At 50.2% G+C, this 57,402-nt stretch carries 56 protein-coding genes, 2 tRNA genes and 1 rRNA gene (1 of these 59 only partly in view); 45 read left to right on the forward strand and 14 right to left on the reverse strand.

Translation table 11 applies throughout. The features are described 5' to 3' along the window. The 6 genes from rrf to nfsA form a co-directional block, all read left to right on the forward strand. Positions 1-111 (forward strand): 5S ribosomal RNA (rrf, locus tag E6C74_RS00005); the annotation flags it as partial. Positions 112-195: 84 nt separating this feature from the next. Continuing rightward, positions 196-272 (forward strand) — tRNA-Asp (locus tag E6C74_RS00010). 225 nt (positions 273-497) lie between these two features. Continuing rightward, positions 498-574: transfer RNA gene (locus tag E6C74_RS00015), tRNA-Trp, on the forward strand. Between the two features lie 206 nt (positions 575-780). Continuing rightward, positions 781-1,698: a dienelactone hydrolase family protein gene (locus tag E6C74_RS00020; RefSeq protein ID WP_136482153.1), complete on the forward strand. Its 918-nt coding sequence runs from the start codon at positions 781-783 to the stop codon at positions 1,696-1,698. Positions 1,699-1,794: 96 nt separating this feature from the next. Beyond that, a complete protein-coding gene (locus tag E6C74_RS00025) occupies positions 1,795-2,127 on the forward strand; it encodes a DUF1904 domain-containing protein (protein ID WP_136482155.1) in 333 nt (110 codons plus the stop codon). A 17-nt stretch (positions 2,128-2,144) separates the two neighbouring features. Beyond that, a complete protein-coding gene (gene nfsA, locus E6C74_RS00030) occupies positions 2,145-2,867 on the forward strand; it encodes an oxygen-insensitive NADPH nitroreductase (RefSeq protein WP_136482157.1) in 723 nt (240 codons plus the stop codon). Between the two features lie 59 nt (positions 2,868-2,926). On the opposite strand, the gene E6C74_RS00035 is transcribed toward nfsA, so the two are convergent. From E6C74_RS00035 to E6C74_RS00050, 4 genes are read right to left on the reverse strand one after another with little or no spacing between them, the layout of a single operon-like run. Then, positions 2,927-4,312 carry an MFS transporter gene (locus E6C74_RS00035; RefSeq protein WP_136482159.1) on the reverse strand — a complete coding sequence of 462 codons (1,386 nt, stop codon included), beginning with the start codon at positions 4,310-4,312 and terminating at the stop codon, positions 2,927-2,929. A gap of 51 nt (positions 4,313-4,363) precedes the next feature. After that, positions 4,364-4,912, reverse strand: a complete 549-nt coding sequence (locus E6C74_RS00040) for a peptidylprolyl isomerase (RefSeq protein ID WP_136482161.1) — start codon at positions 4,910-4,912, stop codon at positions 4,364-4,366. Continuing rightward, positions 4,905-5,480 (reverse strand): YajG family lipoprotein, encoded by a 576-nt coding sequence (locus tag E6C74_RS00045; protein ID WP_136482163.1) that lies wholly within the window; start codon positions 5,478-5,480, stop codon positions 4,905-4,907. The genes E6C74_RS00040 and E6C74_RS00045 overlap by 8 nt, the downstream gene beginning before the upstream one ends. A gap of 37 nt (positions 5,481-5,517) precedes the next feature. Then, a complete protein-coding gene (locus E6C74_RS00050; RefSeq protein ID WP_136482165.1) occupies positions 5,518-6,651 on the reverse strand; it encodes a methyltransferase in 1,134 nt (377 codons plus the stop codon). 213 nt (positions 6,652-6,864) lie between these two features. Here E6C74_RS00050 and bolA point away from each other — a divergent pair, with 213 nt between their 5' ends. From bolA to E6C74_RS00120, 14 genes are all read left to right on the forward strand, one after another. Then, a complete protein-coding gene (gene bolA, locus E6C74_RS00055; protein ID WP_136482167.1) occupies positions 6,865-7,173 on the forward strand; it encodes a transcriptional regulator BolA in 309 nt (102 codons plus the stop codon). A 480-nt stretch (positions 7,174-7,653) separates the two neighbouring features. Further along, the gene (locus E6C74_RS00060) at positions 7,654-8,994 is read left to right on the forward strand and encodes a Na(+)-translocating NADH-quinone reductase subunit A (RefSeq protein WP_136482168.1); all 1,341 of its coding nucleotides are present in this window, start codon (positions 7,654-7,656) and stop codon (positions 8,992-8,994) included. Between the two features lie 5 nt (positions 8,995-8,999). Then, positions 9,000-10,244, forward strand: a complete 1,245-nt coding sequence (locus tag E6C74_RS00065; protein ID WP_136482171.1) for an NADH:ubiquinone reductase (Na(+)-transporting) subunit B — start codon at positions 9,000-9,002, stop codon at positions 10,242-10,244. Next, positions 10,234-11,001 carry a Na(+)-translocating NADH-quinone reductase subunit C gene (locus E6C74_RS00070; protein ID WP_136482173.1) on the forward strand — a complete coding sequence of 256 codons (768 nt, stop codon included), beginning with the start codon at positions 10,234-10,236 and terminating at the stop codon, positions 10,999-11,001. Before E6C74_RS00065 ends, E6C74_RS00070 begins: the two co-directional genes overlap by 11 nt. Further along, positions 11,001-11,633, forward strand: coding sequence for an NADH:ubiquinone reductase (Na(+)-transporting) subunit D (locus tag E6C74_RS00075; protein ID WP_136482175.1), 633 nt, complete (start codon positions 11,001-11,003; stop codon positions 11,631-11,633). The genes E6C74_RS00070 and E6C74_RS00075 overlap by 1 nt, the downstream gene beginning before the upstream one ends. Before the next feature lie 7 nt (positions 11,634-11,640). Beyond that, positions 11,641-12,237 carry an NADH:ubiquinone reductase (Na(+)-transporting) subunit E gene (nqrE, locus tag E6C74_RS00080; protein ID WP_136482177.1) on the forward strand — a complete coding sequence of 199 codons (597 nt, stop codon included), beginning with the start codon at positions 11,641-11,643 and terminating at the stop codon, positions 12,235-12,237. A 33-nt stretch (positions 12,238-12,270) separates the two neighbouring features. Then, entirely contained in the window at positions 12,271-13,494 is a 1,224-nt protein-coding gene (nqrF, locus tag E6C74_RS00085) for an NADH:ubiquinone reductase (Na(+)-transporting) subunit F (RefSeq protein ID WP_136482179.1), read from the forward strand. 191 nt (positions 13,495-13,685) lie between these two features. Beyond that, positions 13,686-14,693, forward strand: a complete 1,008-nt coding sequence (locus E6C74_RS00090; RefSeq protein ID WP_136482181.1) for an FAD:protein FMN transferase — start codon at positions 13,686-13,688, stop codon at positions 14,691-14,693. An 18-nt stretch (positions 14,694-14,711) separates the two neighbouring features. After that, positions 14,712-14,945, forward strand: a complete 234-nt coding sequence (gene nqrM / locus E6C74_RS00095) for a (Na+)-NQR maturation NqrM (RefSeq protein ID WP_020331624.1) — start codon at positions 14,712-14,714, stop codon at positions 14,943-14,945. 194 nt (positions 14,946-15,139) lie between these two features. Continuing rightward, positions 15,140-15,373, forward strand: a complete 234-nt coding sequence (locus E6C74_RS00100) for a DUF2789 domain-containing protein (protein ID WP_136482183.1) — start codon at positions 15,140-15,142, stop codon at positions 15,371-15,373. Positions 15,374-15,547: 174 nt separating this feature from the next. Then, entirely contained in the window at positions 15,548-16,612 is a 1,065-nt protein-coding gene (gene dinB / locus E6C74_RS00105; protein ID WP_136482185.1) for a DNA polymerase IV, read from the forward strand. A gap of 150 nt (positions 16,613-16,762) precedes the next feature. Continuing rightward, entirely contained in the window at positions 16,763-17,512 is a 750-nt protein-coding gene (locus tag E6C74_RS00110) for a DUF2884 family protein (protein ID WP_136483151.1), read from the forward strand. A 52-nt stretch (positions 17,513-17,564) separates the two neighbouring features. Next, on the forward strand, positions 17,565-19,133 hold the full coding sequence (locus tag E6C74_RS00115; RefSeq protein WP_136482187.1) for a diguanylate cyclase: 1,569 nt from the start codon (positions 17,565-17,567) through the stop codon (positions 19,131-19,133). A 101-nt stretch (positions 19,134-19,234) separates the two neighbouring features. Then, positions 19,235-20,590: a sodium-dependent transporter gene (locus E6C74_RS00120; protein ID WP_136482189.1), complete on the forward strand. Its 1,356-nt coding sequence runs from the start codon at positions 19,235-19,237 to the stop codon at positions 20,588-20,590. A gap of 92 nt (positions 20,591-20,682) precedes the next feature. Here E6C74_RS00120 and E6C74_RS00125 read toward each other — a convergent pair whose 3' ends face one another. The 7 genes from E6C74_RS00125 to E6C74_RS00155 all read right to left on the reverse strand — a co-directional run bounded on the left by E6C74_RS00125 (position 20,683) and on the right by E6C74_RS00155 (position 30,256). Further along, entirely contained in the window at positions 20,683-21,783 is a 1,101-nt protein-coding gene (locus E6C74_RS00125; RefSeq protein WP_136482191.1) for a succinylglutamate desuccinylase/aspartoacylase family protein, read from the reverse strand. Then, complete coding sequence (gene rimK, locus E6C74_RS00130; protein ID WP_136482193.1) at positions 21,743-22,648, reverse strand: 30S ribosomal protein S6--L-glutamate ligase; 906 nt, start codon at positions 22,646-22,648, stop codon at positions 21,743-21,745. Before rimK ends, E6C74_RS00125 begins: the two co-directional genes overlap by 41 nt. Continuing rightward, a complete protein-coding gene (locus tag E6C74_RS00135; protein ID WP_136482195.1) occupies positions 22,648-23,088 on the reverse strand; it encodes an ATP-dependent zinc protease in 441 nt (146 codons plus the stop codon). The genes rimK and E6C74_RS00135 overlap by 1 nt, the downstream gene beginning before the upstream one ends. Positions 23,089-23,412: 324 nt before the next feature. After that, positions 23,413-24,885 carry an aminoacyl-histidine dipeptidase gene (locus E6C74_RS00140; RefSeq protein ID WP_136483153.1) on the reverse strand — a complete coding sequence of 491 codons (1,473 nt, stop codon included), beginning with the start codon at positions 24,883-24,885 and terminating at the stop codon, positions 23,413-23,415. A 756-nt stretch (positions 24,886-25,641) separates the two neighbouring features. After that, positions 25,642-27,420 carry a PLP-dependent aminotransferase family protein gene (locus E6C74_RS00145; RefSeq protein ID WP_136482197.1) on the reverse strand — a complete coding sequence of 593 codons (1,779 nt, stop codon included), beginning with the start codon at positions 27,418-27,420 and terminating at the stop codon, positions 25,642-25,644. A gap of 103 nt (positions 27,421-27,523) precedes the next feature. Continuing rightward, positions 27,524-28,795 (reverse strand): 4-aminobutyrate--2-oxoglutarate transaminase, encoded by a 1,272-nt coding sequence (gabT, locus tag E6C74_RS00150; protein ID WP_136482199.1) that lies wholly within the window; start codon positions 28,793-28,795, stop codon positions 27,524-27,526. A gap of 33 nt (positions 28,796-28,828) precedes the next feature. Beyond that, positions 28,829-30,256, reverse strand: a complete 1,428-nt coding sequence (locus E6C74_RS00155) for an NAD-dependent succinate-semialdehyde dehydrogenase (RefSeq protein WP_136482200.1) — start codon at positions 30,254-30,256, stop codon at positions 28,829-28,831. A 220-nt stretch (positions 30,257-30,476) separates the two neighbouring features. On the opposite strand from E6C74_RS00155, the gene E6C74_RS00160 reads away from it, so the two are divergent. The 17 genes from E6C74_RS00160 to pgpA all read left to right on the forward strand — a co-directional run bounded on the left by E6C74_RS00160 (position 30,477) and on the right by pgpA (position 46,219). Continuing rightward, the gene (locus E6C74_RS00160; protein ID WP_136482202.1) at positions 30,477-31,493 is read left to right on the forward strand and encodes a TRAP transporter substrate-binding protein; all 1,017 of its coding nucleotides are present in this window, start codon (positions 30,477-30,479) and stop codon (positions 31,491-31,493) included. 12 nt (positions 31,494-31,505) lie between these two features. Beyond that, a complete protein-coding gene (locus E6C74_RS00165) occupies positions 31,506-32,165 on the forward strand; it encodes a TRAP transporter small permease (RefSeq protein ID WP_240798097.1) in 660 nt (219 codons plus the stop codon). Further along, a complete protein-coding gene (locus tag E6C74_RS00170) occupies positions 32,155-33,474 on the forward strand; it encodes a TRAP transporter large permease subunit (protein WP_136482204.1) in 1,320 nt (439 codons plus the stop codon). Before E6C74_RS00165 ends, E6C74_RS00170 begins: the two co-directional genes overlap by 11 nt. Before the next feature lie 274 nt (positions 33,475-33,748). Then, the gene (locus tag E6C74_RS00175; RefSeq protein WP_136482206.1) at positions 33,749-35,041 is read left to right on the forward strand and encodes an NCS2 family permease; all 1,293 of its coding nucleotides are present in this window, start codon (positions 33,749-33,751) and stop codon (positions 35,039-35,041) included. A 39-nt stretch (positions 35,042-35,080) separates the two neighbouring features. Continuing rightward, positions 35,081-35,545, forward strand: a complete 465-nt coding sequence (gpt, locus tag E6C74_RS00180) for a xanthine phosphoribosyltransferase (protein WP_136482208.1) — start codon at positions 35,081-35,083, stop codon at positions 35,543-35,545. 90 nt (positions 35,546-35,635) lie between these two features. After that, the gene (gene frsA / locus E6C74_RS00185) at positions 35,636-36,883 is read left to right on the forward strand and encodes an esterase FrsA (protein WP_136482210.1); all 1,248 of its coding nucleotides are present in this window, start codon (positions 35,636-35,638) and stop codon (positions 36,881-36,883) included. A 98-nt stretch (positions 36,884-36,981) separates the two neighbouring features. Then, positions 36,982-37,371, forward strand: coding sequence for a sigma factor-binding protein Crl (gene crl / locus E6C74_RS00190; protein ID WP_136482212.1), 390 nt, complete (start codon positions 36,982-36,984; stop codon positions 37,369-37,371). A 120-nt stretch (positions 37,372-37,491) separates the two neighbouring features. After that, on the forward strand, positions 37,492-38,625 hold the full coding sequence (gene proB / locus E6C74_RS00195) for a glutamate 5-kinase (protein ID WP_136482214.1): 1,134 nt from the start codon (positions 37,492-37,494) through the stop codon (positions 38,623-38,625). Positions 38,626-38,643: 18 nt separating this feature from the next. Further along, positions 38,644-39,894, forward strand: a complete 1,251-nt coding sequence (locus tag E6C74_RS00200) for a glutamate-5-semialdehyde dehydrogenase (protein ID WP_136482216.1) — start codon at positions 38,644-38,646, stop codon at positions 39,892-39,894. A gap of 102 nt (positions 39,895-39,996) precedes the next feature. Continuing rightward, positions 39,997-40,446 carry a transcriptional regulator NrdR gene (gene nrdR / locus E6C74_RS00205; RefSeq protein ID WP_136482219.1) on the forward strand — a complete coding sequence of 150 codons (450 nt, stop codon included), beginning with the start codon at positions 39,997-39,999 and terminating at the stop codon, positions 40,444-40,446. A gap of 12 nt (positions 40,447-40,458) precedes the next feature. Further along, positions 40,459-41,568, forward strand: a complete 1,110-nt coding sequence (gene ribD, locus E6C74_RS00210) for a bifunctional diaminohydroxyphosphoribosylaminopyrimidine deaminase/5-amino-6-(5-phosphoribosylamino)uracil reductase RibD (RefSeq protein WP_136482221.1) — start codon at positions 40,459-40,461, stop codon at positions 41,566-41,568. A 3-nt stretch (positions 41,569-41,571) separates the two neighbouring features. Continuing rightward, complete coding sequence (locus E6C74_RS00215; RefSeq protein WP_136482223.1) at positions 41,572-42,228, forward strand: riboflavin synthase; 657 nt, start codon at positions 41,572-41,574, stop codon at positions 42,226-42,228. A gap of 38 nt (positions 42,229-42,266) precedes the next feature. Further along, positions 42,267-43,376 (forward strand): bifunctional 3,4-dihydroxy-2-butanone-4-phosphate synthase/GTP cyclohydrolase II, encoded by a 1,110-nt coding sequence (gene ribBA / locus E6C74_RS00220; protein WP_136482226.1) that lies wholly within the window; start codon positions 42,267-42,269, stop codon positions 43,374-43,376. Between the two features lie 229 nt (positions 43,377-43,605). Next, a complete protein-coding gene (ribE, locus tag E6C74_RS00225) occupies positions 43,606-44,076 on the forward strand; it encodes a 6,7-dimethyl-8-ribityllumazine synthase (RefSeq protein ID WP_078925467.1) in 471 nt (156 codons plus the stop codon). Beyond that, positions 44,076-44,546, forward strand: coding sequence for a transcription antitermination factor NusB (gene nusB, locus E6C74_RS00230; protein WP_136482228.1), 471 nt, complete (start codon positions 44,076-44,078; stop codon positions 44,544-44,546). The genes ribE and nusB overlap by 1 nt, the downstream gene beginning before the upstream one ends. A gap of 195 nt (positions 44,547-44,741) precedes the next feature. Next, positions 44,742-45,716 carry a thiamine-phosphate kinase gene (gene thiL, locus E6C74_RS00235; RefSeq protein WP_136482230.1) on the forward strand — a complete coding sequence of 325 codons (975 nt, stop codon included), beginning with the start codon at positions 44,742-44,744 and terminating at the stop codon, positions 45,714-45,716. Then, entirely contained in the window at positions 45,713-46,219 is a 507-nt protein-coding gene (gene pgpA, locus E6C74_RS00240; RefSeq protein ID WP_136482232.1) for a phosphatidylglycerophosphatase A, read from the forward strand. Before thiL ends, pgpA begins: the two co-directional genes overlap by 4 nt. Positions 46,220-46,282: 63 nt before the next feature. Here pgpA and E6C74_RS00245 read toward each other — a convergent pair whose 3' ends face one another. The 3 genes from E6C74_RS00245 to map all read right to left on the reverse strand — a co-directional run bounded on the left by E6C74_RS00245 (position 46,283) and on the right by map (position 50,424). Next, positions 46,283-46,663 carry a DUF3461 family protein gene (locus E6C74_RS00245; protein WP_136482235.1) on the reverse strand — a complete coding sequence of 127 codons (381 nt, stop codon included), beginning with the start codon at positions 46,661-46,663 and terminating at the stop codon, positions 46,283-46,285. 141 nt (positions 46,664-46,804) lie between these two features. After that, entirely contained in the window at positions 46,805-49,429 is a 2,625-nt protein-coding gene (gene glnD, locus E6C74_RS00250) for a bifunctional uridylyltransferase/uridylyl-removing protein GlnD (RefSeq protein ID WP_136482237.1), read from the reverse strand. Between the two features lie 152 nt (positions 49,430-49,581). Continuing rightward, positions 49,582-50,424 (reverse strand): type I methionyl aminopeptidase, encoded by an 843-nt coding sequence (gene map / locus E6C74_RS00255; protein WP_136482239.1) that lies wholly within the window; start codon positions 50,422-50,424, stop codon positions 49,582-49,584. A 411-nt stretch (positions 50,425-50,835) separates the two neighbouring features. Between map and rpsB the strand changes: the two genes are divergently transcribed. From rpsB to rseP, 8 genes are all read left to right on the forward strand, one after another. Beyond that, on the forward strand, positions 50,836-51,564 hold the full coding sequence (rpsB, locus tag E6C74_RS00260) for a 30S ribosomal protein S2 (RefSeq protein WP_136482241.1): 729 nt from the start codon (positions 50,836-50,838) through the stop codon (positions 51,562-51,564). Positions 51,565-51,699: 135 nt separating this feature from the next. Then, a complete protein-coding gene (gene tsf / locus E6C74_RS00265) occupies positions 51,700-52,542 on the forward strand; it encodes a translation elongation factor Ts (protein ID WP_136482243.1) in 843 nt (280 codons plus the stop codon). A gap of 159 nt (positions 52,543-52,701) precedes the next feature. Further along, complete coding sequence (gene pyrH / locus E6C74_RS00270; RefSeq protein ID WP_136482246.1) at positions 52,702-53,433, forward strand: UMP kinase; 732 nt, start codon at positions 52,702-52,704, stop codon at positions 53,431-53,433. 36 nt (positions 53,434-53,469) lie between these two features. Further along, on the forward strand, positions 53,470-54,027 hold the full coding sequence (gene frr, locus E6C74_RS00275) for a ribosome recycling factor (protein ID WP_136482248.1): 558 nt from the start codon (positions 53,470-53,472) through the stop codon (positions 54,025-54,027). Positions 54,028-54,122: 95 nt separating this feature from the next. Then, positions 54,123-54,875, forward strand: coding sequence for a polyprenyl diphosphate synthase (gene uppS / locus E6C74_RS00280; RefSeq protein ID WP_136482250.1), 753 nt, complete (start codon positions 54,123-54,125; stop codon positions 54,873-54,875). A 16-nt stretch (positions 54,876-54,891) separates the two neighbouring features. Next, positions 54,892-55,734: a phosphatidate cytidylyltransferase gene (locus E6C74_RS00285; protein ID WP_136482252.1), complete on the forward strand. Its 843-nt coding sequence runs from the start codon at positions 54,892-54,894 to the stop codon at positions 55,732-55,734. A gap of 51 nt (positions 55,735-55,785) precedes the next feature. After that, entirely contained in the window at positions 55,786-56,994 is a 1,209-nt protein-coding gene (gene ispC / locus E6C74_RS00290; RefSeq protein WP_136482254.1) for a 1-deoxy-D-xylulose-5-phosphate reductoisomerase, read from the forward strand. After that, positions 56,991-57,402: the beginning of a sigma E protease regulator RseP gene (rseP, locus tag E6C74_RS00295; RefSeq protein WP_136482256.1), read on the forward strand. 947 nt of this gene lie beyond the right edge of the window; 412 of the gene's 1,359 nt are visible here — the first part of the coding sequence; its start codon is at positions 56,991-56,993; its stop codon lies beyond the right edge, outside the window. The genes ispC and rseP overlap by 4 nt, the downstream gene beginning before the upstream one ends.

The raw sequence follows: 57,402 nt of genomic DNA on the forward strand, positions 1-57,402 counted from the left end.
CGACCATAGCGTTTTGGACCCACCTGACTCCATTCCGAACTCAGAAGTGAAACGAAACAGCGTCGATGGTAGTGTGGGGCCTCCCCATGTGAGAGTAGAACATCGCCAGGCTTTAATTTCTTGCTTCAGTTTGCTCCTTTTTAAGGAATAGCCTGAAAGCAAAAACGAGAAAAGACTTTATAGTCTGACCCATGCGGAGCGGTAGTTCAGTTGGTTAGAATACCGGCCTGTCACGCCGGGGGTCGCGGGTTCGAGTCCCGTCCGCTCCGCCACTTATTTATAGGGTTCGCCCTATGGTTGAACAAGTCCCGCTTGAACGCAAGCCCGGCCGTTCCACCACTTTATTCTGAGTGTCGACTCATTAAAAACGAACTACAGGAGTGTAGCTCCAATTGGCAGAGCAGAAGATTCCCCTGATTTTGCGAATTGGCGTGTGTTGGGAGTTTGAATTTCTTCAAGACCCAAAGTATCCAGATACAATTTGATGACCTATTTCTAGGGGTGTAGCTCCAATTGGCAGAGCAGCGGATTCCAAATCCGCGTGTTGGGAGTTCGAATCTCTCCACCCCTGCCATATTAAGAAGCCTCAGCAGTAATGCTGGGGCTTTTTTACGCCTGAATATTGGTGAAGTTTAGCTCCAATTGACAGAGCTGTGGATTATCTTGCTGAGCTTACTTCCCCCCGATAGTAAATTTTACCTTGTCGATTCGGGCAATTTGTCTTATTTCATCTAAGCTTTTTGGTACTGGATTATGCATCTGTATGACAAGGATATTGCTATGCGCAGCACCACTTCTTCTCAATCTCAACCGATCCTGGAGTCTCATGACATTCCTCAGGAAGCGTTTGACTGGTATGACGAATATGCCCACGGCATCATTGACCGGCGTGAGTTCATCAAGCGCTTGTCTGGTCTGGCCGTCGTCGGGCTGACTGTTTCGAGTTTAACCTCAGTATTGATGCCTAACTATGCTTTGGCGGAGCAGGTTTCGTTTAATGACCCCAAAATCAAAGCGACTTATACCGAGTTCGATTCACCTCTCGGACATGGTAAAGGTCGTGGCTACCTGGTGATGCCGAAAGAGATGTCCAAACCGCTGCCGGTGGTTTTAGTTGTGCATGAAAATCGCGGTTTGAATCCCTATATCGAAGATGTCGCCCGTCGTCTGGCTATGAACGGCTTCATTGCTTTTGCTCCTGATGCGCTCTATCCACTCGGCGGTTATCCTGGCAATGATGATGATGGTCGTGCAATGCAAAGCAGTCTGGATCGTGAAAAAGTTGAACAAGACTTCATCGCTGCGGCGCGTTTTATCAAGTCTTATCCTGGATCCTCTGGCAAATTAGGCGCGGTCGGATTCTGTTTTGGTGGCTATATCGTCAATATGCTGGCTGCTGTTATACCGGATGAATTGAATGCAGGGGTGCCATTTTATGGCACGCCAGCGGCTGAGAGTTTGCGCGCTCAGGTTAAGGGCCCACTACTGATTCATTTCGCTGAGCTGGACAAGCGCGTTAATGATACATGGCCGCAGTATCAACAGGTCTTACAAGGTAATCAGGTGCCTTATGAGGCGGTGATTTATCCGGGTGTGAACCATGGTTTCCATAATGATTCGACTGCTCGTTACAACGAAGAAGCTGCCGAATCGGCCTGGGGGAAAACGTTGATCTTTTTTGATACACACCTGATTTGATGGTGTGTGGGATATCAATGAAACAAATTGAGTGGCATAAGGTCGAACCTCCATTTTTAAGCTGTTATTATGCTTTGAAAAAGAGGAAGTAAATTTATGCCACATTTTCGTTTTCGCGCGGTAGAGCCGCAGACGGTACAAGTCTTATCAAAAAGTCTGATTGATGAACTAGAGTCCATCATGCAGTCGCCACGTGCTGATTTTACCTTTGAATATATCTACACAACGTTTTTCTTTGAGGAAGAAGTCTCCCCGGCTTATCCGTTTGTCGAAGTCCTCTGGTTCGATCGGGGCCAGGAAAAGCAGGATAAGGTTGCCGAGATCATTACCCGTCAGGTGCGCGATGTGATCGGCGAAGAGCTTAATGTCGCGGTTATTTTTACCGCGCTGAAGCCAGAACAGTACTACGACAATGGCCAACATTATTAATTACGGGAGAGCTGGATATGAACAGTGTCATTGAAACGATTCAGGGCCATCGCTCGATTCGGTCTTTTACCGATACACCGGTATCCAAAGAGCAGTTGGATACTATTATTGCATCAGGCATTTCTGCCTCCTCTTCCAGCTTGTTACAAGTTGTTTCTATCATCCGGGTTACCGATCAGGAGAAGCGGGCTAAGCTCGCTCAACTGGCGGGTAATCAGGCGTATGTCGAGAGCGCGGCGGAGTTTCTGGTGTTCTGTATCGACTATCAGCGTCATTACGCGATGAACCCGAATGTCAAACCTGAGTTTATGGAACTGACTTTAATCGGTGCGGTTGACTCAGGTATTATGGCGCAGAACTGTTTGCTAGCTGCAGAATCTATCGGTCTGGGCGGCGTCTACATCGGTGGGTTGCGTAACGCGCCGGATGAGGTTGATGCACTGCTTGACCTGCCTCCTTATACTGCGGTGCTGTTTGGTATGTGCCTTGGAGAACCGGATCAGGATCCCCAGCTCAAGCCTCGTCTCAGCCCGCAGGTAATCGTGCATGAGAACAGCTATCAGCCACTCGATCATGCTTTGATCGAACAATACGATCAGACCATGCTCGAATACTACCGCTCCCGCTCAAGTAACGCTAAGCAGCAGGGCTGGTCTGAGCAAATCACCACTAAGCTCAGTCAGGAGTCCCGACCTTACATGCTGGATTATTTGCAGCGGAAAGGGCTGGCCAAGCGTTAAGCTAATAAAAAACCGCCGGCAGGCGGTTTTTTATTTAACCATTCAGACGGTCTGGGAGATTAATCGCTTTGCTTGACCGATGAGACGTCGTCTTGATGTTTTTGCTGGGCATTGCGCAGCATATCTGTGAAGTAGTGACGCAGCGAATAAAGCATAATCAGGCTCGGAATTACCATGACAGCAGTCAGGATAAAGAACAGCGACCAGTTATCGAGTATCTCGGCCAGATTACCACTGAACGATGCCAATACCGTACGGCCAAAGTTACCCAAAGATGCTAATAAAGCGTACTGGGTGGCGGAAAAGGCCTGGCCGGTAACTACGGTCAGGAAGGAAACAAATGCCACGGTAGAGAAAGCGGTGGTGAAGTTGTCGACAAAAATAGTTGCTAGCAACAGATGCTCATTTGGTCCGACTTCGGCAATCCACGAGAACATCAAATTACTGGCCGACATTGCAATGCCGCCAATCATCAGGCCACGCACAATACCAAACCGCACGTTAAACATGCTGCCGATAAAGGTAAACAGCATGGTCATTCCCCAGCCAATCAGTTTGGAGTAATAGCCAATTTGTTCATTACTAAAACCGATTTCCTTATAGAAGGCGATCGACATCCGGCCTAAGAACGCTTCCCCTATCTTAAACAAGAATACGAACAGCAACAGGGTCAGGGCCACCTGAGTGCCGTTACGGCGAAAGAAGTCAACGAAGGGCTCAATCAGGGTGACACTCAGCCAGCGGCCGAGCTTTGAATGGACATACTTGCTATGGCGACTCTCTGCTTGTTGTTGCAGTTGATCGCGCAGGGTTTTGGGCTCACCCACTAACAGGGTAAAAAACATCAGCAGTACCACAATGGCGGCCATCCCGAGGTAAACCTGATTCCAGCCGACCTGGTCTGCGTTGACAAAGGCCAGATAACCCGGCAGCGAATAGCCGGTCCACCAGCCGATGACGGCCATAGCTGAAGCCTGGGGCAGCTTGGAGGGCTCTGATTTAGGAAAGCTGTCAATACGAAACGCATCAATGGCGATGTCTTGGGTAGCTGAAGCGGTGGCAATGGCCAGTGCCAGCATGGAAGTGAGCAACAGGTTACTAGCCGGGTCGACCTTGGCAATCGCCAGTGTACAGAGTAGAACCAGGCTTTGGCAGAAAAATATCCAGCTACGGCGCTGACCGAGCAAGGGTTGCAGCAGCGGTAGTTTTACCCGGTCAACCAGAGGTGCCCAGAGGAAATTAATCGCGTAGACCGAGAACACACTGCCAAAGTAGCCGATGGCAGATAAGGTTAACCCGGCATCTGCCAGCCAACCGGACATACTGGATCCAATCAGCACCCAAGGGAAACCACTTGAACAGCCGAGCATGAAAACCCAAAGTAAGCGGCGGTCAAAGTAACTAAGCACGGTTTCTTTCCAGGTATAAGACTGGTCGCTCTGCATGAATGATTCCTTAAAACCAGGGCCCTGATAATTGTCAGAGCCCTGATGAGATTACTTGATGAGGGTGGCTTTGGTGATGACGATAGGAGTTTGCGGTACATCGCCCATGCGACCAACCGAGTGAGTCGGCTGTTTCGCCATCGTCTGAATGACACTAAAACCTTCAACCACCTGGCCGAATACCGCGTAACCCGGTGGACGTTGATTGTAATCGAGGAAATTATTGTCAGTCAGGTTGATGAAGAACTGGCGTGTCGCAGAATTCGGATTCGCGGTACGTGCCATAGCGATGGTCGCAGTATTATTGGCCAGGCCATTGCTTGCTTCATTTTTGATCGGTGCGTAGGTCTTGAGCTGATTCATGTCTTTATCATAGCCACCGCCCTGAGCCATAAAGCCCGGGATGATACGGTGGAACTGACTACCGACATAACTGCCGTCTTCGACATATTTGAGGAAGTTCGCACTGCTGATCGGTGCTTTTTCATCATTTAACTCGACAGTGAAATTACCCAGCGTCGTTTCAAATTCTACTTTCGGTCCGGCCCATACAGCGCTGCTGCTGAGCAGCGCCAGTGCCGTTAGCCACAGTTTAGCCACGGAAACGGTCCTTCATGTAAGTTTGCAATTCTTTATCGTTAGAGATCTCTTTGAGCACTAAGTTCACCACATCGTTAAGAACGTTCTCGATGTCTTCGTCAGATGCGCTCAGTGCAGCCGTACGTTTTGCTGTGCCGTTGTAGCTTTTCACCAGTTTGCCTTGTGGTGTTTCTGCGGTCAGTTCTAGGGTTACTTTTGCATCCATCTGGTTTTCAAAAATGGAGTGGGTGACGTTAACCAGAGCTTCCTGAACTTCCAGTGTCACTGTGTTTTCACTGTTCACGGTCAGCTGGAAGCCTTGAGAAGCGAACTGTTCAGACAGGGCATTTTCCAGTGCGATACGTACGTTTTGCTTGGCATGGACCGGTTCAATATTGTTGCGGCCACTGTCAACCAAAGCGACATACTGCGCAGAGCGAACATCTTTACTGACCAGAGTAAAGGTGCTGTTTTTGACAATGTCACTGCGGCTCAGCACTGGCTGAGGCATAAAGTTAAGCTGGGGCTGCTGAGGGGCTGAACACGCCGTCAACAGAGCGATAGACGCCGCGAGAACCAGTTTCTTCATGGTCAATTCCTTTCGTTTAGTGAGCATGCTTAAATGCTTATTTCTTAATAGCCTGTAAGATAACAAATTTCTTATTGCTGGCGACAGTCTTTACTTGAGAGCGGCCAAATAATCTCGTCAGTTTTACATCGTAGCCGAGGTGACGATTGCCGATCACTAATAATTTGCCACCCTTACTGAGAACATGCTTTGAGTCACAGAACATTTGCCACGCAATATGGTCGGTAATCGCCTGCTGTTGGTGAAAGGGCGGATTGCACACCACCAGTTGAGTGCTGTTGGCCTCGAAACCATCCAGGCAGTTGTTGGTAATACAGGACACATTTCGCTCGCCCTGCAGGTTGCTCTGCAGGTTTTGCCGTGCCGATTCGGTCGCCATAAAGCTTTCATCCACGCAAGTAATGCGCGCCTGTGGATTAAGTTGACCCATTCGTACCGATAACACGCCGTTACCACAACCAAGATCAATAAAATGTTCCAGCTTTTCATCACTCGGCAGGTGAGGTAATAAAAATCTTGCCCCTTGATCCAGGCTTTCTCCGGAGTAAACGTTCGGCAGATTATTCAGCGTGATGTCACTGTTTTCCACTTGCCAGCGTGTATCCGGACCGACGTCAAGTATGACCTGGCTATTTGGCTGGCTGAACACTAAACGATGTTTTTTCCAAGCCAGAGAGGTGGCGGTGCTACCCAGGTACTTCTCAAACAGCTTAAGCGTCGAGGTATGGATCTCTTTCGCTTTGTTGACGGCGATAACCTGACACGATGTTGGCAGGTGCTGCCTTAACTGACTAAGTTGCCATACTAAGTGACGGTTATTACGCGGTATTTGCATGATGACCAGATCGACATCGTCAGGTATATCATCCAACGTGGTCAGTAATGTCACCGGGGCGCAATGGTTGTGTTGTAAGTTATTCAGCGCGGCCTGATGGGCGATATACGAGTCGCTCATCATAGTGACCCGATGCTGGTCAGCGAACCAGCAGCTCAGCGCTCCAAAGCTGTCGTTGAGGACCAGGATGTGGCTGTCAGCCGGCAAGCCCGACTCTTCAACATGATTAATCAGATACTCGTCACCGGCGTCCCAGGCTTGCAGCGTCTCATTGTTACGCGGCGGGAAACGGTTTAGCGTGAGATGGCGTTCGTGAAGTGAAAGCTCAGTTTTCATATTTGCAATGTAGTTAATGACAAGTCGCGGCCATTGTCTCAAATGGACATGGATGTTGAAACCAAAACCTTTCTCTTCCCGTCATGCACGAGTAAACTAAGCCACGTATTTAAAGGCCGACAGCCTTACATGACACTTTTTACGTTAAGCCGCTATGCTGGTGTTGAGCCATCCGGTTTACGTTTATCCGCGTTCGCGTGACAAGGAATACCTATGATTCAAGAAGTGATTGAAACTAAATTACATAATGCTTTTCAGCCAGAGTATCTTAAAGTTATAAATGAGAGTTATATGCATAATGTTGCGCCTGGTTCGGAAAGCCATTTCAAAGTGATTGTGGTCAGTGACAGCTTTGCCGGACAGCGTTTACTGGCGCGTCATCGTCAGGTCAATCAGGCATTGATGGAAGAGCTATCAAATCATATCCATGCGCTGGCGATTCACACTTATACGCCACAAGAATGGAATGAGAAGGAAAACAGCGCCCCGGACAGTCCGATGTGTGTCGGTGGTGGCCATTAAGTGTAAACATTACGCGATCGGGTGCAAGAGTGTGCAAATGCTTAACACCTTTTCAACAAGTGGCGTTAATAAAATTAAAATTAAGCATTGTTTTAGTCAATAAATGTGTGACCCAGTGCGCGAAAACCGTCGCACTAGTTAAGTGTGCGGTGCTTCAAATTTATGGTCAATACATCGGTCTGCTTCTTCATTTAACCCCAAATAAAGCGACTGATGAGGGGATTGATCATGGCATCAAGTTCCGAAAAGGTGCTAGAATATCGCACCTGATAAATCTCACTCTGACTAGGTGCTGAGATTTTTAATAGGATGTTGCGGTTTTGGCTTTTTACAGCCAGAAGCGGACACTGAAAATGTCGTGTCTAGAGACAGTCCACTTCTGCAGTCGCTTCTATTCATGCAAGCTCGCAGAGTTCAGTGCGTCTCGAATTTACGCAATTAAAGAATCTTTTTCCCGATAAAAAAGTAGTGCAAGTGCGTATGATTACAATAAAAAAGGGTTTGGACCTTCCTATCGCAGGAACTCCATCCCAGGTGATTAGTGATGGCAAAGCCATCAACAAAGTCGCCTTGCTTGGCGAAGAGTACGTTGGCATGCGTCCTACGATGCATGTTCGCGTAGGTGATGAAGTAAAGAAAGCTCAAGTTCTTTTTGAAGATAAGAAGAATCCAGGGGTTCTGTTTACTTCACCAGTCAGCGGTAAAGTTGTTGAAATCAACCGTGGTGCAAGACGTGTTCTTCAATCCGTAGTGATTGAAGTAGCAGGTGATGACCAGGTAACTTTCAACAAGTTTGAAGCCAATCAGCTAGCTAGTCTTGACCGTGAAGCGGTGAAAACTCAACTGGTTGAATCTGGTCTTTGGACATCGCTGCGTACTCGTCCGTTCAGCAAGGTTCCCGCTATTGATTCCACCACGAAGGCAATCTTTGTTACGGCAATGGATACCAATCCATTGGCAGCAGAGCCGACGGTGATCATCAATGAGCAATCCGAAGCCTTCGTTGCTGGCTTGGATGTGCTGTCTGCCCTGACTGAAGGCAAAGTTTACGTGTGTAAGAAAGGCAACAGCCTGCCACGTTCTTCTCAGTCTAACGTAGAAGAGCACGTCTTTGACGGTCCTCACCCTGCCGGTTTGCCTGGCACTCACATGCATTTCCTGTACCCGGTAAATGCAGAAACAGTGGCTTGGAGCATCAACTATCAAGACGTTATCGCGATTGGTAAGCTGTTCCTGACTGGCGAACTGTTCAGTGAGCGTGTGGTGTCACTGGCTGGCCCTGTCGTAAACAAACCACGTCTTATCCGTACCGTTTTAGGTGCAAGCCTTGACCAACTGACCAGCAATGAAATCATGCCTGGTGAAGTACGTGTTATTTCTGGCTCTGTGCTGTCTGGTGTAAAAGCATCTGGTCCTCATGCTTACCTTGGTCGCTACCATCTGCAAGTCTCTGTACTGCGTGAAGGTCGCGAGAAGGACTTCCTGGGCTGGGCTATGCCGGGTAAGAACAAATTCTCAGTCACCCGTGCCTTCTTGGGTCACCTGTTCAAAGGTCAGCTGTTCAACATGACCACAACAACGAACGGTAGTGATCGATCAATGGTACCAATCGGTAACTATGAAAAAGTATTGCCGCTGGACATGGAGCCGACTCTGTTGCTTCGTGATCTGTGTGCCGGTGACTCCGACAGTGCGCAAGCACTGGGCGCACTGGAACTGGACGAAGAAGATCTGGCGCTGTGTACCTTTGTATGTCCGGGTAAGTACGAGTACGGTCAGCTTCTGCGTGAGTGCTTGGACAAGATTGAGAAGGAAGGGTAATTTTCATGGGCCTCAAAAAGTTTCTTGAAGATATCGAGCCTCACTTTGAACCAGGTGGCAAACACGAAAAATGGTTTGCTCTGTACGAAGCTGTTGCGACAGTTTTCTACACCCCTGGCTTGGTGACGAAAAAAAGCTCACACGTTCGTGATAGCGTTGATTTGAAACGTATCATGATCATGGTTTGGCTAGCAGTATTCCCGGCCATGTTCTGGGGTATGTACAACGTTGGTGGTCAGGCTATCGCAGCACTAAACCACATGTATGCGGGTGCGCAACTGACCTCTATCATCGATGGCAACTGGCATTACTGGTTGACAGAGATGCTGGGTGGCACGCTTGCGTCTGACGCGGGGTGGGGCAGCAAAATGCTGCTGGGTGCGACTTACTTCCTGCCTATCTACGCGACAGTCTTTATTGTCGGTGGTTTCTGGGAAGTGCTGTTCTGTATGGTGCGTAAGCACGAAGTTAACGAAGGTTTCTTTGTTACTTCTATCCTGTTCGCATTGATCGTTCCGCCAACGCTGCCACTATGGCAAGCGGCTCTGGGTATTACCTTTGGTGTCGTGGTTGCTAAAGAGGTGTTCGGTGGTACAGGTCGTAACTTCCTGAACCCTGCTCTGGCAGGCCGTGCATTCCTGTTCTTTGCATACCCGGCGCAAATCTCTGGTGACCTGGTTTGGACTGCGGCAGATGGCTTCTCTGGTGCAACAGCACTGAGCCAGTGGGCACAAGGCGGTAACGGTGCTCTGGTGAACTCGGCAACTGGCCAGGCAATTACCTGGATGGACGCTTTCATCGGTAATGTTCCTGGTTCTATTGGTGAAGTATCGACGTTGGCTCTGGCTATCGGCGCTGCATTTATCGTTTACATGGGGATTGCTTCATGGCGCATCATCGCAGGTGTGATGATCGGTATGATAGCGCTGTCGACCCTGTTTAATGTGATTGGTTCAGATACCAACGCAATGTTCAGCATGCCTTGGCACTGGCACCTGGTTTTGGGTGGTTTTGCATTCGGTATGTTCTTCATGGCGACTGACCCTGTTTCCGCTTCATTTACCAATAAAGCGAAGTGGGCATACGGTATTCTGATTGGCCTAATGTGTGTGCTTATCCGCGTGATTAACCCGGCTTACCCTGAGGGTATGATGCTGGCGATTCTGTTCGCGAACCTATTTGCACCGCTGTTCGACCACATTGTGATTGAGAAAAACATCAAACGGAGACTAGCGCGCTATGGCAAGTAAGAACGATAGCATTAAAAAGACGCTGTTTGTTGTTATTGCATTGAGCCTGGTGTGCTCAATCATCGTATCGACAGCGGCAGTGGGTCTGCGTAGTAAACAGCAACGTAACGCCCTGTTAGACAAGCAAAGCAAAATCATCGAAGTGGCTGGCATTCAAGAGTCAGGTTCAGTTCCTGAGCTGTTCGCTCAGTACATTGAACCGCGTCTGATTGACTTCAAGACAGGTAATTTTGTCGAAGGTAACGCAGCGCAATTTGATCAGCGCGCAGCAGCGAAAGATCCTGCTGAGTCAATCAAACTGCCAGCGGATGAAGACTTCGGTAAGATCATTCGCCGTTCAAATACCGGTGTTGTTTACCTGGTCAAAGACGGCGACAAAGTATCGAAAGTGATTCTGCCGATTCACGGTAACGGCCTGTGGTCTATGATGTACGCTTTTGTTGCAGTAGAAACAGACGGCAACACTGTTGCGGGTATTACTTACTACGAACAGGGTGAAACTCCTGGACTGGGTGGCGAAGTTGAAAACCCATCTTGGCGTGCCCAGTGGCCTGGTAAGAAGCTGTATGACGAAAACCACAAACCAGCGATTAAAATCGTGAAAGGTGGCGCGCCAGCAGGTTCTGAGCACGGTGTTGATGCTCTGTCGGGTGCAACACTGACCAGTAATGGTGTTCAACATCAATTCGACTTTTGGTTGGGTGACATGGGCTTTGGTCCGTTCCTGACAAAAGTTCGTGACGGAGGTCTGAACTAATGGCTAGCGCAAAAGATCTTAAAAAGAGCATTGTCGCGCCGGTATTGGATAACAACCCAATCGCGCTGCAAGTTCTTGGTGTCTGTTCTGCTCTGGCAGTAACGACTAAGCTGGAAACAGCATTCGTTATGACTCTGGCGGTAATGTTTGTTACTGCTCTGTCTAACTTTTTCGTGTCTTTGATCCGTAACCACATTCCGAGCAGTGTTCGCATCATCGTGCAGATGGCGATCATCGCATCACTGGTTATCGTGGTAGACCAAATCCTGAAAGCATACCTGTACGACATCTCTAAACAGCTGTCGGTATTCGTGGGCCTGATCATTACTAACTGTATTGTAATGGGTCGCGCAGAAGCATTCGCGATGAAGTCAGCACCGGTTCCGTCGTTCATCGATGGTATCGCTAACGGTCTGGGTTACGGTTTTGTACTGATCACTGTGGGCTTCTTCCGTGAGCTGCTGGGTTCAGGCAAAGTGTTCGGATTGGAAGTACTGCCTCTGATCAGCAAAGGTGGCTGGTACCAGCCAAATGGTCTGATGCTGCTGGCACCTTCAGCGTTCTTCTTAATCGGTTTCCTGATTTGGACGATCCGTACCTTCAAACCTGAACAAGTAGAAGCGAAGGAGTAAGGGCGTCATGGAACATTATATTAGTTTGCTGGTTAAATCGATTTTCATCGAGAACATGGCACTGTCTTTCTTCCTGGGTATGTGTACCTTCCTGGCGGTATCTAAGAAAGTTAAGACATCATTTGGTCTGGGCATCGCGGTAACTGTCGTACTGACTATCTCTGTACCCGTTAACAACCTGGTTTATAACCTGGTTCTGAGACCTGATGCGCTGGCTCCGGGAGTCGATCTTAGCTTCCTGAACTTTATTACCTTTATCGGTGTTATTGCGGCGCTGGTACAGATTCTGGAAATGATCCTCGATCGTTTCTTCCCGCCTCTGTACAACGCGCTGGGCATCTTCCTGCCGCTGATCACAGTAAACTGTGCGATCTTCGGTGGTGTATCTTTCATGGTACAACGTGACTACAACTTCGGTGAATCTGTGGTTTACGGATTCGGTTCTGGTCTGGGTTGGATGCTGGCTATCGTCGCTCTTGCAGGTATCCGTGAGAAGATGAAATATTCTGACGTGCCTCCTGGTCTGCGTGGTCTGGGTATTACCTTTATCACAGCGGGTCTGATGGCGCTGGGCTTTATGTCTTTCTCTGGTGTTCAACTGTAAGTCGGGTAAACCGCAACAATAAAGGAATAGTCAATGGACATTATTCTTGGTGTAGTGATGTTTACTCTGATTGTTCTGGCTCTGGTTCTGGTGATTCTGTTCGCCAAATCTAAGCTGGTACCAACAGGTGACATTACAATCTCTATCAATGGCGATCCTGAAAAAGCGATCGTGACCCAACCAGGCGGTAAGTTGCTGAGTGCCCTGGCGGGCTCTGGCGTATTCGTTTCGTCTGCTTGTGGTGGTGGTGGCTCTTGTGGTCAGTGCCGTGTGAAAATTAAATCTGGCGGTGGCGACATTCTGCCTACCGAGCTTGACCATATTACTAAAGGTGAAGCGCGTGAAGGCGAGCGTCTGGCGTGTCAGGTTGCAGTGAAAAATGATCTTGAGCTGGAACTGCCAGAAGATATCTTTGGTGTTAAGAAGTGGGAATGTACTGTTATCTCTAACGATAACAAAGCCACTTTCATCAAAGAACTGAAACTGCAGATCCCGGATGGCGAATCAGTCCCATTCCGTGCTGGTGGTTACATTCAAATTGAAGCACCTGCTCACCATGTTAAGTACGCCGATTACGACGTACCGGAAAAATTCCGTGGTGACTGGGATAAATTCAACCTGTTCCGCTACGAGTCTAAAGTGGATGAGCCAATCATCCGTGCATACTCAATGGCGAACTACCCGGAAGAGTTTGGCATCATCATGCTGAACGTGCGTATCGCGACTCCGCCGCCAAACAACCCAGACGTACCACCAGGCCAAATGTCTTCTTACATCTGGTCACTGAAAGAAGGTGATAAGTGTACAATTTCTGGTCCGTTCGGTGAGTTCTTCGCTAAAGATACTGACGCAGAAATGGTCTTTATCGGCGGTGGTGCTGGTATGGCTCCGATGCGTTCACATATCTTCGACCAGCTGAAACGTCTGCAGTCTAAACGTAAGATGTCTTTCTGGTATGGTGCACGTTCACGTCGTGAAATGTTCTACGTAGAAGATTTCGACATGCTGCAAAGTGAGAACGATAACTTCGTTTGGCATTGTGCACTGTCTGATCCTACGCCGGAAGACAACTGGGATGGTTACACTGGCTTCATCCACAACGTACTGTACGAAAACTATCTGAAAGACCATGAGGCGCCTGAAGATTGTGAATACTACATGTGTGGTCCACCAATGATGAACGCAGCTGTTATCGGCATGCTGAAAGACCTTGGTGTTGAAGACGAAAACATCCTGCTGGATGACTTCGGTGGTTAATCCACAGTAAGTGATATCTTTATGGCTGGCTCGTTTGAGTCAGCCATTCTTTTTTGGCTCTCTGGTCTGGGTATCAATATATTCACACCGAGACATACCTGAGTAGATATAGGTAAATAAGGCGAGGAGCCTGCTGACCGTCGGGATTCGGATTTCCCTATATCTATTTACTGACCTCAAGGAGTAAACAAGTGAAAAACTGGCTTGTTGCATTCGCATCCTTATTGCTGTTGGCCGGTTGCGAGCAGCCACCTCAGCAAGTGCATTTAAGTGGCCCGACGATGGGCACGACCTACAACATCAAATACATAGTTCAGGATGGCCAGCCGTCCTCACAAGCTTTGCAAACCGAAGTGGATCGCTTGCTGGAGCAGGTCAACGATCAGATGTCGACCTACCGTAAAGATTCAGAACTGAGTCGTTTTAATCAGCATCAGAGTACTGAGCCGTATGAGGTTTCAGAGCAGACTGCCACTGTGGTTAAAGAGGCAATTCGTCTTAATCAGGTGACGCAAGGCGCACTGGATGTGACCGTTGGTCCGCTGGTCAATCTGTGGGGCTTTGGCCCGGAGGCGCGTCCGGAAGTGGTACCGAGTGATGAGGAACTGGCCGAGCGGAAGGCTAATGTCGGCATTCACCATCTGAGTGTGGATGGCCATAAGCTGAGTAAAGATCTGCCGCATCTGTATGTTGACCTGTCAACGATTGCCAAAGGCTGGGGTGTGGATGTGGTAGCCGATTATCTACAATCACAGGGCATTCACAACTACATGGTGGAAGTGGGCGGAGAAATCCGGCTCAAAGGTCGTAATCGTGATGGTGTGCCGTGGCGTATTGCGGTTGAGAAACCCACCGTTGATGAGCGCAGTGTACAGGAAATCATTGAGCCGGGTGACATGGCGATTGCCACCTCCGGTGATTACCGCAATTACTTTGAACGCGATGGTGTCCGTTACTCGCACATTATCGATCCACAGACTGGGCGTCCTATACATAACCGTGTAGTATCTGTTACCGTATTAGATAAGTCCTGTATGACGGCCGATGGTCTGGCGACCGGCCTGATGGTATTAGGCGATAAAAAAGGTATTGAGATTGCGGAGCAAAACCAGATTCCGGTCTTTATGATTGTAAAGACTGACGACGGTTTTAAAGAAGTCGCATCAAGTGCTTTCAAGCCTTATCTCAACCGTAATTAACTGAGTGAGCGTGGAATTATGAATACTTTTCTGATTACATTCGGAGTATTTCTGGCTGTTATCGCTGCGATGGCGGTCGGCTATATCTTCCAGAAAAAAGTAGTAAAAGGCAGCTGCGGTGGTCTGGGTGCGGTTGGCATCGAGAAAGTGTGTAACTGTCCCGAGCCGTGTGATGCGCGTAAGAAGCGTGAAGCCCGAGAAGCAGCCCGTGCGGAACGCATTGCCGCCTGGGAAAAAGATCGCATTGCGTAACCCGTTGCCACTGCTTAAAACGTAATAACAGAGAAAACCGGCTCAGGCCGGTTTTTTTATACCTGCTGCCTGACAGATGCTTTCGCCTGGCAACGCTATACTCAATGAGCGAGTTCGGATATTTATTGTGTCCTGACACATCAGATTGTTTTAAGCACTCATGGGATCAGAGCAATCCCCTTATTGGAGGAACTATGGAACTGCATCAACATGGTATGGCGGAGCTGTTTGAACAGCTCGGGTTAGGCAGCAGTCCGCAGGAAATGCGCGATTTTATTACTCAGCATAAGCACCAGCGCGACAGCGCGCCTTTATATGAGGCGGGATTCTGGAGCGCATCTCAGGCGCATTTTCTCAAACAGGCGATTGAGCAGGATGCAGATTGGGCCGAGCTGGTGGATCAGCTGGATGTCATGCTGCGTCCCTGAAATATTGCGTCAGCCATAGCGTTAGTCTTCAGGCAGAAAAGCCTCATTTGTTTATCCGCTGAACGGACAGATTAACGCAGATAGATGAATTGTTGCTCATGCTGATCGATTCGCAGCTTAACTGGTGTATACTGTTTTTTTAAACAGTAATTCATCATCACTGACTGAACAAAGATGGCCGAGCGGATTCGTAAAATTATCCATATTGATATGGACTGTTTCTATGCTGCTGTGGAGATGAGGGATAATCCTCACTACCGCGGCCGGCCGATGGCTGTCGGCGGTTCAGAGAAGCAGCGTGGCGTGTTGAGCACCTGTAACTATGAAGCCCGTAAGTTCGGTTTGCATTCCGCGATGCCGACTGCACAGGCCATAAAACTGTGCCCGGGCCTGCTGGTGGTTCCCGGGCGCATGTCGGTATATAAAGACGTTTCCCGCCAGATTCATGCCATTTTTCAACGCTATACCGATTTGATTGAGCCATTGTCGCTGGATGAAGCCTATCTGGATGTCACCGCATCACCGGCTTACCACGGTAGCGCGACTCTGATTGCTGAAGCCATCCGGCGTGATATCTGGAATGAGCTGCATCTGACCGCGTCGGCCGGGGTCGCTCCGGTTAAGTTTCTTGCCAAAGTCGCCTCCGATATCAACAAACCTAACGGCTGTTATGTGGTGACGCCGGAACAGGTTCAGGACGTGGTCGATAAGCTGCCTTTGGGTAAGATACCCGGAGTCGGTAAAGTCAGTCTGGAAAAGCTCAACCAGGCCGGCTTTTTTGTGTGCGAGGATATTAAAAACAGTGATTACCGTGAGCTGCTGCGCCGTTTTGGTCGCTTGGGAGCGTCGTTATGGAAGAAAAGCCACGGCATTGATGAGCGAGAAGTCGTGGTCGAACGCGAGCGCAAGTCGGTCGGGGTCGAGCGAACCTTCAGCCACAATATTTCGACTTACGAGGAGTGCTGGCAGGTGATTGAGCAGCGTCTTTACCCTGAACTGGATGCCCGTCTGACCCGCGCCTCGGCCGAGCGCGGTATCATCAAGCAGGGGATTAAAGTGAAGTTCGCCGATTTTCAGCAGACCACCATCGAGCACATTCACCCACAACTTGAACTGGACGATTTTAAGCTGTTGCTGAGCGAGGTGCTCAAACGGCAAAAAGGACGCGAAATTCGCTTGCTTGGATTAAGCGTAATGTTAAAGCCGGAAGATCAGATCCGGCAACTGAGCTTTTTTTGAATCCGCCACGCTTGCGCTTTATTTGGCGACAGCATATGCTGCGCAGCCTTGACGATGGTGACATCAGTCAGAGTAATAACTGACACGCGGTTAACCAAGTGCTGAATGGTTTTGGTTATGGTGAGCAAAAACAGACAAACTGAGGCTATGATGAAAAAGTTAGTATTAGTGATTTCTTTGTTATCCAGTGGCTCTTTGTGGGCGGCTCAGTGCCAGACGGTGGATGTGAAAAATGAACTGCGTCTTAGCCGTGGCTCTGATGTTGAAATCCATACCGCCAATGGCGCGACAGCCTTACTGGATCACGACAACAACCTGTATTTGTCAGGCCAGAAACAGGCGCTGAATTCCGAGCAGCAGGATGCGCTGGAGTCCTACCGTGAAAGTATCGCCGATGCGTTACCGAAAGCGCGCCAGGTCGCCCAGGATGGCGTTGCCATGGCCAATGATATTCTGGACGATGTGGCTGACAGTATCGATGCGCCACAGGCGTTTGACAAGGTCAAACAGTCACTGCAGCAGTTTGTGACGGATATTGAAGCCCGCTACCAAAAAGAGGGCGACTGGGTTCTGCCGGCGGATACGTTTGAATCCATGAGCCAGCAATGGCAGCAGGATTTCGATAAAGCCCGTGCTCTGTTTACCCAGGAATTTCTCAGCGGTGCCTTTGATGCGATTGCCGCCAAAATGAATCAGGATGGTGGCATCAACCTGACCGAGCTGGGTAATACCATGGCACAGTTGCGCTCGCGACTGGAACAGAGATTCAGTGAGCATTCACAAACCATCGAGGAAGAGCGCCAAGAGTTATGTGATTCGCTGGACGAAATGGTGCAACAAGAGCAGCAACTGCATAAAAAGATACCTGAACTCAAGAATTATCAGGTTTTTACGATCTAAAATAAAAGGGCGCGACAGCGCCCTTTTTCGTATTCCCGGTTAGTTAGGTGCCATGTTACTTTCCAATATCAGTATTCGTTGGTTAACTGCGATTACCGCCACCTGTGTGGTGGTCTGTTTTGTGGTGTTTTATCTCACGTTTAAATATTTCTGGTCATTTGAACGTGAGACGCAACATGCTCTGCTTTTGCAGCATGAAGAGAGCAAGCGGGTCGAAACCGTGATCGCGCTGGAAAAGCAGGAGATGGGCAGCTCAATGGCGGACTATGCGGCCTGGAATGACATGGCCGATTATATCGTCTCGCCTGATCCCAGCTTTGTTGAAGACAGTATCGGCATTCATGCGTTTACTTCCCAGTCGCTGGACGGGATCTTCATCTTTGCTCCTGATGCCAGTCTGGTGTGGGGGATGCAATATGATGATGAAGCCGGTCAGCAGATCAGCTATGACAGCTTTATTCCTTATTTCCCGGTCATGCTGCGTGAGTCGCAGCGCTCTTCGGCTGACATGGTTGATCCGAAAGTGCGTTTCGTTGTCATCGATCAGGAGCCCTATCTGGCGGCGGCATCAAGGGTGTGTGACAGTGAAGGATTCAACTGTGACAAAGGGTTTCTGATCTTTATGAAGAAGGTTCGTAGCCAGTTTGAGAGCGTCGTCGAACAGGCAACCGGGATTGATATTGATGTCCTGAGTCGGGCGCCTTTTACTTCTTTACCTGCTAAACAAATCAATGTTACTTACCTTACTCCGCTCGATTTTCAGGGCCATGCGAGTGTGCTGTTCAAATTGTTGCATCAGGTTAAGCTGCCCGATTTTATTCGCACTGACGAAGTCATTGCGCTGATTTGCTTCTCGTTGTTGCTGTTTTTTGTCAGCTTACTCATGGTGGGTTATCTGGTGCGGCCGATCACCCAAGCCAATATGGCGCTGGAGAACTTTAAAGCGTCACGCGGTAAAATGCCGGACGAAAGCTTGTTCGTGTCACGCGAAATGAAGGATTTTGCCCGCGCAATTAATCGGATTTTTGCTGAGCTTGAAGAGAACCGCAATAAATTACGCTGGCAATCTGATCACGATCCTCTGACCCGGCTTTCTAACCGCCGTAAGCTGGAGCGGGAACTGAAACACTTTATTGCTGAACTCAAATATGACTGGTTAGCGGTCTATCTGATCGATGTCGATTACTTTAAGCTGTATAACGATTACTACGGCCACCTTGAGGGCGATGAGGTGCTCAAATCGGTTGCGCAGGCTTTGGAGCAGATCGACTTTAGTGGCGATAAAGTAGTGGCCCGTTTTGGCGGTGAGGAGTTTTGTGTCGTTCTGGCCGGAGACCGTGAGCCTGATACCGGCCATTATGCCGCGCAATTATGTGCACAGATCCGTCAGTTGGCGATCCCACACCAGCGTTCCCCTTTAGGAGGAACGGTAACTGTCAGTATCGGTGGCGTCAAAGCGTTTCAAGCGGGACTCGATGATTATCTGCACTTGTTCCATCATGCGGATGCCGCTCTGTATCAGGCTAAACATACCGGGCGGAATCGCTATCAAGTGCTCGACTGGCAACCTGGCAAACAGAAAAACCATATTGGCTCTCCTTTGCCACACAAATTAAGCTAAAAATACGATTTATCCAGTAAACCATTCTTTTACTCATTGAGTATTTTGTTGCTTTATATTAGTGTACTAGCCAACTAGTTTAATGGTATGTGTGAGTCGTAATGGCACAGAACAATTCTCGAGAAACCTTTGGATCCCGTCTGGGCTTTATTCTGGCTGCGGCCGGTGCTGCGGTCGGATTGGGCAATATCTGGGGGTTTCCTACTCAGGCCGCCAGTAATGGTGGCGGAGCCTTTCTGCTGGTCTATCTGATCCTTATCTTTGTGGTTGCCTATCCGATGTTGGTGGTCGAAATGGCAATTGGGCGCTATGGCCAGGCCAATCCGGTTGATAGTATGCACTCACTTAACGACAATCCTGTGGCCAAACGTATTGGTGGTTTGGTCGGTTGGATTGGCCTGAGTGTACCAAGTGCCGTGCTGGCTTTTTACAGCATTGTCGGTGGCTGGATCCTGTGCTACATGTTTGGCGCCATGAGTGATGTACTCGGTCTGACTGACGCTGCTGCATGGTTTAAAGGTTTTTCGGTTGAGCGTAATTTATTTGGTACCTTGCTGTTTTATGTCCTGACGATTCTGATTGTGCAGGGCGGAGTGAAGCAGGGAATTGAAAAGTGGTCGACCCGTTTAATGCCGGCGCTGTTTGTCCTGTTTGCCGTCCTGTTTGTCTACATCATGTTCCAGCAGGGGGCGGTGGAGGGCTTACAGCATTATTTGCTCCCAGACTTTACCAAGATTTGGGATCGTGACCTGATTCTGGCCGCGATGGGGCAAGGCTTCTTTTCTCTCACCATTGGCGGTTGCTCAATGCTGATTTACGGTTCGTACCTGAGCAAAAAAGAGAATCTGCCGAAAATGGCGATGAGCGTCACCTTAGTCGATACAGCGGTCGCGTTTATTGCCGGTCTGGTCGTAATGCCGGCGATGTTTGTTGCGATGCACAAAGGGGTTGAAATCTATGCCCAGGATGGTTCTCTGCTCAGCTCGGACACGCTGGTGTTTACCGTTCTGCCACTGATGTTTGACAGCCTGGGGCTGCTTGGACAGTTGTTTGCGATTGTTTTCTTCCTGCTGCTGACGATAGCCGCTTTAACTTCATCGATTTCGATGCTGGAGTGTCCGGTTGCTCTGGTTAGTGAACGCCTGAATACCAAACGTACCCCCACCAGCTGGGTGCTGGGCGGTCTGATTGCGCTGTTTAGTGTGGTGATTGTGTATAATTTTGGCGTGCTGTTTGGTCTGGTGGCAAAGACAGCCACACAGTACCTGCAGCCGACTGCGGCGCTGATGTTCTGTCTGTTCGGTGGTTGGGTTTGGAAACGTAACGAGAAATTCAATGAGCTGCGCCAGGGATTTCCGGAGTTCAGTCACAGCCTGTTTGGCAGAATCTGGCCTTGGTACGTGCGTTTTGTCTGTCCGCTGCTGGTGATTACGGTTATCTGGGCATCATTTGGTTAACGCTGGCTGTGAGATAATGCACAACAAAAAGCCCCTGCACAAGTGCAGGGGCTTTGTCTTTCTGGTTCAGCGCTATAACGGATAACAAGCCGTTACAGCGGGGATGGAGGCATGATCTGGCCCGTGGTCAGCGGTTCGAGATCGGTATCAGCCACTTCTTCAATAAAGTCGCCGACAACCTGTTCGACCACATCATCACGCTGGGTAAAATAGGCCAGATGGAACACGGCATCGCCTTCATTAACCAGTGGCAGAGTTTGCTGACCAATCACAATACCGCCTTTATTAGCCTTGATTTCGACCTCTACGTTCCCCAGCGGGGAGTTGATATACGCCAGAACCTGACCTTTATCTACCCGATCGCCCAGCGACACCACAGTGCGCAGGATACCGTCTGCTTCGGCGCGCAGCCAACTGGTGGATTTGGCAATCACGGAGGTCGGCAGTTTCTTGCGGCTGGCTCGTAACATACCCACCGCCTGCATTACCCGTTTAACGCCCACAATGCCGGCATTAATGGCAATAGGCTCAAAGCGCAGAGCTTCACCGGCTTCATAGGTCAGGACGGTAATACCGGCTTTTTCTGCCTCACTGCGCAGTGAGCCGTTACGCAGCGGCGAATCAATCACTACCGGCGTTGCAAACGCCTGTGCGATACGTAATGTTTCTTCGTTGCTTAAATCGGCACGAATCTGCGGCAGGTTGGTACGGTGAATGGCACCAGTATGCAGATCGATGATGTAATCGCAGTTGAGAGCAACCTGAGAAAAGAACGTATGCGCCATACGTGAGGCAAGCGAGCCTTTTTCGCTGCCCGGAAAGCAACGGTTGAGATCCCTGCGGTCCGGCAGGTAACGGGATTTATGAATAAAGCCAAACACATTGACGATCGGCACCGCTATCAGGGTGCCTTTGAGTTTTTTCGGGTCGATGGTGCTGTTGAGCTGGCGGACAATCTCAACGCCGTTGAGTTCATCGCCATGAATGGCGGCATTCACCATCAGAACCGGACCCGGAGCGTAACCGTGGATGATTTCGACCGGAATTGACAGCGGTGAATGGGTGTAAAGCTTCGCCGCTTCCAGCTCGATGACTTTTCGGCTGGCTGGGGGAATGGTCTCCCCCAGAAATTGGTAGGGTATCTGTTTTCTGTTAGCCTTTACCACGTGTTTTAGTCCTTTTACTGGCCGCATTTTTTTCAATGAATTCGACAATCATTCCTGCGATGTCTTTTCCGGTTGCAGCTTCGATGCCTTCCAGGCCCGGCGATGAGTTGACTTCCATCACCAATGGTCCGCGCTCAGAGCGCAGCAGATCGACACCCGCGACATTGAGCCCCATCGCTTTCGCCGCGTCAATTGCGGTTTTACGTTCGGTCGGGGTTATCTTAATCAGTGAAGCCGTACCGCCACGATGCAGGTTAGAGCGGAATTCGCCTTCTGCGCCCTGACGTTTCATCGCTGCGATGACTTTGTCACCGATGACGAAGCAGCGGATATCAGCACCGCCGGCTTCTTTAATGTATTCCTGTACCATGATGTTGGCTTTCAGGCCCATAAAGGCCTCGATAACGCTTTCCGCTGCTTTACGGGTTTCGGCCAGAACCACACCAATACCTTGTGTGCCTTCCAGCAGTTTGATCACCACTGGCGCGCCGCCCACCATGTCGAGCAGGTCTTTGACATCATCCGGTTTGCTGGCAAAGCCGGTAATTGGCATACCGATGCCTTTACGGGACAGCAGCTGCATCGAGCGCAGTTTGTCGCGTGAACGGCTGATAGCCACCGATTCGTTAACCGGATAAACCCCCATCATCTCGAACTGGCGCAGGACAGCAGTACCATAAAAGGTGACTGAGGCACCGATACGTGGAATGATGGCGTCAAAGCCGGAGAGCTGTTCACCCTTAAAGTGAATTTCCGGCTCTTGTGAATTGATATTCATATAACAACGCAAGGCATCGATCACTTTGACCTCGTGGCCGCGTTGCTTACAAGCCTCGATCAAGCGCTTAGTTGAATACAAAGACGAATTACGAGACAGAATACCAATTTTCATTATTTACACTCCTCGAAAGGGATCAAAAACGATGCTGTAGGATCGACAATGATTCTGTGGTGCATTGCGGTGCGCCCCAGCAGCATACGGAAAGCCATGTTTTCACGGTTGGTCAGGGTAATTTCTGCCGGCCAGGTTTGTCCGCCCAGACAGATCTCAGACTGAACCACATAGCGGGTTTCTTCATGGCCTCCTGAGTCACGTACCGTGCGCTCATCGACCACTTTAGCTTCACACACGACGACGTCCGCATCATTATGTTGGATTGGGTGCATCCAGAAACGAACCCAAAGTTCATCTTGGTTACGAAAGCTCTCGATCTTAAATGCATGTAAGCAAGACGTTCGGGCTCCGGTATCGATCTTTGCGTTAATTTTATCAATGCCTAAAGCTGGAAGGCTGAGAGTTTCTCGCCATCCGACAATCATTTTTTCTTTCATTGCAGTTCATTATTTGGAGAATTTCAGACACGGATCTGGCCATCAGACGTAAGAGTCGAACGTAAAGCCGCATCCCCGATACCACATCATAATGGCGTTATCGCTTGAATAGAGTTTGGTGATTAACTCAGGGAACTTCAAGGAGGCGAACTCTATCAGTGATTAATCAATATTAGCTAACGAATAAAATTTTCCGTATCGACAAAAAATATTAATAACTTATTTGTGAGCTGCCACGCAAGAAAGTCGCTGTGTGCCGGCCAATAAGCCTGTGGGCAGGGAGAAGGAAAAGCAGCCGGGACGCGATGTCCCGGCTGAGGGGGATCAGTCTTTGGCCGGAATGTTTTCCAGCAGGGCGACCATTTGTTGCCAGAACAGACCCACGGTATCTATCTTGACCTTTTCGTCCGGGGAGTGAGGAAATTTAATCGTCGGACCGAAAGAGACCATGTCCATGTCCGGATACGGCTTTTTAAACAGACCGCATTCCAGGCCGGCATGAATGACCATGATGTTGGGCTTATGGCCGTAGATGCCTTGATACATATCACGGAAAATCTGCATGATTTCTGAGTCCGCATCCGGCTTCCAGCCCGGGTAAGCGCCTGAGAACGTGATCTCAGCACCGGCCAGTTCAGCGACGGAAGCCAGCATGCCTTCCGTCTGGCTGCGGCCGGAATCGATGAGGGAGCGAATCAGGCACAATACCTTGATCGTATCCTGTTCTGAGGTAATCACACCGAGATTGAGAGAGGTTTCCACGACACCTTCAATTTCATCACTCATGCGCATCACGCCGTTCGGGCAGGCATTGAGTGCGGCGATCAGGCGCTGTTGATCGGCCAGTATCAGCACTTCTGCCTGACTGTCGGATGCTTGGTTATAGCCAACCAGATTGGTTTCGATTCGGCCCAGCTCGCTTTGCAGCAGTGCGATATACGCCTGGAACAAACTATCAAGTTTATCCTGGTTGGTGGCCGGCACCGCCAGTGTCACAAACGCTTCACGCGGAATGGCGTTACGCAGGCTGCCGCCACGAAATTCAATCAAACGCAGGTCCAGCTCAGCGGCGTGAGCGGCAAGAAAACGCGCCAGCAGCTTGTTGGCATTGCCGCGTCCGGTATGGATATCGACACCGGAGTGACCGCCTTTCAGACCTTTCAGGATCAGTTGACGAGTGACGTAACCGGCCGGTTGTGCCTCACGGCGGATGTTAAACGTCAGCGCTGCATCTACGCCACCGGCACAACCCATGTAAACTTCGCCTTCCTGCTCGGAGTCGGTGTTGAGCAGGATATCGCCTTCCAGCCAGCCGGCTTCAAGGCCGAAAGCCCCGCTCATACCGGCTTCTTCATCGATGGTCAGCAGGACTTGCAGTGGTCCGTGTTTGATCTCATCGGATGCCAGCACCGCCAGACAGGTTGCCATGCCAATGCCGTTATCGGCACCTAATGTGGTGCCTTTCGCTGTCACCCACTCACCATCAATGTACGGCTGGATAGGATCGCGGAGGAAGTCATGATCGGTGTCTTCATTCTTTTGCGGCACCATATCGATATGAGCCTGCAGCACGACCGCTTTCTTATGCTCCATGCCCTGAGTGGCCGGTTTCTTGATAAACACGTTACCGGTCGGATCACGACGGACTGCCAAACCCTGATCTTCAGCCCAGCGGATGATAGCTTGGGCTAACGCTTCTTCATGTTTAGACGGATGAGGGATCGAACAGATCATATCGAAAAACTGCCAGACAGGCGCAGGTGATAATTTACTGATTTCAGAATGGAACTCAGACACAGTTAACTCCTTTTGCATAACATTTCCCGAATTTTTACTGGTTATTTTTTAATTTCCGGAGAAATTAACTGATATCGGGCTGTGACATGGTGAATCTACACAAGAGCATATCACTATGCGCAGAGAGGGTGTAGTGCTATTCATTACCGTATACATTCCGGGTAGCACAGTCGTGTTTGCTGCGCTGTAATCTGAATCACACTATAAGCAACTCATTGCTTTCATGAAGTGATTTTTTTAGCATTCAGACTGATTGTTTTGTAATTTAATTACCAAAAAATTCAAATTAAAGTCACTTTGTGTGATTTATGTGATTTTTGTCACCTTGTGTATTGTAATAAAATTTCTTGGTGGTATATTTATAACCACTTCGCAAGCGAAGCAAAAATGCTCAAAGGATGAGTCCGATTTATCGCCTCCAGGGAACCGAGAAATCAAAACACAATGTTTGGTTTATAAAGGTGATAGTAATGAGTAAAGGTTTATCGTCTGTAAAGTTCTGGCAAAAACGTGCTGTATTTACCGGGCACTTTGCATATCCGGCAAGTTTTGGTTATTGAGATCAAACTTGCTTCCTGAACAGTTTTGTTCACCCCTAAATTGGAATTTATTTTTAATCAATTTGATTAATAGAATTCTCCGCCACCTGAGTTCAGGTGGCGTTTTTTTTGCCTGTTGATCCGGTTTGTTATCGCGCCTGCGATGACTGAGGATCCAGCCGGACCAGGCGAAAAGGTGTGATGCGGGAGGTGGGGATCAGGAGGCGATGCGCGCTTCACCGATAAAATAGCCCTGTTCATCAAAGCGTTTGATCTCACCGTTTTCCTGCACAATAGTGATATAGCGGATATCGGAAAACTGCCAGTTACGCCACTGGTAGACAAATTTGTGATTCTCAACCCACCAGTAGCCTTCATCCATATCATTCGGCCGTTCTGAAATACCCAGCAGCTTACCGTCCGCCTGCAGAGTAATACGATAAGGAATATTGAAGCAGTCTTTCGTCAGCAGGGTCTGATTGGTCAGTGCGGCCCGGATTTGCGCGCTATCAAGTGGTGCGCTGGCACAATCCTCAATACGTGGGATCGGCAGAATCTGTTTGGCAATCGCGGCCAGCTGTTTGATGCCTTCGCGGATGTTCTCACAACGGATCGACTGAAAGCTGAGACGAAAGCTGTTGTTTTTATGATCGCAACTAAAGTATTTGGCCCCGTTATTGATCAGGATGCCTTGTTCTTGTGCCAGTTGCTCAAAACGTTCGGCATCGAAACCCTGCTTGTACTCTACCCAGAATGCGGTCCCGGCCAGTGACGGGAGCGCGCCGGATTGCGGGAAGTAGTAATTCATCGCTTTTTCCATCGTCAGCCATTTGTCGCGATAGCGTTTGAGCAGTTTTTGCGCCAGCACGTCGTAATACCCCAGACTGAGAAACAGCGCCAGTGTCTGGCAGTTACTTTTCGGAGGCAGACTGTGGGTACGTACCTGCAGCGATTTTATCTGCGCGATCAGCGGCGCTGCTGCGACAATAAAGCCAATCCGCAGCCCGGGGGCAATGCTGGACGTAAAACTGGAAATATAGATGATGCGTTCGCTCTGATACTCGCAGCGCAGCGGCGGACAACTGTGTTCCATGAAGTTAATGTCATGCTCGAAGTCATCTTCAATCACCAGAAAATCATGCTGCTCAGCGTAACTCATCAAAGCCTTGCGTCGCTCGGTGGACATGCGCACCGTAGTTGGAAACTGGTTGCTCGGCGTGGTGTACACCACATCGGCAGAGCTGAGGCGTTCATCGACCACCATGCCGTTGCGATCGACTTCGATCGGCATAACCCGGGCACGCCGTGCCTGAAACTGATGCAGGGCTTCCGGGTAGCCCGGATTTTCCATGGCGACACAACTGCGTTTAGACACCAGCAGTTTGGACAGGAAATAGAGGCTGTTCTGGCTGCCGAGTGTGATGGCGATGTTTTCCTTGCCGACAAAGATGCCACGCTTGGTGAGTACCCGGGTGCGGATCTGCTCGATCAGTTCATGGTAATCATGATCGTCCGAGGTCCAGCTGCGATGGTTGCTTTTATTGAGTGATTGAATACTGCATTTGCGCCATTCCGAAACCGGAAACAGATCCTCATCCACCATGCCGCTGACAAACAGGTAAGGATACTGGTTGAGGTTTTTCACTGCGATGTCTGAGACGGTATGCTCGGCATTGAGATAGTTGACCCAGTTGAGGCTTTGGCTGGCGAGGTGCTGTTGCTGCTCGCCGGATGGCACTTGCAGTTCTAGTTGCGGGTTGACGTAGTAGCCCTTGCGCTCAATCGGGACCAGAACGCCTTCTTCCGCTAACTGTTCATACACGCGCAATATGGTGTTGCGAGAGACTTTGAGCTGCTCTGCCAGACGGCGTGACGACATGATACTGGTATTTTTGGGGACAAAGCCGGCAAAGATGGCTTTGGCTATGTCACCTTTGATTTGATCCTGCAGGGTTCGCGAATCTTGTGGGTCGATATGGATAAATTGGTACAGCATAGCTTTCCTGCTTATCAAAGAGTCGAATCCGTTCAGAATCAACGACAGCGGGAGAGAAAAAGATGTGCATTGCTGCACATCTTTTTTAAAGCATCGTTGAAGCTCAGATTAACGACTGAAGTTCCTTGGTGATGATCTCCAGGCCTTTGGTGATCAGCTCCGGCTCGATAGTCAGTGGTGGCAGGAAACGAATCACGTTACCTTTCACACCACATGAGAGCAGGATCACGCCCTGATGATGACACTTTAATACCAGTTGTTTGGTCAGATCTGCAAGTGGTTGTTTTGTTTCAGGATCGTTTAGCTCAATTGCGATCATCGCGCCGACCTGACGAATATCTCCGATTTGTGGGATCGTTTTCTGCATCTCGAGCAAACTTTCTTTAAATTGTAGGCCGACATGCTGGGCTTTTTCACACAAATTCTCATCTTTAATGATGCCAATCACTTCCAGTGCTGCGCGACAAGCCAGTGGTGAACCCGCGTAAGTACCGCCGATACCGCCCGGAGTGGCAGAATCCATGATGTCGGCTTTACCGACCACACCTGACAGCGGGAAGCCGCCAGCGATGCCTTTCGCCATGGTAATAAGGTCTGGTTTCGCATCATAGTATTCACACGCAAACACTTTACCGGTACGGGCAAAGCCAGTCTGGATCTCATCACAGATCATCACGATGCCATGTTTATCACACAGTTCGCGAATCGCGCTGACCCAAGAGTTCGGTGCCTGGTAGAAACCACCTTCACCCTGAATCGGTTCAAAGATGATGGCTGCCACGCGTGACGGCTCGATGTCACACGCGAACAGATCGTTAAGCGCGCTCAGGCTCTGCTCTTCACTGATACCGTGGTAAGCATTTGGGTATGGTACGTGGAAGATGTCACCTGGGAACGGACCAAAGCCGATTTTGTAAGGTGCAACTTTACCGGTCAGACCCATACACATGTTGGTGCGGCCGTGGAAGCCACCTTTAAACGCGATAACACCGCTGCGGCCGGTGTGGGCGCGGGCAAATTTAACCGCGTTTTCTACCGCTTCGGCACCGGTAGTCACAAATGCGGCTTTCTTGTCGAAGTCACCCGGAGCGATCTCGACCACTTTTTCTGCCAGTTCAACGAAGCTGGTGTAAGGGGTCACCATAGAACAGGTGTGGCTGAAGTTATCCAGTTGGTCTTTCACTGCTGCGACGATGCGTGGGTGTGAATGACCGGTGTTGTTGACCGCGATACCCGCTGCAAAGTCAATGTACTGGTTACCTTCAATGTCAGTGATCAAGGCATTTTCCGCTTTCGCTGCATAAATTGGGGCCAGGTTCGCCATGCCTTTTGCAACGACTTTTTCCTTGCGATTTTGCCATTCCGAGTTTGTCATAATGAGGTGTCCTTTTCGTGATTCAGGAGAGGCTTAGAAGCCGCCCAAGCAAAGATATTTAACGTTCAGGTATTCATCGATGCCTTGTTTGGCGCCTTCGCGGCCAAAACCAGACTGTTTCACACCACCAAAGGGTGCGACTTCATTGGAGATGAGACCTTCATTGATACCGACCATGCCATATTCCAGTTTCTCGGCGATACGGAAAGCGCGGTGAATGTTATTGGTGTAGAAGTAGCTCGCCAGGCCGTAGATGGTGTCGTTGGCTTTTTCAACTAATTCTTCATCATGGCTAAAGCGAACAACCGGAGCCACTGGCCCAAACAGTTCAGTCTGAATGATGTCCATATCCTGGGTCACTTCGGTCAGCACGGTGGGTTCGACAAACAGGCCGCCGGCCGATTTACCGCCCAGTGCCACTTTGGCACCCTGCGCAATCGCTGTGTCGATGTAGCCGAGGACGCTGTTTTTGGCTTTGATATCAATCAGCGGACCGATATTAACGCCGGCTTGCAGGCCATTACCCATTTTCAGTTCAGCCACGGCGGCGACAAACTTCTCAACGAAAGCATCGTAGACGCCATCCTGGACGTAGAAGCGGTTAGCACAGACACAGGTTTGGCCGGCATTACGGAATTTTGAGGCCATTGCGCCTTTGACCGCTTCGTCGATGTCGGCATCATCAAACACGATGAAAGGCGCGTTGCCGCCCAGCTCCATTGAGGTGCGCTTGATGGTGTCAGCACATAGGGTGATCAGATGGCGGCCAACCTGAGTTGAGCCGGTGAACGACAGCTTTTTGATGTCGTCATGACTGCAGAAAATATCACCCACGGCGACGGAGGAGTGATTGTTGATCACAATCAGCAAATCTTGTGGCAGACCCGCCTGATACGCCAGTTCAGCGCTGGCGTATGCTGACAGCGGCGTCTGGTTGGCCGGTTTAACGATAAAACTGCAGCCAGCAGCCAGAGCCGGTGCGGCTTTGCGGGTAATCATCGCAATCGGGAAGTTCCACGGCGTGATTGCTGCCGCGACACCGACCGGTTGCTTGATGGTCATCAGACGTTTATTACCGGTCGGTGCTGGAATGGTGTCGCCGTAAGTGCGTTTGGCCTCTTCGGCAAACCACTGGATAAAAGAGGCACCGTACATCACTTCACCTTTGGCTTCTGCCAGCGGTTTACCCTGTTCCAGAGTCATGATACGCGCCAGATCGTCGGCGTTTTCGATCATCAGATCGTACCAGCGTTTCAGAACAGCAGAGCGCTCAGCGGCGCTTTTTTCCTGCCATTCGGCTTGCGCCTGTTTGGAGCGGTCGATCATGGTGTGAATCGTTTGTGTATCCATGGACGGAATGTACGCCAGGATCTCATCGGTAGCCGGGTTCAAAACCGCGATGGCATCATCGCTGGCCGGACAGGTCGCTTTCAATAGCGTCGTGTTAACAATTTGCTCCATGTTTGTGTCTCTTTTGTAGGCTGTTGATTGCATGTTAGACACAAACCTCTGTCGACCCTAAGTACCAGTTTGTCACAAACGTTGGTACCAGTTGGCACCAACCCGCTGGTACCATAACAACTGCCCGACTGGCACTATCGCATTCCTGCCGTGTTCTTCATATTGAGTCCGGGAAACAAATCAATAACAAAAGTGTAACCATGCAGGAAGAGGAATTTCTATGTTAAGCGTTAAAGGAACTAAACTGGCGAAAGCCTTTCTGACCGCGGCGCTCGGTGTCAGCACTCTGGTCTGTTCAACCGCGACCATGGCGGCTGATTACAACTGGCGTTTTGCCAACTTATATGGTCGTGGCACTGCCTTTGGTGAAGTATATGAAGACCTGGCCAAGAACATCGAAACCATGTCTGACGGCCGCATTGCTGTGCAGGTGCTTTACTCCGGTGAGGGGGTGGGGACCAGTGGCATTCTGACCGCGGTGAAATCGGGCCTGATTACGATGGGCGCACCGTTCCAGCCGATGCATGCGGGAGAATTTCCTGCTGGTGTGGTCGAAGTCGGTCTGCCGGGCGGTACGTCGGATGTTGCCGAACTGACCACCTTATTTCATGACAAAGGCTGGGGCAAGGTTCTAAAAGAAGCGTATGGTTCACAAGGCCTGGAATGGCTTGACCCTTACATTCAGCCACCGGTTTACATCATCACGAAAGAGCCCATCAATTCTATCGCCGATTTCAAAGGCCTGAAGATTCGTGCGCCAGGCGCGTACGGTAAATTCCTGCGTAATTTAGGCGCTTCCCCAGTTTCTCTGGCCTGGAGTGAAATCTATACCTCACTGGCTACCGGTGTTATCGATGGTTCTATCGGTTCTAACATGATTGACCACCGTGACGGTAACCACGTCGAAGTGGCAAAGTACATGTATCCGCTGCCTCTGGCCGGTGCGCAGGTGCTGCCGATCATCGTCAACAAGAAAGAGTGGAACAAACTGCCACAAGATCTGCAGGCGATTGTGAAAGCGGCGACCGCGGTTCACGCTCAGGAACAGATGTCTAAATCAAAACTATGGGAATCTCAGGCCGTTGCAGACATGGAAGCCAAAGGCCTGCTATGGAGCCCGCAACCTTCAGAAGCTGACAAACAAGCCTGGAAAGAGGCGGGGCTGTCACTGGCGAAAGAGTACGCAAGTGAAGATAAGTACTCCAAACAGCTGGTTGATATTCTGGAGCAACAATAAGGCATAACGCAGGTGGACCCTCTGGGTTCACCTGTTTTTACAGGGAGTTTATTTATGCTTGAAGCCATTTTACTGAGGTATTGCCAATTCACGAAATACATCGTCAGTCTGATTGGACGCTCAGTGTCGTACTTGCTTCCCGTTCTGGCTGCGATTGTCTTCTATGAAGTGTTTGCCCGTTATGTGTTAAACCAACCGACCATCTGGGGATACGACACGTCACTGTTTTTATTCGGTTACATTGCAGCTCTTGGCGGCGCGTATGCACAGCAGCGCGAAGCACACATCAACGTGGATATTGTCCACGCCAAAGTGTCAGAAAAGACCCGCCGGATTTTTGATGTCCTGACCGGCATCCTGGCGATTGGTTTCTTGGCGGTGATGGCCAAAACCTGCGGCAGCATGTTTTTTGAAGCTCTGGAGTTTAACTATAAAACTCAGAGCGAGTGGGCGCCTGCTATGCACCACTTCTGGCTGATGATTACCGTTTCTGCCGTCATCTTTATCGCCGAATATTCCACTGAGCTGATCGCAAACCTGTTCTTTTTGATCAAAGGCCGCGAACTCAATGGCGATGTTCACAAACACGTCCATCTGAGCGAACAGCCGTTTAAGGTCGACAACGACCAGTTGAATTGCGTTTTTGACAAGGAGAACACAAATGGGCATTGAGATGTTAACCCTGGTGTTACTGGGTTGTATTCTGACCGCGTTTGTCCTCGGTGCTCAGGTGGGCCTGGCACTGGGCGGAATTGCCATGGGGGTCGGTTACCTGACCTGGGGCGAGTCGATGTTCAACATCATTCCGACTACAGTGGAAAGCACCTTCTTTAATTTCATCCTGCTCGCTATCCCGCTCTATATCTACATGGGGCAAATCCTGACCCGTTCCGGGATCGGTGATGCGATGTTTAATGCCAGCCAGCTGCTGATTGGCCGCCTGCGTGGTTCTCTGGCGATTAGCGTCATTGGAGTGTGTTCGATGATTGGTGCCATGGTGGGCATTATCGGTGCCGGTATCATGACCTCAAGCTCGATCGCGCTCAAACCTATGTTGGAACGTGGTTACGATAAGAAGCTGGCGCTGGGGGTGATCATGGCCGGAGGCTCGCTGGGGATCCTGATTCCGCCGAGTATTCCGATGATCATGTTTGCTTCGGCGACGCAGAACTCGGTCGGCAAGATGTTTCTTGGCGCTATGATCCCGGCGCTGATTACTATTGTTCTGTTGATCGCTTACGTGGTGATCAGCTGTAAGATGCGCCCAGAGCGTGCGCCGCTCGACAGTGACAACGACATCGAGATCCCGAAAGGGTATGAGATGTTTAAGACCATTCGCGATGGGGCCTCTTCTTTTGCGCTGATCGTCATTGTGCTGGGCAGTATTATTGCCGGGATCGCGACGCCAACCGAATCCGGTGCGCTGGGGGTAGTCGGGGCGATTCTGCTGTCGATTCTGTTTAAACGCTTTAAGCCTGAGTTGTTGATGCGCTCAGGTATGCAGACCGCTATGCTGGTTAGTGTGGCCATGTGGATCATTCTCGGCGCGTCGGTATTCAGCAATTTCCATTTGCTGATGGGGATTCAGGGTATGGTATCGGGCTTTACCCGCGACCTCGACCTGCCGCCGATTGTGATTATCATGATGTTCCAGGTGATCATGCTGTTGCTGGGTTTCATCATTGATGAGTTCATCATCGTACTGATGTGTGCGCCGATTTTCACGCCGGTTGCTGTATCGCTCGGTTATGACCCGATTTGGTTCGGGGTATTAATGATTCTCAACATCGTAATTGCGGTGCAGACACCACCTTATGGTTTTGCCTTGTTCTACCTGAAAGGTATCGCGCCGAAAGGGGTGACCATGATGGATCTGTATAAGTCGGTGACACCGTTCATTCTGGTGCAGTTTACCGTGCTGGTCATCTGTATGCTGTTCCCGGAACTGGTCACCTGGTTGCCTAACAAGGTGATGAATTAGCGGGGTTGAAATGTGATCAACTGAAGTATATTCTGCAACTCTCCTGGCGCTGATTCAGTAAAGGGAGAGTTGGATCTCATTTTTCCAAGTCATTAAAAAAATTGGTATTTTTGCTCTAAAAACCCGCGTTTTTGTGTCATTCTGGCCTTATTCTGTTCCTGCCTGCTTCTCGTTCCCATAAATTCTGTCTGGAATTTGTGATTTGATAACTTTATAATCTGCGCCCAATCGATTACGCAACCGTTTACTCTTTTACCTTTATTAGGAATCGAACATGCTGGAAAGGCTATTCAAACTCAGTGAATATGGCACTAACGTGCGCACTGAAGTCATTGCCGGGATCACCACCTTCCTGACCATGGCTTATATTATTTTTGTTAACCCTGCGATTCTTTCCGACGCCGGAATGGATCACGGCGCCGTGTTTGTCGCGACCTGTCTGGCAGCGGCGGTCGGCTGTTTCATCATGGGCTTCGTGGCTAACTACCCCATCGCACAGGCGCCGGGTATGGGTCTGAACGCATTCTTCACTTACTCAGTTGTACTGGGTATGGGTTACACCTGGCAGGTTGCGCTGGCAGCAGTATTCTGCTCGGGCGTGCTGTTTATCATTCTGAGTCTGTTCAAGATTCGTGAGTGGATCATCAACTCGATTCCATTGTCGCTGCGCACCGGTATCTCGGCGGGTATCGGCCTGTTTCTGGCGTTCATCGCGCTGAAGAATGCGGGTATCGTGGTTGATAACCCGGCAACTCTGGTTTCACTGGGTGGCATCACTTCTCTGCCTGCAGTACTGGGTTCTCTGGGCTTCTTCCTGACCATCGCGCTGGTCCACCGCAACGTGAAAGGTGCTGTTATGATCGCAATCCTGGCGATTACTGCACTGGGCCTGCTGTTTGGTGATGTACAGTGGGGCGGCATTGTGTCTGCGCCACCAAGTATTGCGCCGACATTCCTGCAACTGGATTTCTCTTCTGTATTTGAAGTCGGCATGATTTCGGTTGTGTTTGCTTTCTTGTTCGTCGATCTGTTTGACACTGCCGGTACGCTGGTGGGTGTGGCAAGCAAAGCGAACCTGATTGGCGAAGACGGCAAAATTCCACGTCTTAACCGCGCACTGCTGGCGGACTCTACCGCAACTTCAGTGGGCGCTCTGCTGGGTACCTCAAACACTACCTCTTACGTTGAGAGTGTATCAGGTGTCGCAGCAGGCGGTCGTACCGGTCTGACTGCGGTTGTGGTTGGCATTCTGTTTGTGCTTGCACTATTCTTCTCGCCATTAGCGGGTATGATTCCGGCTTACGCAACGTCAGGTGCGCTGTTTTATGTGGCGATTCTGATGTTGTCTGGTCTGGTCAGCATCGACTGGCGTGACCTGACCGAAGCGGCGCCAACCGTCGTGACCTGTCTGCTGATGCCACTGACTTTCTCGATTGCAGAAGGTATCTCAATGGGCTTTATCGCTTACGCAGTGATCAAGCTTCTGAGTGGCAAAGGTCGCAGCGTATCACTCAGTGTCTGGGTGATGGCAATTATCTTCGCGGCTAAATACATTGTGGCTGCGTAAGCGCAGTCCACTACATTTTTTAAAGTTAGGTTTATCACAATGAGCAAAAAATTCGTTATCACTTGGGACAATATGCAGAAGTACTGCCGTGAACTGGCACAACTTCAAATGCCTGCAGAACAATGGAAAGGTATCCTGGGTGTGAGCCGAGGTGGCCTGGTACCAGCAGCAATTCTGGCCCGCGAACTGGGTATTCGTTATGTAGATACCGTATGTATCTCCAGCTACGACCACGATCACCAGCGTGACATGAATGTTCTGAAAGCTCCTGAGCACGATGGCGAAGGTTTTATTGTTGTTGATGATCTGGTCGACAGCGGTGATACCGCACGTAAAATCCGTGAAATGTATCCAAAAGCGAAATTTGTTACTGTATGTGCTAAACCAGCGGGTAAAGACCTGGTTGACGAGTACATCGTCGATATTGAGCAGGATACCTGGATTGAACAGCCATGGGATATGGCGCTGTCTTTTGTTGAGCCGGTTAACCGCAAACAAAAATAAGCCGACGATCGCAACTTTATTTGATGATGGCCCTGTATAGGGCCATTTTTTTTATTACTATTAGGCTATTGCCCTCAACAGAGACGCGTTATGTCCGAAGAAGTCAGTAAAAACCTTTCTGAGACGTTATTCCAAAAGTACAAGCAAGCTCAAGAGACATCATCTCTCACTCAATACATGCCGAGCAGCCATAAGTTCCTGGCCGATAAAATGGCAGAGGAGGGGCATGCCTGGTATCGCAACCTGCGTCGCTTACAGTGGGCGTGGCAGGGCATTGATCCGATTGAGCAGGAAGAGGTGCTGGCCCGGATCGCTTCGTCTACACATTCGCGCACTGAAGAGCAGTGGCTGGATACGGTAATGGGCTATCACAGTGGTAACTGGGCATTTGAGTGGACTAAGCTCGGTATGCGTCACCAGTTACGTGCCCAGCAGCAGCAGGGCGAACAAGCCGCGGATGAAATGTTTTCCGCCTCGCTCTGTTTCAGTATTGCCGGCTACCCGCACCTGAAAAATGACAATCTGGCAACTCAGGCCCAGGTGCTGGCCAATACGGCTTATGCGCAAGCGGCGACTCACACCAAGTACGTGATTAAACGTCTCGAGTTTCCGTTTAAAAATAAAAAAATCATTGGTCATCTGCATTTATCGAAAACGGATAAACCACAGCCGGTGGTGATTGTCAGCGCCGGACTCGACAGTCTGCAAACCGATATGTGGCGCCTGTTTCGCGATTTTCTCGCTAAGCGCAATATCGCGATGCTGACTTTAGATATGCCGTCTGTCGGTCAGAGCTCACACTGGACCCTGACCGAAGATTCTTGCTGTTTACATCAGGAAGTCCTGAGTCAGCTGCATACCCTGCCGTGGGTGGATCACTTCCGGGTCGGGCTGATTGGTTTTCGGTTTGGCGGCAATGCCATGGTGCGTTTATCGTTTCTTGAGCCTGAGCGCATCAAAGCGTGTGTTACACTCGGCGCGCCAATTCATGACGTGCTGGTTTCACCGCCGAAAATGAAAAAGATGCCGAAAATGTATATCGATGTGCTGGCATCACGTCTGGGCAAAAATGCGGTCGATATTGACAGTCTGGCGGGGCAGATGATGGCCTGGTCTCTCAAAGTTCAGGGCTTTTTGTCCAGCCGGCGCACCAAGGTGCCCATTCTGGCCATGGGGCTGGAGGGCGATCCTGTGTCACCGTATAGTGATAATCAACTGGTTGCGCTCTTTAGCCAAGGTGGCAAGGCTAAGCAAATAAAAAGTAAGACAATCAGTCAGGGTTATGAGCAATCCCTCGATTTGGCGATAAATTGGCTAGAAGATGAACTCTGTAGGTGACTTTTTGCACAAATTGGTTAAGAGTGGTGAATGTGTATTATTAACTTCATGATTAATAATAATAATTGTCATTCTTAACATGGAAGCAAGGAGTCAATATGTCTGAGATGGCGCGAAATCCTACTCATTATCGTTTGTTGGCAGCCCTGAAGGCAATCGGTCCGTATTTGCGCGAAGGACAGTGCAAAGAAGGCTTTTATCTGTTTGATTGTCTCGCGGTGTGTGTCAACGACAAGAAGTCACCTGAAAAACGTGAATTCTGGGGCTGGTGGATGGAGTTAAATGCCAGCGGCGACGGTTTTGAGGCCAATTATCATATCGGGCGTTACAATCTGGCCGGTGAGTGGGACAGCGATGCTCCGCCTGCCAAAGCGCTGCCGGAAGTCAGTCGTATTCAGGAAGAGTTTCATCAAAAACTGGAAGATACTCTGCAGCAGCGTTTCGCTCTCACTTTAACCCTGGACGCAAAATCAGCCGAATTTGTCTGATTCGCCCTTAGTCTTGGAAAACTGAATCAAAAAGGTGCTTTTAGCACCTTTTTCTGCTTGTGCATTGGTCAGTTGATTGCTAAAACATCCTCTCTCAAATGTTTCCACCAAGAAGAAATCATGAAATCGAATCAACAAAGCGGAAAAGCTTCACAAACAGTGATTGTGAAACTAGGAACCAGTGTTCTTACCGGTGGTACATTGGCGCTAGACCGTGCGCATATGGTCGAACTGGCGCGTCAGTGTGCTGAACTGAAAAAACAGGGTCACTCAGTGGTGATCGTGTCGTCTGGTGCCATTGCAGCAGGCCGTGAACATCTTGGTTACCCCGCATTGCCCAACGCGATCGCCAGCAAACAGCTTCTGGCCGCTGTCGGACAAAGTCAGTTGATTGAAGCGTGGGAACGCCTGTTCTCTATTTATGGGATTAAAATTGGTCAGATGTTGCTGACCCGGGCCGATCTGGAAGACCGTGAACGTTTCCTGAATGCGCGCGATACCATTAATGCCCTGGTTGACCACGGTATTATTCCGATCGTCAATGAAAATGACGCAGTGGCGACCAATGAAATCAAAGTCGGTGATAATGACAACTTGTCGGCGCTGGTCGGTATTTTATGTGGTGCCGATAAATTGTTGCTGCTGACTGACCAGAAAGGCTTGTTTACCGCTGACCCGCGTAAAGATCCCAACGCGGAGTTGATTAAAGAAGTGAAAACCATCGATGACACACTGCGCAAAATTGCCGGTGGCAGTGGGACCACCTTGGGGACTGGTGGTATGGCCACTAAGTTGCAGGCGGCGGATATCGCACGCCGGGCCGGAATAGAGGTTATCATAGCCGCAGGTCGTGCACCGAACGTGATTTTTGACTCACTGAGCAATAACCCGCAGGGCACTCGTTTTCTGCCGCTGGAAGAGTCGCTGGAAAACCGCAAACGCTGGATTCTGGCCGGTCCGGCTGCATCCGGTGATATTTTCATTGATGACGGCGCGGTGCGCGCCGTGACCACCAAAGGCAGCAGCCTGCTGGCTAAAGGCGTGGTGCGCGTTCAGGGCGAATTCTCCCGTGGTGAAGTGGTGCGGGTGACCAATGGTCATGGCCATCTGATTGCGCGTGGTATTGCCGCGTACTCAAGCCACGACATGGCAAAAATTGCCGGTAAGCACAGTAAACTTATTATCGAAACACTTGGCTATGATTATGGCTCAGAAGTGATTCACCGCGACGACATGGTCGTGATTCAGGAATAGAAGTAGGGAGAAGAGAAAGTGGATTTAACCTTGATGGGAAAAGCCGCCAAACAAGCCGCTTTTCAGTTAGCCACCGCCTCGACGGCACAGAAAAACCAGGCGCTGGCGAGTATTGCTGACGAACTGGAAGCAAAGGCTGATGCAATTTTGGCTGCCAATGCCAAAGATATTGAACTTGGCCGCGCGGCCGGTCTGACCGATGCGCTGCTGGATCGTCTGTTGCTGAACGAAGCGCGCTTGAGCGCGATTGCCGGTGACGTGCGTAATGTGATCAGCCTGAGCGATCCGGTGGGCAGTGAAATTGACAGCAAGGTACTGGAAAATGGCATGTCGCTTTCTCGCCGCCGTGTCCCTCTGGGTGTGGTTGGCGTCATTTATGAAGCACGCCCGAACGTGACCATCGATATTGCCGCACTGTGTCTGAAAACCGGTAATGCTTCTATTCTGCGTGGTGGTAAAGAGACCTTTTTCTCCAATATGGAACTGGTCAAAGTGATTCAGTCGGCGCTGCAGAAAGCGGATCTGCCTGCGGCATCAGTGCAGTACATTGAGAAACCGGATCGTGAACTGGTGACCCAACTGCTTAAACTGGATGACTATGTTGATATGATCATTCCGCGTGGTGGTGCTGGCTTGCATAAAATGTGTAAAGAAAACAGCACCATTCCCGTGATTATCGGCGGTTATGGTATCAGCCACATTTTTGTCGACGCCAGTGCCGATCTGGATAAGTCCGTTGATGTGATTGAAAACGCCAAAGTGCAGCGTCCGTCGGCCTGTAACGCACTCGATACCTTGCTGGTGCATGAAGCGGTGGCGCAGCCGCTACTGGAAAAGCTGATTGCCAGACTCGGCAACAAGGTCACTTTTGTCGCGGAAGAAAAAGCGCAGCCACTGATGACCTCAGCGGCCGAAGTCCGCGCAGCCGAGGCCGGTGATTTCGATATGGAATGGCTGAGCTACACCCTGGGCGTTAAAGTGGTTAAAGATGTGCAGGAAGCGATTGAGCATATGCGTGAGCACAATGCCAGCCACTCTGATGCCATCATGACCAACGACCTGTTCAATGCTGAACTGTTCATTAATTCTGCCGGTTCGGCCGCCGTGTATGTCAATGCCTCGACCCGCTTCACCGACGGTGCTCAGTTTGGTTTGGGGGCTGAAGTCGCGGTGTCTACTCAGAAGCTGCATGCCCGCGGACCTATGGGCCTTGAAGAGCTGACCAGCTACAAATGGGTCGGGAAAGCGAACTACTTGTCACGCAGTTAACAAAATCGCGTGAAGTTGAACTGAAAAGGGGCGTATATGCCCCTTTTTCTTTTCTTCATTCAAGCAATTCCGGTACACTGACAGGATTGCTATGGAGGTGATATGCATTGTCCTTTTTGTTCTGAGAACGATACAAAAGTGATCGACTCACGTCTGGTTGCTGATGGCCACCAGGTGCGCCGCCGTCGCCAATGTCTGGCTTGTAATGAACGTTTCACCACATTTGAAACGGCCGAACTGGTGATGCCGCGTGTAATCAAGTCAAACGGCAATCGTGAACCGTTTGATGAAGACAAAATGGTAGGTGGTTTACAACGTGCACTGGAAAAACGTCCGGTCAGCGCCGATTCGATTGATCTGGCTATCACTACCATCAAATCCAAATTACGTGCTACCGGCGAACGAGAAGTGCCGAGTAAGCTTATTGGCAATCTGGTCATGGAGCAGCTCAAAGAGCTCGATAAAGTGGCCTACATCCGTTTTGCCTCGGTATATCGCAGTTTTGAAGATGTACGTGAATTTGGTGAAGAGATTGCCAAACTAGAAGATTGATCATTTCCGACTATGCCTACATTTACCCCTTTTGATTTTCAGATGATGTCCCGCGCGATCAAGTTAGCCCAGCGCGGGCAATTTACTACTGCACCTAATCCGAATGTCGGCTGTGTCATCACTCAGGGTGAGACGATTGTCGGTGAAGGTTACCATTTTCGTGCCGGTCAGCCACACGCTGAGGTCCATGCCCTGCGCATGGCGGGTGAGCGATCGCAAGGTGCGACCGCCTATGTCACCCTCGAGCCCTGTTCTCATTACGGCCGCACACCGCCGTGTGCTGAAGGCCTGATTAATGCCGGTGTGGCGAAAGTGATCTGCGCGATGCAGGACCCGAATCCTCAGGTTTCCGGACGCGGTATACAGATGCTGCGTGATGCCGGCATTGAGGTGCAGGTGGGTTTACTCGAGCAGGATGCGTACGCGCTGAATCCGGCTTTCATTAAACGTATGCAAACTGGCATGCCGTTCGTACAGCTCAAAATGGCGGCCAGCCTGGACGGCCAGACGGCGCTCGCCAACGGACGCAGCCAGTGGATTACCTCCGCCCAGGCACGTCATGATGTGCAGGTTTATCGTGCTAAAGCCGGTGCCGTGCTGTCAACCAGCCAGACTGTGCTGGCCGATAATGCTTCGCTGACGGTACGCTGGGCTGAGTTACCGCAAGGAGTACAGGACACCTATGCTGAGCAGGATCTGCGTCAGCCGGTTCGTGTGGTGCTGGATCGTCAGCAACAACTGCATCAGCAACTGAAACTGTACGCTGCAGACGGCGCGGTACTGCGCGTGGCCGAACAGGATGCTGAAGTCTGTGTGGCGGTGAATAAGGAGGGTCAGCTCGACCTGGCTCAGGCTCTGAGCGCACTGGCTAAGCAGCACAACATCAACCATATTTGGGTAGAAGCAGGGGCAACTGTGGCCAAATCACTATTGCAGCAGCAACTGGTTGATGAACTGATTTTATATTTGGCACCGAAGGTGATGGGCAGCGACGGACGCGGCCTGTTTGGTGCTTTGGGACTGACCGATATGCAGCAGGTACTGGATGTTAAGATTCAGGATTGCCGTATGGTCGGCCCGGATATTCGCATCGTGGCAACGCCACAATTAAAAGATGATTAGATTATGTTTACTGGAATTGTCGAAGCGGTCGGTACGCTGACTGCGATTACGCCAAAAGGCGAGGACATCAGCATCTCTGTCGATGCCGGCGCTCTGGATATGAGTGATGTCAAACTCGGGGACAGTATTGCTACCAATGGTGTCTGTCTGACCGTGGTGGCCTTTGATGACCACAGCTACAGCGCTGATTTGTCGCTCGAGACCCTGAAAAAGTCGGGTTTTGCTCACTACAAAGTGGGTGACAAAGTAAACTTAGAAAAAGCCATGTTACCGACGACCCGTTTTGGTGGGCATATCGTGTCGGGTCACGTCGATGGCGTGGGTGACATCGTTGAACGTAATGCGGTCGGTCGGGCGATCGAATTCTGGGTCGCGATTCCAGCTGAGCTGAGCAAGTACATCGCCGAGAAAGGTTCGGTAACGGTTGATGGCATCAGCTTAACCGTCAATGACTTGCGTAAAAATGCGTTTAAACTGACCATAGTGCCGCACACTTCACAAGAGACGACGATCGACCAGTTCCAGGTCGGACGTAAAGTGAACCTGGAAGTGGATGTGCTGGCCCGTTATCTCGAGCGACTGCTGCAGGGCGGTCGTGAAGCTGAGCAGCCAGAGTCACGCATTACAATGCAATTCTTACAACAAAATGGTTTCGCGTAACACGTAACGTGCGCGCACCGGATAATAGGACGAGAATCATGCCAATTAGTACGCCGCAAGAAATTATCGAAGATATTCGCCTCGGTAAGATGGTCATCCTGATGGATGATGAAGACCGGGAAAATGAAGGTGATTTGATCATGGCTGCCGAGCATATTACGCCGGAAGCGATCAACTTTATGGCGACCCACGGCCGCGGTCTGATTTGTCTGACCATGACCAAAGAGCGTTGTCACAATCTTGGCCTGCCACCTATGGTGCAGGATAACAACGCTCAGTATACCACCAACTTTACCGTGTCTATTGAAGCGGCCCGTGGCGTGACCACTGGTATCTCTGCCGCTGATCGTGCCCGTACTGTGCAGGCGGCGGTAGCGAAAGGCGCAGTGGCGTCTGATCTGGTCCAGCCTGGTCATATTTTCCCGCTGGCCGCACAGGACGGCGGCGTGCTGATCCGTGCCGGCCATACTGAAGCCGGTTGTGACCTGGCGCGTCTGGCGGGCCTGGAGCCGGCGTCTGTGATTGTTGAGATCCTCAATGATGACGGCACTATGGCGCGTCGCCCGGATCTGGAACTGTTTGCTGACAAGCACGACATTAAACTGGGCACCATCGCTGACCTGATTGAATACCGCAATAACACCGAAACCACGATTGAGCGTGTTTCTGAGTGTAAGCTGCCGACCGAGTTTGGTGAGTTCGACCTGGTGACCTACCGCGATATCATCGACAACCAACTGCATTATGCGCTGAAGAAAGGCGATCTGGTGACTGAAGTACCGCTGGTTCGGGTTCATCTGCAAGATACGTTTACCGATCTGCTGCGCAGTGATCGCAATGCCGAGCGCAGCTGGACACTGGACAAAGCGATGAAACGCATCGGTCAGGATGGCGGTGTGCTGGTTATTCTGGGTAATGAAGAGTCGACTGAACTGCTGCTGCATCGTCTGAAAATGTTTGAACAGCAGGACAAAGGTGAAGCGCCAACACTGGCGAAGAAACAGGGCACCTCGCGTCGTGTCGGTGTTGGCTCACAGATCCTGGCCGACTTGGGTGTGAGTGATATGCGTCTGCTGTCGTCGCCGAACAAAAAATACCACGCTTTAGGTGGCTTTGGCCTCAACGTGGTTGAGTACATCTGCGAGTAAGCAAACGTCGCTCAGGCCCGCTGACGGGGCTGAGCAATAAACCCGATACCTGTCGCCAAGGTGGCGGCAAGTGTTTAAGCCTCAATAATAAATTCAAATTCAATCAAGTTCTCAGGGAGAGGGCTGGGTCGGTGCGGGCTGAGGGTGTCAATTTCCATTAGATATCGCTCACAAAATTGTGCTAGAATCCGGCGATTCTCACTTGATGAACATAGTTAAAGGAAAGCTTATGAAAGTGATCGAAGGTGGTTTCCCAGCACCAAATGCAAAAGTTGCGATTGTGATTTCTCGTTTCAACAGTTTTATTAACGAAAGTCTGCTGTCTGGTGCCATCGACACTTTGAAGCGTCACGGCCAAGTGAGCGACGACAACATCACTGTAGTTCGTTGCCCGGGTGCGGTAGAGCTACCACTGGTTGCCCAACGTGTGGCGAAAACCGGTAAATTTGATGCGATCGTATCGCTGGGTTCAGTAATTCGTGGTGGTACACCACACTTTGACTATGTTTGTAGTGAAATGAATAAAGGTCTGGCACAAGTGTCGATGGAATTCAGTATTCCTGTCGCATTCGGTGTTCTGACCGTTGATACAATCGATCAAGCTATTGAACGCGCAGGAACCAAGGCTGGTAATAAAGGTGCAGAAGCTGCACTAAGCGCACTTGAGATGATTAACGTTCTTTCTGAAATTGATTCCTAATGGGGGCCAGTGTGAAACCAGCCGCACGTCGTAATGCACGCCAGTTTGCGCTACAAGCTATTTATTCGTGGCAGATTACTAAAGATAATGTTGCGACTATCGAAGAGCAATTTTTATCCAGTGGTAAGTATGATGAAGAAGAGCATCATGCTGCAGAACCTGCACTTTCAGCGCCAGAAACTGATGTGGCATACTTCCGTGACCTGCTCGCAGGGGTTGTCCTGAACCACACTGAATTAGACAGCAAACTGCGTCCGTTTGTGTCTCGTCCTATGCAGGATCTGGATATGATGGAACTGGCGTTGCTGCGTCTGGCGATGTACGAAATGACTCGCCGCGATGATGTTCCTTACAAAGTGGTCATCAATGAAGCGATTGAACTGGCTAAAGTTTTCGCTGCAGAAGACAGCCATAAATTTGTCAATGGTGTGCTGGATAAAGCCGCACCCCATGTACGCAAAAAATCGTAATTCGCTTTACACTGAAAAGGTCAGCAATCGCTGACCTTTTTTATATCGTTAATTTCGTGTTTTCTATATAGTAAATTTCGTCTATCTAGATAGTTCGTTTAGTCTTTCTATATAGTTCGTTTGGTCTTTCTATATAGTTCGCTTAGTCTTCTTATATCGTCAATTCAGTCTTGCCGACAAGACTTGGTACTCCTGATGTTTGGTGAATTTAACCTAATCGATAAGTATTTTTCTGCCCGTCAGGCACAGCGCAAAGATGTCCATCTGACTCTCGGTGACGACTGTGCCATCGTCAAAGCGCCTGACAACGTGCGCATTGCCATCAGCACCGATACCCTGGTCGCGGGCACCCATTTTTTGCCTGAAGCTAACCCAGCCTGGGTGGCCCATAAGGCTCTGGCTTCCAACCTGAGCGATTTAGCTGCGATGGGGGCGACACCGGCCTGGGTTTCCATGGCTTTGACTTTGCCGCACATCGACGAAGCCTGGCTCGAACCGTTTTGTCATGCTTTCTTTGAGCTGGCCAACTATTACAATATTCAGCTGATTGGCGGTGACACGACCAAAGGCCCGCTGAGCATTACCCTGACCGTACAGGGTTTTGTGCCGCAAGATAAAGTCTTGCTGCGAAATCAGGCTAAAGTGGGTGACTGGGTGTATGTGACCGGTGAACTGGGTGACAGCAAAGCGGGGCTGGATGTGATTCTTGCCCCCGAAAAACGCCAGGAGCCCTTCGCTGCAGAGCTGGAACAACGTCATTACCTTTCAACGCCGCGCATTCTGGCCGGGCAGGCGCTACTCAACCTTGCTTCCGCCGCAATCGATATCTCGGACGGTCTAATTTCAGACCTGGGGCATATTCTGCATCAGTCACAAGTCGGTGTGAGTCTGGATGTCAACTGTCTGCCGATGTCGAAAGAGCTGCGTCAGTTTGCGCCTTCGATTCAGGTTGCGCAGCAATATGCCCTGACCAGCGGAGAAGAGTACGAATTATGCTTTACCGTTCCGGAGCAGAACAAGGGCACTCTCGATAGTGCGCTGGCACACTGCGGCACCAAAGTGACCTGTATTGGTCAGATTCGCCCGCAAGGTGTGTTCGAACTACTTAACAACGGCCAGAAGCTGGATTGGGCGCTGAGCGGCTATGATCATTTCAAGGAAGTAAAATGACCAACCCAAAATCTCGTTTACGTATGAACAATCCGTGGCATCTGTTGGCGACCGGTTTCGGTAGCGGTCTGTCGCCTGTGGTGCCGGGGACGATGGGCACTCTGGCATCGGTGCCGTTTTATCTGCTGCTGGCACAACTGCCGCTGACACTGTATATACTGGTGATTGTTGCCGCCGCTGTGATAGGGATTAAAATCTGTCAGGTCACGTCTGATGACATGCAGGTGCATGATCACGGCTCCATTGTGTGGGATGAATTTGCCGGATTCTGGATCACCATGCTGGTGGTGCCGCTCATGCAGTTACCGGTACTGGACTGGCGCTGGCTGGTCACTGGCTTTGTGCTGTTTCGCTTCTTTGATATGGTCAAACCCTGGCCGATTGGCTGGCTCGATAAGCGGGTTCACGGCGGATTCGGCATCATGCTCGATGATCTGGTGGCCGGCGTGATGGCGGCGATTGCTCTGGTGCTGGTTGGGCATTGGGCCGGGTGGCTGGTTTAAACCAAAAAAGGTTCCCAAGGGAACCTTTTTTGTCTCTGAGGACGGCGCTTCGCGCTCAACTGACTACAGTTTTTCCAGGTCGGCTTCAATTTCAGCAATTTTGCTGGCCACCACCTTTTCCAGGTGGCGCAAATCGTTGAGGATTCTCTGTTTGGTATCCGTTGCGCTGAGACTGACATGGCGGGTCACTTTGTTGAGCTCTTCAATCACCAGAGTCAGGTTCCGGTTGATTTCCGTGACCTCTTTGTACTGATGGCTGCCACTGTCGACCAGGACATTTTTCACCTGGCGCGGATATTTAAACTTAACGCTTTTGGCAAACAGCTCGCCTTTCTGCTTCTTGAAATAGATCTTTAAGACATCTTTGTGCGCTTCCTGGCGCAGCGAATAACGTTCGATTTGCGCCGGTTCGGCAATACCGAGACCCGTGAGGTGTGGAAACATAAGCGACCTCTTTATTATCAGTACGATAGTGAACAGTGAGACAGTTATTAATAATGTAGCAGCCTGCCACTGGCAGAGACAGCTTACTTTGTCACCACACCTCTAACTTGTGGACAAGATCGCGCTTGCCCTGAGTTTGCCCTAATTCGGCGCAAGTTCGCAGACGTTACTCACCAGATGTTCGCGTAACGTCTGCTCTTCTTCTTCACTCAGTTTACCGCCGTGGGCACCGGTCAGGATAAACAAGTCTTCTGCCCGTTCGCCGATAGTGGTAATTTTTGCCGCGTGCAAATCAAGATTCAGTTCGGAGAAGGTTGCCCCGACAGTGGCCAGTAATCCCGGAGTATCCAGCGCAACAAACTCCATCAGAGTCCGTTTTTTACTCTTGGTGGGTAAAAAGTCGACCTGAGTTTTGACTTTAAAATGTTGTAACTGGCGCGGAATACGACGTGGGCGAATTTTCGGCCGCTGGCCTTCCTGCAATACCTGTAACAGTTGCTCGGTTAAAGGCTTGCGGTTGGCTTCTTCAATCGCATTGCCGTTCTGATCCAGGACCATAAAGGTATCGAGTACATAGCCGTCTTTGCTGGTCATAATCTGAGCGTCATGGACACTGAGATTACGCCGGTCCAGTTCAGCGACCACAGTGGCAAACAGTGCTGGCTGATCTTTGGTGTAGACAAAGATTTCGCTGCCGCCGCGCGGCGCTTTTTTGCTGATCATTACCATAGGTTTGGTGTGGTCTTCGAGCCGCAGCAGATGAGTGCCGTGCCAGGCAATCTGTTTATGAGTATGACGCAGGAAGTAGTCGGCTTTAAAACGTTGCCACAACAGCTCGATTTCGCGCGCGCTGAAGCCCTCTTTGCGCAGCAGGGCAGAGGCCATCTGCTGGTTATGGCGGATACGATCACGCACATCGACCGGGTTTTCCAGCCCGCGGCGCAGGGCGCGCTGGGTTGAGTAGTAGAGTTCGGCCAGCAGAGTGCGTTTCCAGCTGTTCCATAATTCCGGGTTGGTGGCACAGATATCCGCCACCGTCAGGCACAGCAGGTATTCCAGGTACTCTTCATCGCGAACTTTCTTGGCAAACTCAATGATCACATCCGGATCATAGATATCCCGGCGCTGGGCGGTGACTGACATCAGCAGGTGATTTTGTACCAGCCAGGAAACCAGTTTGGCTTCCGGTTTGGACAAGCCGTGCTCAATACAGAAATCGTAAGCCTCCACTGCGCCGATTTCTGAGTGATCGCCGCCGCGGCCTTTACCGATGTCATGGAAAATAGCGGCCAGGATGAGTAACTCTTTTTTCTGAATTTTAGGGTAAACTTCGCAGCAAATCGGGTGTTTATCGTGATTCTTCATATCAGAGAACACATGAATGTGCTTGAGCAGGCGGATACTGTGTTCATCAACGGTATAGACGTGGAACAGATCGAACTGCATCTGGCCGACAATTTGGCTCCATTGCGGCAGATAAGCCGCCAGCACCCCCAGTTTGTGCATCAGACTGAAGGCTTTATGCAGTGCATTCGGATGGCGGGTCAGTTCCATGAATTTTTCCCGCGCCGCCGGAATGGTGTGCAGGAACTTATTCAGACGCCGGCGCGCCGTGCGCAGTTGACGCATGGTCGGTGGTGACACACCTTCTATGCTGGAGTCATTGGCGATATGCAGGAACATATCGAGAATGGTTTCCGGGCGGGCCTGAAACAGCGCCGGTTTACGCGCTTCAATCAGATTACCGCGGCGCTGGAAGTCGTCGTCGATGATTTCCGGCTCGCACTCTTCACCATTATTGAGGATCGCCTGATCAAACAGCTTAAGTAGCATTTTGTTGAGTTCCGCTACCCGGCGCAGGGTACGGTAGAACTCTTTCATCATCATTTCGATCGGGCGGTTATGCTCACCGGTGAAACCCAGGCGTTCAGCGACCTGAGCCTGATGGGCGAACGTCAGTCGGTTATCGTAGCGTTTCAGCTCCAGATGGAGGGCAAAACGTACCCGCCACAAAAAGTCCTGACACTCGACCAGTTCACGAAACTCCGCATCGGTCAGAAAGCCAAACGTGCTCATTTCATACAGCGTCTTGGCGCCGAAGTGGCGGCGTGCTACCCAGCCCAGGGTGTGGATGTCGCGCAGGCCGCCCGGAGTCGATTTAATGTCCGGTTCGAGATTGTAGGTGGTGTCATGGTAGCGTGCGTGACGCTCACGCTGCTCCTGAATCTTGGCGCGGTAAAAGGTTTCACTGGGCCAGAAGCTTTCTGAATGGATAACCAGTTTCAGGCGGTGGAAGGTCTCTTCACTGCCGCTTAGCAAACGTGCTTCCTGCAAATTGGTGGCGACGGTGAGATCTTCGCGACCGATGTCGCCGCATTCAGAGACGGTACGTACCGCATGGCCGACTTCAAGACGTAAATCCCATAAGAAGGTGATGAACTCGCTGATTTTGGCTGCGATGTCGTCGGGGAGCTTGTGGCTGGAAACCACCAGAATATCGATATCTGACAGCGGATGAAGCTCGCCGCGGCCATAACCGCCCACGGCCACCAGGCTCATCTCTGCTATTTGCTCAAAACCGAAGTGGCGCCATAAACGGTTGAGCAGCAGATCCATGTATTCGGCGCGGCCGATAACCAGATCGGCGACCGGATGATGGCTGAGGAATTCGTCTTTCTGATACTGGGCAAACTGTTCGAGCTGCTGTTTCAGTTCACTGATGGTCAGTTGCTCTTCGCTCAGGCTCACAGGAGATAAATAAGGCATAAGTGCGTCCATGCAAATGTTTCAATACATACTGAGATTGAATTTATCAGATAACCGTCAGCGGCCTCAAGATATTACGTCAGTGCTGGCAAGGCGTGAGGCTGGAAGCCGGGGATAAAAAAATCCCTGCCGAAGCAGGGATTGGAAGCCGGTTATGCGTTGTGGAACACGCGTGGGATGCTCTCTTCCTCACGCAGGGTCAGGATTTCGCAACCGTCTGCGGTGACCAGGATGGTGTGCTCCCACTGAGCCGAGTTTTTGCCATCGGCAGTGTAAACGGTCCAGTTATCCTCATCATCCAGGCGGCAACCGAATTTACCAGCGTTAATCATCGGCTCGATAGTGAAAATCATACCTTCACGCAGTACCGTGCGGTCGCTGTTGCGGTAGTGCACCACTTGTGGCTCTTCATGGAAGCCGGCACCGATGCCGTGGCCACAGTAATCACGCACGATCGAGAATTTCAGGCGCGGGTTGTTCTTGTTGTTGGTCTTGATGTGTTTTTCAATCGCGGTACCGATTTCACCCAGTTGCGTGCCCGGTTTAACTTTTTTCAGTGCCAGGTACAGACATTCCTGAGCAACCAGACACAGGCGCTTATCCGCCGGAGCAACGTCACCGACCTGGAACATCTTCGAGGTATCACCGTGATAGCCATCTTTAATCACTGTGATGTCGATGTTCATGATATCGCCATCTTTCAGCACAGCCGGACGGGTGATCTGGCCGTAAGCACTGTCTTGCTCTGCCGGGATGCCGTGGCAGACGATGTGGTTGATTGACGTACAGATAGATTTAGGGAAACCGTGATAATTGAGAGGAGCCGGAATTGCGCCCTGAACTTCAGTGATGTACTTGTGACAGATCTGATCCAGTTCTTCGGTCGTTACGCCCGCCTTAACATGAGGTTCAATCATTTCCAGAACCTCAGCCGCCAGACGGCCGGCTACGCGCATTTTTTCAATTTCTTCAGCAGTTTTAATAATTACAGACATCGGCTTTCTCTACTAACGCTTATGCACACACATTGTGCTAATCGGGCTATTGTAACAGTGGAAGAGGGAAGCGCAACAATACCGTCAAGTAAGAATGAGAATCAGAGGTGATTGAGTGGTCACTAATGAGTCTGCTGCGCGTACCAAAAAGAGAGCGATAACGGCCATGGCGAGCGAGACCTGGCAGCGAGAACGACCGATTTTTTACTAGCCACCTGAGCGCAAAATGTGGTATAAAGCGCGCCGGAAACTCGGTCTGATTTCTTCATTTGGCGAAACAGATACGATTCCACTAACATTTAACTTTAAATCACACACATTCCGACACATGATCCGGGGTGCCTCCAGCGTTAGTTTGAGAGGTCGGAAACATGGGGAATGTGGAGGCCTAACCCCATAGAGGATTATATAATGGCAACTGTATCAATGCGCGATATGCTGAAAGCTGGTGTTCACTTCGGTCACCAGACTCGTTACTGGAACCCAAAAATGAAGCCATTCATCTTTGGCGCTCGTAACAAGGTTCATATCATCAACCTGGAAAAAACTGTACCTATGTTCAACGAAGCTCTGTCTGAGCTGGTTAAAGTTGGCGAGAAAAAAGGTAAAGTTCTTTTCGTAGGTACTAAGCGCGCTGCATCTGAAGCGGTTAAAGAAGCTGCTATTGCTAGCAACCAGTACTACGTTAACAACCGCTGGTTGGGCGGTATGCTGACTAACTGGAAAACTGTTCGCCAGTCAATCAAGCGTCTGAAAGAGCTGGAAGTACAATCTACTGACGGTACTTTCGACAAGCTGACCAAGAAAGAAGCTCTAATGCGTACTCGTGAAATGGAGAAGCTAGAGAAGTCTCTTGGTGGTATCAAAGACATGGGCGGTCTACCAGACGCTCTGTTCGTAATCGACGCTGATCACGAGCACATCGCAGTTAAAGAAGCAAACAACCTGGGTATCCCAGTATTTGCAGTAGTTGATACTAACTCTAGCCCAGACGGCATCGACTACATCATCCCAGGTAACGACGACGCAATCCGCGCTGTTCAACTGTACCTGAACGCTGCTGCTGCATCTCTGACTGAAGGCCGCAACAAAGACGTTGCAGCTGTTGCTGACAAAGACGACTTCGTAGAAGCTGAATAATAGCTGCTCATAGTAATACTTAGTTCTATGTGCCACAAAGCTGAAGCATAAGCTAAGTTATTATAGTTAGCATTGGGGGCCGAAAACGTAGGCCCCCAATTTTTACCACATCCAGAATCAACTGAGGAATAGAGAATGGCTGTTACTGCTGCTCTAGTTAAAGAACTGCGCGAACGTACTGGCGCAGGCATGATGGAATGTAAGAAAGCGCTTGTTGAAACTAACGGTGACATCGAGCTAGCGATCGAGAACATGCGTAAGTCAGGCGCTGCTAAAGCTGCTAAAAAAGCAGGCAACGTTGCTGCTGAAGGCGCGATCATCATCAAAGAAGGTGAAGGCGTTGCTGTTCTTCTTGAAGTTAACTGCCAAACTGACTTCGTAGCAAAAGATGCAAACTTCGCAGCATTCGCTGAGAAAGTAGCTGCAGAAGCGGTAGCTTCTCAAGCATCTGTTGAAGAGCTACAAGCTAAATTCGAAGACGAGCGTGTTGCACTGGTTGCTAAAATCGGTGAAAACATCAACATCCGTCGCGTACAATACGTACAGGGTGCTGCTCTGGCTTCTTACCGTCACGGTGAGAAAATCGGTGTTGTTGTTGCCGGTGAAGGCGACGCAGAAACACTGAAGCACGTTGCAATGCACGTTGCTGCTTCACGTCCAGAATACGTGAACCCAGAAGATGTACCAACTGACGTTGTTGCTAAAGAACGTGAAGTTCAGGTTGGCATCGCAATGAACGAAGGCAAGCCTAAAGAAATCGCTGAGAAGATGGTTGAAGGCCGTATGCGTAAGTTCACTGGCGAAGTTTCTCTGACTGGCCAGCCTTTCGTAATGGAACCTAAGAAATCTGTAGGTGAAGTTCTGAAAGAAAAAGGCGCTGCTGTTACTTCTTTCGTTCGTCTGGAAGTAGGCGAAGGTATCGAGAAGAAAGAAGAGCTGAGCTTTGCTGAAGAAGTAGCACTGGCTCAAAAAGGTTAAGCCTTTTCGAGACTGCTCAGATAAAGACCGTAGCCCAGGCTGCGGTCTTTTCACGACTAGGCATGTAATTCGTTTAGCCGTGATGATTGGAATTCTTATCTAAGTTTCCAATCATGACTGTTAAACAACTCTTTGAACTCTCTTTGGAAGGTAAAGTCCATGACAACGAACCCTAAACCAGCATATCAACGTATTCTGTTAAAACTTAGCGGTGAAGCGCTTCAAGGCGAAGAAGGTTTTGGTATCGATCCGACCGTTCTTGATCGCATGGCGCAGGAGGTCAAGGAACTGGTAGAACTTGGTGTTCAGGTTGGCGTTGTTATCGGTGGTGGTAACCTGTTCCGTGGTGCGGGTCTGGCTGCAGCGGGTATGAACCGCGTTGTAGGTGACCACATGGGCATGTTGGCAACAGTAATGAATGGTCTGGCAATGCGTGACGCACTGCACCGTGCTTATGTAAACGCACGCGTGATGTCAGCCATTCCTCTGAACGGTGTGTGTGATGACTACAACTGGGCCGATGCGATCAGCCAACTGCGTCAGGGCCGCGTTGTGATCTTCTCTGCAGGTACCGGTAACCCGTTTTTTACTACCGATTCGGCTGCGTGTCTGCGCGGTATTGAAATTGAAGCGGACATAGTTCTCAAAGCAACAAAAGTCGACGGCGTTTACAGTGCAGACCCGGTAGCCAACCCAGACGCACAGCTGTATGATAAGCTCGCATACAACGATGTACTTGACAAAGAATTGAAAGTCATGGATTTGGCGGCATTTACCCTGGCTCGTGACCATAAGATGCCAATCCGTGTCTTCAACATGAACAAACCTGGCGCTCTGCGCCGCGTAGTGATGGGTGAGACGGAAGGCACTTTGATTACCTCCGCTGAATAATCACTGGCAAGTTGAAATAAGAATTAAGGTGAAATTGTGATTAATGAGATCAAACAAGACGCTCAAGAGCGTATGGACAAAAGTGTAGAAGCACTAAAGAACAACCTGAGTAAGGTTCGTACTGGCCGTGCGCACCCAAGCCTGCTATCTGGCATCTCAGTTGAGTACTACGGTGCGCCAACGCCTCTTAACCAAATTGCTAACGTCGTAGCAGAAGATGCTCGTACTCTGGCCATCACCGTATTCGACAAAGAGCTGACGCCAAAAGTCGAAAAAGCGATCCTGATGTCTGACCTGGGCCTGAACCCAATGTCAGCGGGTACGGTAATTCGTGTACCACTGCCACCACTGACGGAAGAGCGTCGTCGTGACCTGGTTAAAATCGTACGTGGTGAAGCTGAAGGCGGTCGTGTTGCTGTTCGTAACATCCGTCGTGACGCGAACGCGGATCTGAAAGGCCTGCTGAAAGAGAAAGAAATCTCTGAAGATGAAGATCGTAAAGCGCAGGACGAAATTCAGAAACTGACTGATGCTGCTGTTAAACGCATTGATGAAGTGCTGGCAGCAAAAGAAAAAGAATTGATGGAAGTATAATTTCCGATTAATTTCAGTGATAAAAGCGCTGTGCTCGCAGCACAGCGTTTTTTTATGCTACTCTTCATCATCTTTTTTGTCGTCAATACGTTCCTATGCAAAATTCGCAACTCTCTTCAGATGTTTTACCTCAGCACATTGCAATCATTATGGATGGCAACGGGCGCTGGGCGAAAGCGCAAGGTAAACCTCGAGTCTTCGGCCATAAAAGTGGCGTCTCAGCTGTTCGAAAAACCATCTCTACTGCAGCGAAACTAGGCATCAAAGCGGTTACCCTCTTTGCATTCAGCAGCGAGAACTGGCGTCGTCCTGAAGAAGAGGTCGGTGTGCTAATGGAGCTGTTCATCACAGTTCTGTCGACCGAAGTCAAAAAACTGCACAAGAATAACCTGCGTCTCCGTATCATCGGCGACACCCGTCGTTTTAGTGAGCGACTGCAGAAAAAAATTGCCCAGGCGGAAGCCCTGACCGCCAATAACACCGGTTTGGTCGTTAACATTGCCGCGAACTATGGCGGTAAGTGGGACATTACTCAGGCCACACGTGAAATCGCCCGTAAAGTCGCATGCGGTGAAGTGGATCCATCTCAGATTGATGAAGCCATGATTACCCAGCATCTGACCATGGCCGATATTCCGGAAGTGGACCTGTTGATCCGCACCAGTGGCGAATGCCGCATCAGCAACTTTATGTTGTGGCAACTGGCGTATGCAGAAATGTATTTCACGCCGCAATACTGGCCTGAATTTGGTGAAGAGAGTTTAATTGAAGCAGTGACTTGGTTTGTGAACCGCGAGCGCCGATTCGGCTGCACCGGTGAGCAGGTTAAGGCACTGATGGAATCATAGAATAGGATTTCTGAGTTTGAAGCAAAGAATTATAACCGCGCTCATTCTTGCCCCTCTGGTGATTGCCGGCATTGTCTATTTGCCGCTGGCTTGGTTTGTGGCCGCTCTGGCCGTTGTTACCTTATTGGGCTTTTGGGAGTGGACTCAGTTTGTAGAGCACTCTTCACGTTACGCTGCGCTGTTACCGGCGGTTATCGTTGGTGGAGCAAGCTTTTTTATTATTTCTCCGGCAGCCGCTGAGCTGCGTGAGCCATCATCACTGCATTACGCTGTGATGTTGATTGGCTCGTTCTGGTGGTTGTACGCCAGTTTTCTCGCCGTCACGTATCCTCAATCCCGCAACAGGTGGGAGGGATGTAACGTCTCGCGCCATGCATTTGGCCTTCTTACATTGCTGCCGTTTTTCTGGAGTGTGGTGTTCCTGCGCGCCGAGCAGATCGACAGTGATTTTTTCCACGGTGCCAAGCTGGTGCTGTTTGTATGTTTGATCGTGTGGTCGGCCGATAGCGGCGCCTATTTTTCCGGTAAAAGTTTCGGTAAGCATAAAATGGCTCCGGCGGTGAGTCCGAATAAAACTATCGAAGGTCTGGTGGGTGGCGTGATCGCAGCCATGCTGGTTGGTTGGGTCTTTGCCGATCTGTTCGCTATCGAATTCAGTTCTTTACCTGTTATGCTGCTGACGATTCTGCTCACTGTGGTTATCTCGGTGCTGGGTGATTTGGTCGAGAGCATGTTTAAACGTGTCTCTGGCATTAAAGACAGCAGCAATATCATTCCCGGACACGGTGGTATTCTGGATCGCATCGATAGCCTGACGGCGGCTTTCCCTGTATTCGCTCTTCTATACTTCTTGTTCTAATGTTTGAGCAGGTATTTCGCCTGCTCATCTTTAATCACAACGGTTTTTGCTATGCGTAAATTAACGATTCTTGGGGCAACGGGTTCAATCGGAGCCAGTACGCTCAAGGTAGTCGCAGAGAATCCTGAACAATTTACTGTGGTCGCACTGGCGGCAGGTGGCAATGTTGACAAAATGCGTGAGCTTTGCCAGCGTTGGCAGCCTAAATATGCGGTGATGGCCACGGCGCAAGCCGCGCAGATACTGCAGGCGCAGTTGCGTGAACTTAAGCTTAATATCGAGGTGCTGTACGGCACTGACGCTATGTGTCAGGTTGCTGCCTGCGATGAAGTTGACACCGTGATGGCGGCAATTGTCGGTGCGGCGGGTCTGCTGCCGACGATGGCTGCGGTTAAAGCCGGTAAACGCGTTTTGCTCGCCAATAAAGAAGCCCTGGTGATGTCTGGTCAGCTGTTTATCGACGCGGTAGAAGAGTTTGGCGCCGAGTTGATGCCGGTTGACAGCGAGCACAATGCAATTTTTCAGTGCCTGCCAGTGGAGATTCAGACCCGGCTCGGACGTTGTGATCTTGCCCAGAGCGGCGTTTCTCACATTCTGCTGACCGGTTCCGGTGGTCCTTTCCGTTATAGTGATATCAATACGTTATCTGGTGTGACCCCGCAGCAGGCGATTGCGCATCCGAATTGGTCGATGGGGCCGAAAATTTCGGTTGATTCAGCCACCATGATGAACAAAGGGCTGGAATTTATCGAAGCCAAATGGCTGTTTAACGCGGCGCCGCAGCAGCTCAAAGTGCTGATTCATCCCCAATCGGTGATTCACTCCATGGTGCAGTACCGTGATGGCTCCGTGATTGCCCAGCTTGGTGAGCAGGACATGGCGACGCCGATTGCCCATACTATGGCGTATCCTGAACGGGTCGGAGCTGGCGTAGCTGCGCTTGATTTTACCCGTTTAAGTGAACTGACCTTTATGGATGTCGATTATCAGCGCTATCCGTGTCTGAAACTGGCGATCGATGCCTGTTACGAAGGTCAGCATGCGACCACGTCGCTGAATGCGGCTAATGAAGTGGCGGTCGAGGCGTTCTTAAACGGCAAAATCCGCTTTACGGATATCGCAACTATTAATCAGCAGGTGTTGTCTAAAATTTGCGGCATGAATAATCCGTTACATTCCTATACCTTGGAAAGCCTGCTTGAGCTGGATACAATGGCCCGAAGTCTGGCATCTCAGGAATTAAAAGAGCGATTGTTATGAGTGGCATATTGTGGAATCTGGTGTCTTTTATTGTTGCCTTGGGCATTTTGGTGGCCGTGCATGAATACGGCCATTTTTGGGTAGCAAGAAAATGTGGTGTCCGGGTCGAAAAATTCTCGATCGGCTTTGGTAAGTCGATCTGGAAACGGATCGGTAAAGACGGCACTGAGTACAGTATTGCCATGATTCCGCTTGGCGGTTACGTCAAGATGCTTGACGGGCGTGTCGATGATGTGGCGCCAGAACAGCAGCAGTTTGCGTTTGATAAAAAGCCGCTCTGGCAGCGCAGTGCGATTGTCAGTGCCGGTCCGGTATCTAACTTTATCTTTGCTGTGTTTGCCTACTGGCTGGTGTTTATGATCGGCATTCCGGCGGTTAAGCCGGTGGTTGGCACTGTGACCCCGTATT

This window comes from Vibrio sp. H11 (assembly GCF_004804295.1).
Classification (GTDB): domain Bacteria; phylum Pseudomonadota; class Gammaproteobacteria; order Enterobacterales; family Vibrionaceae; genus Vibrio; species Vibrio ostreae.

What these genes read in the sequence shown, in the direction of transcription:
- E6C74_RS00020 (WP_136482153.1), top strand. Translation starts at nt 781, where the DNA reads ATGCGCAGCACCACTTCTTCTCAATCTCAACCGATCCTGGAGTCTCAT.
- E6C74_RS00025 (WP_136482155.1), top strand. Translation starts at nt 1,795, where the DNA reads ATGCCACATTTTCGTTTTCGCGCGGTAGAGCCGCAGACGGTACAAGTC.
- nfsA (WP_136482157.1), top strand. Translation starts at nt 2,145, where the DNA reads ATGAACAGTGTCATTGAAACGATTCAGGGCCATCGCTCGATTCGGTCT.
- E6C74_RS00035 (WP_136482159.1), bottom strand. Translation starts at nt 4,312, where the DNA reads ATGCAGAGCGACCAGTCTTATACCTGGAAAGAAACCGTGCTTAGTTAC.
- E6C74_RS00045 (WP_136482163.1), bottom strand. Translation starts at nt 5,480, where the DNA reads ATGAAGAAACTGGTTCTCGCGGCGTCTATCGCTCTGTTGACGGCGTGT.
- E6C74_RS00050 (WP_136482165.1), bottom strand. Translation starts at nt 6,651, where the DNA reads ATGAAAACTGAGCTTTCACTTCACGAACGCCATCTCACGCTAAACCGT.
- bolA (WP_136482167.1), top strand. Translation starts at nt 6,865, where the DNA reads ATGATTCAAGAAGTGATTGAAACTAAATTACATAATGCTTTTCAGCCA.
- E6C74_RS00060 (WP_136482168.1), top strand. Translation starts at nt 7,654, where the DNA reads ATGATTACAATAAAAAAGGGTTTGGACCTTCCTATCGCAGGAACTCCA.
- E6C74_RS00065 (WP_136482171.1), top strand. Translation starts at nt 9,000, where the DNA reads ATGGGCCTCAAAAAGTTTCTTGAAGATATCGAGCCTCACTTTGAACCA.
- E6C74_RS00070 (WP_136482173.1), top strand. Translation starts at nt 10,234, where the DNA reads ATGGCAAGTAAGAACGATAGCATTAAAAAGACGCTGTTTGTTGTTATT.
- E6C74_RS00075 (WP_136482175.1), top strand. Translation starts at nt 11,001, where the DNA reads ATGGCTAGCGCAAAAGATCTTAAAAAGAGCATTGTCGCGCCGGTATTG.
- nqrE (WP_136482177.1), top strand. Translation starts at nt 11,641, where the DNA reads ATGGAACATTATATTAGTTTGCTGGTTAAATCGATTTTCATCGAGAAC.
- nqrF (WP_136482179.1), top strand. Translation starts at nt 12,271, where the DNA reads ATGGACATTATTCTTGGTGTAGTGATGTTTACTCTGATTGTTCTGGCT.
- nqrM (WP_020331624.1), top strand. Translation starts at nt 14,712, where the DNA reads ATGAATACTTTTCTGATTACATTCGGAGTATTTCTGGCTGTTATCGCT.
- E6C74_RS00100 (WP_136482183.1), top strand. Translation starts at nt 15,140, where the DNA reads ATGGAACTGCATCAACATGGTATGGCGGAGCTGTTTGAACAGCTCGGG.
- dinB (WP_136482185.1), top strand. Translation starts at nt 15,548, where the DNA reads ATGGCCGAGCGGATTCGTAAAATTATCCATATTGATATGGACTGTTTC.
- E6C74_RS00110 (WP_136483151.1), top strand. Translation starts at nt 16,763, where the DNA reads ATGAAAAAGTTAGTATTAGTGATTTCTTTGTTATCCAGTGGCTCTTTG.
- E6C74_RS00115 (WP_136482187.1), top strand. Translation starts at nt 17,565, where the DNA reads ATGTTACTTTCCAATATCAGTATTCGTTGGTTAACTGCGATTACCGCC.
- E6C74_RS00120 (WP_136482189.1), top strand. Translation starts at nt 19,235, where the DNA reads ATGGCACAGAACAATTCTCGAGAAACCTTTGGATCCCGTCTGGGCTTT.
- E6C74_RS00125 (WP_136482191.1), bottom strand. Translation starts at nt 21,783, where the DNA reads ATGCGGCCAGTAAAAGGACTAAAACACGTGGTAAAGGCTAACAGAAAA.
- rimK (WP_136482193.1), bottom strand. Translation starts at nt 22,648, where the DNA reads ATGAAAATTGGTATTCTGTCTCGTAATTCGTCTTTGTATTCAACTAAG.
- E6C74_RS00135 (WP_136482195.1), bottom strand. Translation starts at nt 23,088, where the DNA reads ATGAAAGAAAAAATGATTGTCGGATGGCGAGAAACTCTCAGCCTTCCA.
- E6C74_RS00145 (WP_136482197.1), bottom strand. Translation starts at nt 27,420, where the DNA reads ATGCTGTACCAATTTATCCATATCGACCCACAAGATTCGCGAACCCTG.
- gabT (WP_136482199.1), bottom strand. Translation starts at nt 28,795, where the DNA reads ATGACAAACTCGGAATGGCAAAATCGCAAGGAAAAAGTCGTTGCAAAA.
- E6C74_RS00155 (WP_136482200.1), bottom strand. Translation starts at nt 30,256, where the DNA reads ATGGAGCAAATTGTTAACACGACGCTATTGAAAGCGACCTGTCCGGCC.
- E6C74_RS00160 (WP_136482202.1), top strand. Translation starts at nt 30,477, where the DNA reads ATGTTAAGCGTTAAAGGAACTAAACTGGCGAAAGCCTTTCTGACCGCG.
- E6C74_RS00170 (WP_136482204.1), top strand. Translation starts at nt 32,155, where the DNA reads ATGGGCATTGAGATGTTAACCCTGGTGTTACTGGGTTGTATTCTGACC.
- E6C74_RS00175 (WP_136482206.1), top strand. Translation starts at nt 33,749, where the DNA reads ATGCTGGAAAGGCTATTCAAACTCAGTGAATATGGCACTAACGTGCGC.
- gpt (WP_136482208.1), top strand. Translation starts at nt 35,081, where the DNA reads ATGAGCAAAAAATTCGTTATCACTTGGGACAATATGCAGAAGTACTGC.
- frsA (WP_136482210.1), top strand. Translation starts at nt 35,636, where the DNA reads ATGTCCGAAGAAGTCAGTAAAAACCTTTCTGAGACGTTATTCCAAAAG.
- crl (WP_136482212.1), top strand. Translation starts at nt 36,982, where the DNA reads ATGTCTGAGATGGCGCGAAATCCTACTCATTATCGTTTGTTGGCAGCC.
- proB (WP_136482214.1), top strand. Translation starts at nt 37,492, where the DNA reads ATGAAATCGAATCAACAAAGCGGAAAAGCTTCACAAACAGTGATTGTG.
- nrdR (WP_136482219.1), top strand. Translation starts at nt 39,997, where the DNA reads ATGCATTGTCCTTTTTGTTCTGAGAACGATACAAAAGTGATCGACTCA.
- ribD (WP_136482221.1), top strand. Translation starts at nt 40,459, where the DNA reads ATGCCTACATTTACCCCTTTTGATTTTCAGATGATGTCCCGCGCGATC.
- E6C74_RS00215 (WP_136482223.1), top strand. Translation starts at nt 41,572, where the DNA reads ATGTTTACTGGAATTGTCGAAGCGGTCGGTACGCTGACTGCGATTACG.
- ribBA (WP_136482226.1), top strand. Translation starts at nt 42,267, where the DNA reads ATGCCAATTAGTACGCCGCAAGAAATTATCGAAGATATTCGCCTCGGT.
- ribE (WP_078925467.1), top strand. Translation starts at nt 43,606, where the DNA reads ATGAAAGTGATCGAAGGTGGTTTCCCAGCACCAAATGCAAAAGTTGCG.
- nusB (WP_136482228.1), top strand. Translation starts at nt 44,076, where the DNA reads ATGGGGGCCAGTGTGAAACCAGCCGCACGTCGTAATGCACGCCAGTTT.
- thiL (WP_136482230.1), top strand. Translation starts at nt 44,742, where the DNA reads ATGTTTGGTGAATTTAACCTAATCGATAAGTATTTTTCTGCCCGTCAG.
- pgpA (WP_136482232.1), top strand. Translation starts at nt 45,713, where the DNA reads ATGACCAACCCAAAATCTCGTTTACGTATGAACAATCCGTGGCATCTG.
- E6C74_RS00245 (WP_136482235.1), bottom strand. Translation starts at nt 46,663, where the DNA reads ATGTTTCCACACCTCACGGGTCTCGGTATTGCCGAACCGGCGCAAATC.
- glnD (WP_136482237.1), bottom strand. Translation starts at nt 49,429, where the DNA reads ATGCCTTATTTATCTCCTGTGAGCCTGAGCGAAGAGCAACTGACCATC.
- map (WP_136482239.1), bottom strand. Translation starts at nt 50,424, where the DNA reads ATGTCTGTAATTATTAAAACTGCTGAAGAAATTGAAAAAATGCGCGTA.
- rpsB (WP_136482241.1), top strand. Translation starts at nt 50,836, where the DNA reads ATGGCAACTGTATCAATGCGCGATATGCTGAAAGCTGGTGTTCACTTC.
- tsf (WP_136482243.1), top strand. Translation starts at nt 51,700, where the DNA reads ATGGCTGTTACTGCTGCTCTAGTTAAAGAACTGCGCGAACGTACTGGC.
- pyrH (WP_136482246.1), top strand. Translation starts at nt 52,702, where the DNA reads ATGACAACGAACCCTAAACCAGCATATCAACGTATTCTGTTAAAACTT.
- uppS (WP_136482250.1), top strand. Translation starts at nt 54,123, where the DNA reads ATGCAAAATTCGCAACTCTCTTCAGATGTTTTACCTCAGCACATTGCA.
- ispC (WP_136482254.1), top strand. Translation starts at nt 55,786, where the DNA reads ATGCGTAAATTAACGATTCTTGGGGCAACGGGTTCAATCGGAGCCAGT.